General features: G+C 67.8%; 43 protein-coding genes and 3 pseudogenes (1 of these 46 running past the window's edge). 14 read left to right on the plus strand and 32 right to left on the minus strand.

All coding sequences use genetic code 11. The features are described 5' to 3' along the window. Positions 1-94: 94 nt before the first annotated feature. The 13 genes from CF165_RS44525 to CF165_RS44580 all read right to left on the minus strand — a co-directional run bounded on the left by CF165_RS44525 (position 95) and on the right by CF165_RS44580 (position 16,382). Entirely contained in the window at positions 95-469 is a 375-nt protein-coding gene (locus CF165_RS44525; RefSeq protein WP_240522089.1) for an ATP-binding protein, read from the minus strand. Then, complete coding sequence (locus tag CF165_RS50730; RefSeq protein WP_143268826.1) at positions 459-932, minus strand: hypothetical protein; 474 nt, start codon at positions 930-932, stop codon at positions 459-461. The genes CF165_RS44525 and CF165_RS50730 overlap by 11 nt, the downstream gene beginning before the upstream one ends. 265 nt (positions 933-1,197) lie before the next feature. Further along, entirely contained in the window at positions 1,198-2,514 is a 1,317-nt protein-coding gene (locus tag CF165_RS50735; RefSeq protein WP_143268827.1) for a GNAT family N-acetyltransferase, read from the minus strand. A gap of 88 nt (positions 2,515-2,602) precedes the next feature. Next, on the minus strand, positions 2,603-3,046 hold the full coding sequence (locus tag CF165_RS44540) for a hypothetical protein (protein WP_093953640.1): 444 nt from the start codon (positions 3,044-3,046) through the stop codon (positions 2,603-2,605). An 853-nt stretch (positions 3,047-3,899) separates the two neighbouring features. Continuing rightward, entirely contained in the window at positions 3,900-4,496 is a 597-nt protein-coding gene (locus CF165_RS44545; protein ID WP_205661171.1) for an ester cyclase, read from the minus strand. Positions 4,497-4,638: 142 nt separating this feature from the next. After that, positions 4,639-5,100: a DJ-1/PfpI family protein gene (locus CF165_RS44550; RefSeq protein WP_240522090.1), complete on the minus strand. Its 462-nt coding sequence runs from the start codon at positions 5,098-5,100 to the stop codon at positions 4,639-4,641. Beyond that, positions 5,097-5,333 carry a twin-arginine translocation signal domain-containing protein gene (locus tag CF165_RS53120; RefSeq protein WP_240522091.1) on the minus strand — a complete coding sequence of 79 codons (237 nt, stop codon included), beginning with the start codon at positions 5,331-5,333 and terminating at the stop codon, positions 5,097-5,099. The genes CF165_RS44550 and CF165_RS53120 overlap by 4 nt, the downstream gene beginning before the upstream one ends. Before the next feature lie 99 nt (positions 5,334-5,432). Beyond that, positions 5,433-7,922, minus strand: coding sequence for a right-handed parallel beta-helix repeat-containing protein (locus CF165_RS44555; RefSeq protein WP_143268829.1), 2,490 nt, complete (start codon positions 7,920-7,922; stop codon positions 5,433-5,435). A gap of 284 nt (positions 7,923-8,206) precedes the next feature. Continuing rightward, positions 8,207-11,161, minus strand: coding sequence for an NEW3 domain-containing protein (locus tag CF165_RS44560; protein ID WP_093953643.1), 2,955 nt, complete (start codon positions 11,159-11,161; stop codon positions 8,207-8,209). Between the two features lie 57 nt (positions 11,162-11,218). Next, positions 11,219-13,168, minus strand: a complete 1,950-nt coding sequence (locus CF165_RS44565) for a DUF8034 domain-containing protein (RefSeq protein ID WP_093953644.1) — start codon at positions 13,166-13,168, stop codon at positions 11,219-11,221. A gap of 7 nt (positions 13,169-13,175) precedes the next feature. Next, entirely contained in the window at positions 13,176-14,021 is an 846-nt protein-coding gene (locus CF165_RS44570; RefSeq protein ID WP_240522092.1) for a carbohydrate ABC transporter permease, read from the minus strand. A gap of 85 nt (positions 14,022-14,106) precedes the next feature. Continuing rightward, the gene (locus tag CF165_RS44575) at positions 14,107-15,015 is read right to left on the minus strand and encodes a carbohydrate ABC transporter permease (protein ID WP_093953646.1); all 909 of its coding nucleotides are present in this window, start codon (positions 15,013-15,015) and stop codon (positions 14,107-14,109) included. Beyond that, entirely contained in the window at positions 15,015-16,382 is a 1,368-nt protein-coding gene (locus CF165_RS44580) for an ABC transporter substrate-binding protein (protein WP_093953647.1), read from the minus strand. Before CF165_RS44580 ends, CF165_RS44575 begins: the two co-directional genes overlap by 1 nt. A gap of 284 nt (positions 16,383-16,666) precedes the next feature. On the opposite strand from CF165_RS44580, the gene CF165_RS44585 reads away from it, so the two are divergent. Beyond that, on the plus strand, positions 16,667-17,419 hold the full coding sequence (locus CF165_RS44585; protein ID WP_093953648.1) for a FadR/GntR family transcriptional regulator: 753 nt from the start codon (positions 16,667-16,669) through the stop codon (positions 17,417-17,419). 69 nt (positions 17,420-17,488) lie between these two features. Here CF165_RS44585 and CF165_RS44590 read toward each other — a convergent pair whose 3' ends face one another. The 8 genes and pseudogenes from CF165_RS44590 to CF165_RS44625 form a co-directional block, all read right to left on the minus strand. Continuing rightward, positions 17,489-18,307, minus strand: a complete 819-nt coding sequence (locus CF165_RS44590) for an amidohydrolase family protein (protein ID WP_093953649.1) — start codon at positions 18,305-18,307, stop codon at positions 17,489-17,491. A gap of 98 nt (positions 18,308-18,405) precedes the next feature. Next, on the minus strand, positions 18,406-19,362 hold the full coding sequence (locus CF165_RS44595; RefSeq protein WP_093953650.1) for an aldo/keto reductase: 957 nt from the start codon (positions 19,360-19,362) through the stop codon (positions 18,406-18,408). After that, the gene (locus CF165_RS44600; protein WP_093953651.1) at positions 19,359-20,156 is read right to left on the minus strand and encodes an RraA family protein; all 798 of its coding nucleotides are present in this window, start codon (positions 20,154-20,156) and stop codon (positions 19,359-19,361) included. Before CF165_RS44600 ends, CF165_RS44595 begins: the two co-directional genes overlap by 4 nt. Continuing rightward, positions 20,153-22,081 carry a DUF8034 domain-containing protein gene (locus tag CF165_RS44605; RefSeq protein WP_093953652.1) on the minus strand — a complete coding sequence of 643 codons (1,929 nt, stop codon included), beginning with the start codon at positions 22,079-22,081 and terminating at the stop codon, positions 20,153-20,155. The genes CF165_RS44600 and CF165_RS44605 overlap by 4 nt, the downstream gene beginning before the upstream one ends. Further along, positions 22,078-22,899 (minus strand): carbohydrate ABC transporter permease, encoded by an 822-nt coding sequence (locus CF165_RS44610; protein WP_205661172.1) that lies wholly within the window; start codon positions 22,897-22,899, stop codon positions 22,078-22,080. Before CF165_RS44610 ends, CF165_RS44605 begins: the two co-directional genes overlap by 4 nt. Then, positions 22,896-23,843: a carbohydrate ABC transporter permease gene (locus CF165_RS44615; protein WP_205661173.1), complete on the minus strand. Its 948-nt coding sequence runs from the start codon at positions 23,841-23,843 to the stop codon at positions 22,896-22,898. Before CF165_RS44615 ends, CF165_RS44610 begins: the two co-directional genes overlap by 4 nt. Positions 23,844-23,860: 17 nt before the next feature. Then, positions 23,861-24,040 carry a hypothetical protein gene (locus CF165_RS44620; RefSeq protein WP_093953653.1) on the minus strand — a complete coding sequence of 60 codons (180 nt, stop codon included), beginning with the start codon at positions 24,038-24,040 and terminating at the stop codon, positions 23,861-23,863. Positions 24,041-24,123: 83 nt separating this feature from the next. Continuing rightward, positions 24,124-25,220: pseudogene (locus tag CF165_RS44625) on the minus strand (ABC transporter substrate-binding protein); the annotation flags it as partial. 55 nt (positions 25,221-25,275) lie between these two features. Between CF165_RS44625 and CF165_RS44630 the strand changes: the two are divergent. Continuing rightward, positions 25,276-26,355: an FCD domain-containing protein gene (locus tag CF165_RS44630; RefSeq protein ID WP_093953655.1), complete on the plus strand. Its 1,080-nt coding sequence runs from the start codon at positions 25,276-25,278 to the stop codon at positions 26,353-26,355. Between the two features lie 187 nt (positions 26,356-26,542). After that, complete coding sequence (locus tag CF165_RS44635; protein WP_143268830.1) at positions 26,543-29,407, plus strand: right-handed parallel beta-helix repeat-containing protein; 2,865 nt, start codon at positions 26,543-26,545, stop codon at positions 29,405-29,407. A gap of 149 nt (positions 29,408-29,556) precedes the next feature. Here CF165_RS44635 and CF165_RS44640 read toward each other — a convergent pair whose 3' ends face one another. Together CF165_RS44640 and CF165_RS44645 are read right to left on the minus strand one after the other, a co-directional pair. Next, entirely contained in the window at positions 29,557-30,123 is a 567-nt protein-coding gene (locus CF165_RS44640) for a class I SAM-dependent methyltransferase (RefSeq protein WP_158226923.1), read from the minus strand. Between the two features lie 119 nt (positions 30,124-30,242). Continuing rightward, positions 30,243-31,106 carry an SDR family oxidoreductase gene (locus tag CF165_RS44645; RefSeq protein ID WP_093953658.1) on the minus strand — a complete coding sequence of 288 codons (864 nt, stop codon included), beginning with the start codon at positions 31,104-31,106 and terminating at the stop codon, positions 30,243-30,245. A 64-nt stretch (positions 31,107-31,170) separates the two neighbouring features. Here CF165_RS44645 and CF165_RS44650 point away from each other — a divergent pair, with 64 nt between their 5' ends. Continuing rightward, the gene (locus CF165_RS44650; RefSeq protein ID WP_093953659.1) at positions 31,171-31,584 is read left to right on the plus strand and encodes a winged helix-turn-helix transcriptional regulator; all 414 of its coding nucleotides are present in this window, start codon (positions 31,171-31,173) and stop codon (positions 31,582-31,584) included. Here the strand turns inward: CF165_RS44650 and CF165_RS44655 are convergent. Beyond that, a complete protein-coding gene (locus CF165_RS44655) occupies positions 31,508-32,476 on the minus strand; it encodes a GlxA family transcriptional regulator (protein ID WP_093953660.1) in 969 nt (322 codons plus the stop codon). The genes CF165_RS44650 and CF165_RS44655 overlap by 77 nt on opposite strands. 107 nt (positions 32,477-32,583) lie before the next feature. Between CF165_RS44655 and CF165_RS44660 the strand changes: the two genes are divergently transcribed. Both CF165_RS44660 and CF165_RS44665 read left to right on the plus strand, forming a co-directional pair. Further along, positions 32,584-33,219, plus strand: a complete 636-nt coding sequence (locus CF165_RS44660) for an isochorismatase family protein (protein WP_093953661.1) — start codon at positions 32,584-32,586, stop codon at positions 33,217-33,219. Between the two features lie 230 nt (positions 33,220-33,449). Continuing rightward, the gene (locus CF165_RS44665; protein ID WP_093953662.1) at positions 33,450-33,854 is read left to right on the plus strand and encodes a nuclear transport factor 2 family protein; all 405 of its coding nucleotides are present in this window, start codon (positions 33,450-33,452) and stop codon (positions 33,852-33,854) included. Positions 33,855-33,913: 59 nt separating this feature from the next. Here the strand turns inward: CF165_RS44665 and CF165_RS44670 are convergent, their stop codons facing one another. Next, positions 33,914-34,282, minus strand: a complete 369-nt coding sequence (locus tag CF165_RS44670) for a winged helix-turn-helix transcriptional regulator (RefSeq protein ID WP_093953663.1) — start codon at positions 34,280-34,282, stop codon at positions 33,914-33,916. A 67-nt stretch (positions 34,283-34,349) separates the two neighbouring features. Between CF165_RS44670 and CF165_RS44675 the strand changes: the two genes are divergently transcribed. From CF165_RS44675 to CF165_RS52240, 4 genes are all read left to right on the plus strand, one after another. After that, on the plus strand, positions 34,350-34,718 hold the full coding sequence (locus CF165_RS44675; RefSeq protein WP_093953664.1) for a winged helix-turn-helix transcriptional regulator: 369 nt from the start codon (positions 34,350-34,352) through the stop codon (positions 34,716-34,718). Positions 34,719-34,781: 63 nt separating this feature from the next. Continuing rightward, positions 34,782-35,222: a MarR family winged helix-turn-helix transcriptional regulator gene (locus tag CF165_RS44680; RefSeq protein ID WP_093953665.1), complete on the plus strand. Its 441-nt coding sequence runs from the start codon at positions 34,782-34,784 to the stop codon at positions 35,220-35,222. 479 nt (positions 35,223-35,701) lie between these two features. Further along, positions 35,702-36,556: an excinuclease ABC subunit UvrA gene (locus tag CF165_RS52235; protein WP_205661174.1), complete on the plus strand. Its 855-nt coding sequence runs from the start codon at positions 35,702-35,704 to the stop codon at positions 36,554-36,556. Beyond that, positions 36,553-37,614, plus strand: a complete 1,062-nt coding sequence (locus tag CF165_RS52240; RefSeq protein WP_205661175.1) for an AAA family ATPase — start codon at positions 36,553-36,555, stop codon at positions 37,612-37,614. Before CF165_RS52235 ends, CF165_RS52240 begins: the two co-directional genes overlap by 4 nt. A 1,174-nt stretch (positions 37,615-38,788) precedes the next feature. Here the strand turns inward: CF165_RS52240 and CF165_RS44690 are convergent. Then, positions 38,789-45,022: a PA14 domain-containing protein gene (locus CF165_RS44690; RefSeq protein WP_240522093.1), complete on the minus strand. Its 6,234-nt coding sequence runs from the start codon at positions 45,020-45,022 to the stop codon at positions 38,789-38,791. 339 nt (positions 45,023-45,361) lie between these two features. Here CF165_RS44690 and CF165_RS44695 point away from each other — a divergent pair, with 339 nt between their 5' ends. Beyond that, a complete protein-coding gene (locus CF165_RS44695; protein ID WP_093953668.1) occupies positions 45,362-47,014 on the plus strand; it encodes a DUF2079 domain-containing protein in 1,653 nt (550 codons plus the stop codon). A gap of 555 nt (positions 47,015-47,569) precedes the next feature. On the opposite strand, the pseudogene CF165_RS53720 reads toward CF165_RS44695, so the two are convergent. Beyond that, a pseudogene (locus CF165_RS53720) lies at positions 47,570-47,770 on the minus strand (ATP-binding protein); the annotation flags it as partial. Beyond that, entirely contained in the window at positions 47,728-47,940 is a 213-nt protein-coding gene (locus CF165_RS53920) for a hypothetical protein (protein WP_369126871.1), read from the minus strand. The gene CF165_RS53920 and the pseudogene CF165_RS53720, both read right to left, overlap by 43 nt. Between CF165_RS53920 and CF165_RS53125 the strand changes: the two genes are divergently transcribed. Further along, positions 47,839-48,249: a hypothetical protein gene (locus CF165_RS53125; protein ID WP_167441760.1), complete on the plus strand. Its 411-nt coding sequence runs from the start codon at positions 47,839-47,841 to the stop codon at positions 48,247-48,249. The two genes, CF165_RS53920 and CF165_RS53125, sit on opposite strands and share 102 nt — an antisense overlap. A gap of 259 nt (positions 48,250-48,508) precedes the next feature. On the opposite strand, the pseudogene CF165_RS53130 reads toward CF165_RS53125, so the two are convergent. Then, positions 48,509-48,784: pseudogene (locus CF165_RS53130) on the minus strand (transposase); the annotation flags it as partial. A 251-nt stretch (positions 48,785-49,035) separates the two neighbouring features. Between CF165_RS53130 and CF165_RS44705 the strand changes: the two are divergent. Together CF165_RS44705 and CF165_RS44710 are read left to right on the plus strand one after the other, a co-directional pair. Beyond that, positions 49,036-49,500, plus strand: a complete 465-nt coding sequence (locus CF165_RS44705; RefSeq protein WP_143268831.1) for a hypothetical protein — start codon at positions 49,036-49,038, stop codon at positions 49,498-49,500. Positions 49,501-49,503: 3 nt separating this feature from the next. Continuing rightward, on the plus strand, positions 49,504-50,628 hold the full coding sequence (locus tag CF165_RS44710; RefSeq protein WP_093953670.1) for a serine/threonine-protein kinase: 1,125 nt from the start codon (positions 49,504-49,506) through the stop codon (positions 50,626-50,628). A gap of 535 nt (positions 50,629-51,163) precedes the next feature. Here the strand turns inward: CF165_RS44710 and CF165_RS44715 are convergent. From CF165_RS44715 to CF165_RS44725, 3 genes are all read right to left on the minus strand, one after another. After that, complete coding sequence (locus tag CF165_RS44715; protein ID WP_240522094.1) at positions 51,164-52,258, minus strand: hypothetical protein; 1,095 nt, start codon at positions 52,256-52,258, stop codon at positions 51,164-51,166. Between the two features lie 90 nt (positions 52,259-52,348). Continuing rightward, positions 52,349-55,078 (minus strand): RNaseH domain-containing protein, encoded by a 2,730-nt coding sequence (locus CF165_RS44720; RefSeq protein ID WP_093953673.1) that lies wholly within the window; start codon positions 55,076-55,078, stop codon positions 52,349-52,351. Positions 55,079-55,081: 3 nt separating this feature from the next. Then, positions 55,082-57,671, minus strand: the 3' portion of a protein-coding gene (locus CF165_RS44725) for a pPIWI_RE_Z domain-containing protein (protein ID WP_093953674.1). It continues 764 nt past the right edge of the window; 2,590 of the gene's 3,354 nt are visible here — the last part of the coding sequence; its start codon lies off the right edge, out of view — the gene reads right to left on this strand; the stop codon is at positions 55,082-55,084.

Raw genomic sequence — 57,671 nt, forward strand, 5'->3', positions numbered from 1 at the left:
CCTAGTCCGCGCCGAACGGGCCTGCGTCGGCGTAGCCCCTCGGTGCGCGAATGCTGGCTCCGGGCGTTCATGTCACGGCGGTGGGGCACCGTGCTCAGGCGGGTCGCCAGGGCCACCTCATCCGCACGGTGGTACCGGTGGGTGTGCTGGTGATGCCGGCCTCGGGAGCGACCGCCCGGATAATCGGGACACCGCGACCTCCGAGGGGGCGGCTGTCGCCGTCACGCCAGCGGCCGCTGTCGGAAATGGTGACCGTGATGGCGCCGGACTCGCGGTGAGCAGCGACGGTCATGGTGCCCACCGTGCCGTCGGGGTAGGCGTGCTCGACCACGTTGGCCATCGCCTCGTAGGCGGCGAGTTTGAGGTCCTGGACCAGCTCCGCAGGCATGCCGCAGCCGCAGGCCCAGTCGACCAGAACGTCGCGGAGGATCGCCGCCTGGGCGGCGACAGCGGCGACTTCACGCACCACGCTGTCGCGGGATCGTCGCGCCGGCTCGTCCACAGCGTCGGGCAACGTCACCACGGTCTCGCTCTCTGCTGAACGGGCGAACCCAGTCTACCCAGCCCCCAAGACGGCCAAACATCAACGACGAATGGGGCACTGACGCCGAGGCGATCCGCAGCATCGGCTGGTGTTGGCGGAATTTGCCGGCCGGGTTGACGAACGGCTGCTCCATCACGGTGGCCAAGATGTCGCCGGTGGCGGTGTTCATCGTCGTCATCGCGCCGATGAGGTCGTTGATCACCAGGACCGCGGATTCCAGCATCCACCCCGACAGAAACGGTCCGTCTATCGGCGCCCCCGCCGCGTTCACCCGGTCGTGTCGACATCGTCGGCTGCCTGAACGGCTCGGCGGGCAACCCTGCCGGGTCAACGCGCCAGCACGTTCGATGATCTGTCCGCCGACGATTTCCGTGGTGCTGCCGGACACGCTCCGGATCGCCCAGGGCGCATAGGCAGGGATGCCGGGTAATGGCCCCGTCGCGAAGCACAGCGAACAGGACGTCGCAGTGGCGTCGGGCGAGGCTCATGAGTGCGGCCTCGTATTTCTTGCTCTCGGCTCGTCTGTGCTGGTGCCAGACCCTGCCGGCGGGATCGGAGGGCTTGACCTTTGCATGACCGGTGCCGACATCACCGAAGAGCCCGCCGGACAGACGCTGCTCAGGCTCACACCCGAGCATCCGGGCCTGGCGGCGTCAGTGCCGATCCGCGCTCTCGCCTTCCGGCTGTTCCGGTATTCCAGGACTGGTGGTGAGGTGCACCGTGAGGTAGGCGAGGTCCGGCGCGATGTGATCGGCATGGGCACCGACACGTTGCATCGCGCGGATCATCGCGGTGTTGGTCTGCGGAGGGATCGCGACGAGTGCCACCAGGCCTTCGATGCGCGCGAGCGTCACCAGACGGTGGAGCAGTGCGGTGCCGATGCGCCGGCCCTGCCACTGGTCTTCGACGAGGAGACCGACCTTCGCGCACCGGCCGCTTCTCTGCATCGTCGCCATCGCGATCACCGAGCCCGCCGGTGTCTCGGCGATCAGCGTGCGTGTCCTCTTGTGACCGAGGAGCCGTCCGATGGCCGGCCGCCCGCCGCCGTAACGCAAAGCGAGGGTCTCGGCGCCGCACCGCGCGTGCATCGCCTCGAGAGCCGGCGCGTCAGCGGTCGTCGCGCCCCGGATCGTCACCTCCGCATTGGACTCCGGGGCCGGGTCCGCGATGGTGACCGCTGTCCCGGCGAGACGGCGCTGGAGGTCGAGGACGGCTTTGGCCCTGGCGAACTCCGCAGGTGTGAACGGCAGCAGCGGGCGGGTCACCACTACGCCGCCGTCGGTGTCCACCAACCGCATGGTCGTGCCGTCGATGCCTTCCCCCAGTGCTTTTCCGCGGCGCCCGGCGAGTGTCCGTTCGACGGCGCAATCGCCCAGCACCGCCCGGAGCAGCTGGGCCAGGCCGGCTTCCTGCCCGGCCGCCTGAGCCGCGATCGTCAGCAAGCGGGTCGGCAGGTCGACGAACTCGTGCACGTCCGCCGGCATGACCCGGACGTCCCGGCCCCCGCCCAGCTCGGTCACCTCGGCGATGTCCGCCGCGGTCACGGATTCCGGCGCGCGGACGAGGAACTCGTCCACCACGCCGTCAGGTACCGCAAGTACTTGCAACGAGACGATGTCGTAGCGGTGCGCGGCCAGGGCCGCAGTCACTCCCGCCAGGCTCCCGGGCACGTCACGCACGGTGGCGCGGACCCGCCACGCCGTCCCGGCCCTCGGCGGATGTTCGTCCCCGGTGCCGCGCGCCGGGCCCCGTCGCGGACGGTGTACCCACCGGCGCCACGCGACGGTGGCGATCAGGAGCGCGCCCAGCGCGAACAGCACAACCGGCCCGACGCGGTTGTGCGACAACGTGCTGACGAACAGGTCGGCGACCCCGGTGGCGATGAACAGGGCCGCAAGCTCGACCAGCTCACGGCCCGTCGAGGTCCTCGCTCGCTTGGTGCTCTTCGGCTGTACCTCGGCATCGGTCATGCGGACAGCATCCGTGCCCTCTTTTACCCCGGCCTCGCCACCCTGTCACGATTCAGTTAACGAGCCGCGGACCGTGAGCTCCGGCTCCTCATAGAGAATCCGGGTCTGCTGCACGAGTAGGTGACATCTGAGTTGGCTTGCCGAACCGTGCGCACCGATCATTGGCCGCGGAGAACACCTTCTCCCAGGACTGGTAGCTCATCGGCATGCCACCCTCGGTCAGCCACAAGTGCAGCGGTTCCAGCCCTCCGTCGGCTTCGATGAACAACCGTCGTCGCTCACCGGCGTCGATGGCGTTGATCGGGGTATCGGCCTTGGTTCCCCGAGCGTCCCGCCAGAACACCCGGCGTTGCCGGCCCGGAGAGATCTGGGTGACGATCCGCTTGCCGCGCAGCCGGTCATAGCGGCCCGCGCGCTGCGCCTGCCGGATCGCAGCTCTGAGCGTGGTGGCCAGATAGGTTTCGACGCCACCCAGCGCGTCCGCGTTGAGGTAGAACATCCGCTCACGGCGTTTGGCGATCGCCGCGGCCACGGTGCCCTCGTAGTAGGCGTAGCCGTGATCGCGTCCGGCACTTCCAGGGTGAGCAGGCACCCGCCCTCACGCAGTCGTAACCCGCTCTCGAACAGGAGGTCCGCGAACGCGGTGTTGCGACCGTCGTTGCGGCCTCGCCAACCCTTCTCCAGCAGTCCGTGCGCGGTGTAGCCGCACAAGCCGATGTCGCGCCACAGGCGGTAGGTACGCGGGGTGACCCACTTGACGTTGGAGGCTCGCACGTCTTTCGGTTGGTTGTCGGCCACCTCGACTGTCGTGCCGTCCCTGCGCCGCACCGTGTGCGTCGACACGGGGCTGCGCTCGACATGGCCGACGGCGACAGCCCAGTCGTAGAGCAGATTGAACGCGGCCAACTCCCGAGCCCACTTGGCCCCGCGATCCGACTCGGATTTTCCGGCGACCGCCGCCGCCACGTTTCGTAGTCATCAACGTCGTCGTGGTCTGTCTCGTCCCAGTACCTGCCCCGCTTCCAGAGGAAGGTGAAGAACAGCCGGTAGTCCGTCACGTACGACCGCTGTGACCCGTCGGCGAGGAACGCGAACCACGACCGGGTGAGGAACCTCGCGAGCCGCGGGTCCACCCTGCGCTGTGGGTCGATCAGGATCGGCGTACCGCTCTCGATATCGAGCGCACACTCCCGCGCGTCGATGTCGGACCACTCGTCCAGCAACGCCATCCGACCGATCGGGATCTCAGCTTCTCGGGTCGTCCAGTACAGCAACCACTCATCGTTGCCGCTGGCACACCAGCGCGCCGGGCGGTATCTTGCTCGGGTCCTTCATCGCGTCCGGCCGAAGGCTCTTCTCGGGATGATCTCCGGCTTTCACGGAGGTCAGGCCAAGCCGATTTGCCGGGCGATGGCCTGGTTGTCCCAGAAGAGGAACTCCTCGTCCATCGTGCCGCGCTTGTTCCACAGGCCAATGGTAGCGATGTTGACGGCGTACTCCTTGCCGGTCGGCTGGATGAAACCGCCCTTGCCGTCGGGCATCGGCCTGGTGAAAGTGCCCTGCTGGACGCCGGCGACCGCGGTCAGGCCGTCACGGGCCACGCGCAGGTAGTGCGACTGGATCCGGGTATCCGGCGCCCAGATGAACAAGCCTTTCAGGTCCTCGACGTGCCGGTCGATACCGTCGGTGTAGTGACCGTCCGGAAAGTGCACGCGAATGTGCTTGGCGTGACTCTCACCGAGGCGCGCCCACTTCTGGTGGGTGAAGACGTCGAAGTCGAGTTCGCCGAACGTCTCCAGATTGCGCCGTTCCTCCGACGTGAGGCCCTTCGGGAACGGCGGGTTGGGGACGGGCGTCGTGGCCGGGTCGGGCAGCGGGACCCACGGGTTGTGTCCGGCGGTCGCGGCGCCGGCGGTCGCGGTTCCGCTGGTGACCGCAGCGAGCGCCAGCGCGCCGAACGCGGCGGCGCCACCGTTGGTCATGAGTGAACGACGGTCGAGCATCACTGGTTCTCTCTCTCGGTATTCAGAGATTTCTCTCACGGTCGCGGCATCGTCACGGCGACGGCGGCGATCACCCCCGGAACGCGCTCGTTGCCGGGAGTGACCACCGTTTCCAGCCGCTCTACGAGTTGCGCCAGACTGTCCCGCGGCGCTCGTACTCCAACACGGTTTCGACCTGGTTGGCGAAGCGCGCGCCCAAGAATCGCTCGACCAGCCAAACCGCGCCGTCCAAGCCGGAGGTGATGCCACCGCACGTGACGAGGTCACCGTCATCGACCACGCGCGCGTTGACCACCTTCGCGCCCTCTGCGGCAAGGGCGGCCTTGCTGCCCGAGTGGGTGGTGGCCGGCCTGCCGCGGGTGAATCCTGCCGCCGACAAGGCCATCACGCCCGTGCAGACCCCGACCATGATCGCTTCGACCTCGGCGAGGCGCCGGATGAACGCCTTGTCCGCCAGCAGCCTTTGCATGCCCGAACCCGGTAGGTCGTGCCGGTTGCCGCCTGGCACGATCAGCACGTCGGCGTCCTGCGGTGACCATCCGTGCGGTACTTCGATCCGCAGCCCCCTCGACGCGGTGATCATGGTCGGCTTGGTGGTCGACACCAGTGTCGTCGGATGGCGCCGCCCATGGAGGCCGCGATGGACAGCACGTCGTAAGGCGCTATGGAATCCAACTCCTCCACGCCCTCGTAGAGCAGAATCTGGACACGCAACGGCGATGCCGCCGAGGCTACGGGCACGCCTGTGGCCAGCAGCCCGGTCGACAACGCGGACGCGCGCAGGAAAGTACGTCGTTCCAAGGATTTCCTCGTCATGAGAGCCCCCTGCCGAGTAGTCGGCTCGGACCCGCCGATAGTTCCCGGGGCCACAAAGGATTCAGTCTGCGTGTCACCGCGCAGAGCGTTCCGGTGCGATCAATCGGCCTGGGAGCGCCCTTGACCATCACGGCGGGGCGTGGCGCAGACGAGGAACCCGTCGAGGGTGGCGTACTGGCCGCTGCGCTTGACCACCCGGATGGTGTGCGGGGTGGCAGGGTCCAGGTCGCTGATGGTGTACAGCGTCTGCTGGACTTGCCTGCTGGTCGACGATGTGCTGATCACACCTTTGGACACGTCGTCGATGAAGACCTCGATGTCGCCCTGGTCGGAGTTCTTCTCCCCGATCACGCCGACGCCGGCGCCGGTGAACGTCATGGTGGCTGAGTCGCCGTTGTTGTGCGCGGCGTGCACGGTTTCGTGGAAGTCGCCGAGGCCGCGGAACCCCGGGGCGATCCACGACCCGTGGTATTCGATGGACAGGTCGAAGTCGTCGAGGCGGCTCCGGTTCGCTCGCAGTTCGCGGGGCAGGCCGGCGGCGTTGATGATCTCTCCGGCCGCCGGCGGCCAGTCGCCGTTCTTGACCTCCGTGTTGTCGGTCAGGACGACGTTGGTGCCGTTGTTGTAACTACCCGCCGGTGCGTAGAAGTTGTCGTGCATGCGGATGTCGTGGATGGTGGGGGTCCACATGCCGGTCCACGAGCCGTTGGCGAAGTGGATGACGTTGTGGTGGGTGTCCCAGTTCGAGCTGCCTTCGTCCTGGTAGATCATGTTGTTGGTGTGGGTGCCGCCGCTCAGCACGTTTCCCCGGAACTCCGAGGTCAGCGTGTCGTCGTGCCCGCCCTGACCGCCGTTGGTGTAGATGTGCCCGCCGTCGTGCAGCACCCCCATGACGTCGTAGACGTAGTTCTCCACGATCTGGTTGGCGCCGGCGTAGTCGGTACCGCGCCGGCAGGAGCCGACCGGGAAGTTGTTCTGCTTCGCCTGCAACTCGCAGCTCGCGGCCCAGCCCCAGCCCCAGCCCATCGAGATGCCGGAGTACGGGGTGTGCGCGATCTCGTTGTTCGCGAGGACGGCGCCCCGTGTGTAGCCCGCCCAGATGCCCACCGCGTCCTGGTAGTCCTGACCCACGTATTCGATGACATTCTGCGAGATGGTGTCCCCGCTGGTCATCCGGGTCGGATCGGTGACGTAGTAGTCGTCGACCTCACCCAGCGACACACCGCCACCCGACGTGTCGTGAATCCGGCTCCTGGTGATCGTCGACTCACGGGTGCCGTCGGCCAGGTCGATGCCCGTGCCTCCGGTGTGGGCGATCTCGACGTCGGTGAAGACGATGCCGCGCCCGCGATGGACCTGCACCGCCGCGGGGATGCGGACGGAGCGGCGCGTGACGGCGTCCCACAGCACACCGGCCTGGTTGTCGAGGTAGCCGACAGTGGATGGCAGGTTCCAGGTGGTGTGCGCGAAAGTGATACCGCGGAAGGTGATGTCGTGCACCGGGGCGATCCGGTCGGGGATCACCACGAACCCGTCCACCACCAGGTAGTCGCCGCCGGCCTTGACCAGCTTGACGGTGTGCCCGCCAGGGGACAGACCGGTCACCGACACCACCGGCTGCTGCGCCAGCCGCACCGGCCCGTTCGCCGACACGGTCCTGGTCTTCGTGCCGTCGACGTACACGTCGATGGCGCCGGCGTCGGTGTTGACCTCGGTGAGCACGTCCAGGCCCGTACCGGTGAAGGTGAAGGTCATCGAGTCACCGTTGACCATGGTGTAGTGCACGTCGTTGTCGAAGTCGCCGTACGGCCGCCCGCCGGCGGTGCGCCACGACGGCGAGTACGTCGCGCGTGGGTCCGTGTCGTTGACCGGAGCCAGGTGCCCCGGCGTTCCGCTGAGGTCGACGACCTTGTCCAGGACCGGCAGGTCCACCTGGGCGGTGGCGAGATTCTCGCCGGGCCGCGGCAGGTAGTACAGGTAGTTCGCAGTGGTATCGAGGTAGAACTCACCGGGCTCGGTGAGCAGCTGGTACGCGTTCTCCACCCAGCTGACGCCCTCAAGCTTCGGAAGCCCGGCGCCGTTGAAGGGAAAGCCCAGGTTCGGCACCGAGGTGTTGTTGTTCGCGAAACAACCCGGTGCCACGTCGAGGCTGGAACCACCGCCGGCGGCTTCGGTGATGCCCGCCAGCGGGCACCGCAGGTGCTTCCAGTCGCGGTTGTAGACCACCTCGACCGCGGAAGCGTTGGTGAAGGACCGATACGACGTGTCTCCGGTGACGAAACTGGAGTTCTTGAGGGTGAATCCGCCTGGGTCGAGTGGACCGCGGGCGCGCTGGGCGCGCTGTCCGTTGACGAACAGCTGGCGACTGGTCGTGCCGGGCGGTACTGCGGCCCGGTAGATGTTGCGAGAGCGGTCGTAGAGGCTGAAGCCGCCCACCTGGCGTGCGCCGCTGAGCACGGGCTGCTCGGTCCGGTAGGCCGAGTACACGACCTGGTGGCCGTTGGCACCCGAGTCCGCCGGGCCGAGGGTGAACGGGGCTGCCAGCCGGTAGGTGCCGCCGCGCAGGCGCACGTTGATGTCAGTGGTCATCGAGCCGACCAGTCCGCGCACCTTGTTCCGGACGCCGTCCAGACTGCACGGGGCCGCCTGCGTACAGGCATTCCCGGAACCGGCCGGGGCGGCATACAGCTCCATCGCCGGAGCCGCGGCGGCCGGCAAGGGCACAGCAAGCCCCACGGCGGCCGTCACAGCGGCGACCGTCAGGCGCCGTAAGTTCGGCCATGAACGTGTGCGCATCAGTGCTCCTCAAGAAGAAGGGGTGTGCGGCGGCGGGCCCTCGAGACGCGGAACCCGCCGCCGGTCCTCGGTTCGGTTCAGACAGCCGTGATCTTGAACGAATCGAACGTCACCGTGCCCGCCTTCGCCGCATTGTGCGAGCACCAGAACATCCCCGCGTCCATCGTGGGCAGGGCGCCGACCAGCGTGATCGGGTTGCCGACCTGAATCCACGCAGCACCGTCGGCCGACCAGAACCCCGTAACACTGCTGCCCGAGCGGACCACCTTCAGATACACGGGCCCGGCCGTGATCGGCCCCGCCGCCTGCGTGCGGTCCGGATAGCCGTCACCGTTGGTGTCCCATTCCCACGCCACGCCGTAAGCCTGGGAGACGGCGAGGTAGGCGTAGCCTTGCCCCTTGCCCGCCGCGGTGATGTCGTTGCGGAGCATGATGCCGGTCTTGGTGTAGGGGTCGATCACGTCGTACTTCACCATCCGAGCGGTGACCTGCGCACTGCTCGCGACGGACTGTGGTGCGTAGATCGCGCCGTATTCGTCGACCGAGCGCCCGACGCCCCACATGTCGGCGCTGGCGTTGGTGATCGTGTAGGCGCCGCCCGCTTCCGCGAACCGGGTGGGCACGCCGCCGAAGGTCGACAGGGTCGTCACCGGGCTGACCGGGGCGATCGACACCGTCCTCGTCGTCACGAACAGCTGCTTCTGGCTGACGTAGCTGATGCCGACGGTGATCTTCGCGGGGTCCAGCGTGGAGAACTTCGCCGGAGCGGTGACGGTCCACGGCACAGTCATCGACACGCCCGCTTCGAGACTGCGAGGCACCTTTCGGGGACCGGTGACCGTCCAGCCTTCCGGCGCACTCATCGTCACCTGCAACGACTTCAGCGAAGCGATCGTATCCAGATTCGTGAGCGCGACCTTCACGGTGGTAGCCGCACCTGCGGCCGCCGAGGTGCTCGCCGGGGTGACGTCGACGCCCAGCCCGGGCCGGAAGCTGTCCGCGCCGGACCGCTGCGCACGCGGGATTCCCGCGTTGTAGATGATGGCCGCCGCCGCGGCGGGAGGCTCGTCGCCCATCGCGATCGTGTTCGTGACGCGGCTGCCGGGTGCCCGGTTCAGGTCATCGAACGCCACGTTCGCGCTGGCGTAGGTCGAGTCGACGGCCAGGTCACCGGTGGTGTAGCCGGCGGCTGCGTTCGCGTTGGCGTGCAACGCTTGCCGGGTCCGGAGGAAAACGTTGTCCGTGGCCGTCCAGAACCGGGAGCCTTCGTCGAAGTAGAACCCGAACGAGTAGGACGACTTCGGCGCCAGGCTGTCCCGGCAGAAGTTGCCGTCGAGCACCGAACCCGGCATGGACCCGAGGGTGTACACGCAGGCGCCGTCGTTCAGCTCGGTGATGACGTTGTGCAGGTAGTTCGCCTCGACTCGCGCGTTGCGGGCCGTCGTCGGGGTGGTGTAGGCGGGTGTCCCGAAGTCGTAGGTTCCTCGCGCGCGGTAGTTCGGGCTGCCGCCCTGGTCCCACATGCCCCAGCCGTAGCCGACGGCGATCCCGCTGTAGGGCATGTTGAACACTTCGTTGTGCGCGATGGTGATTCCGTCGACGTAGGTGGAGAAGATCCCGGCCATGTCCCGGTAGACGATCCCGTTGTCGTGTACGGAGTTGTTGGTGACGGTGATGTTCTTGACCGTCATCGCCGGGTCGGCCGGGTGGTGAGCGTCCTTGCGGATCCCGCCGACGACGATACCGCCCGCTGCGTTCTGCGCGAAGGTGTTCCCGGTGACCTTGATGTCCTGCGCGGCCAGGCCGACGCCGGACGCGTGCGCGTTGGCGTCGTTGCCGATGCCGAGCGCCTGCGAGCCGAGGTTGGTGAAGGTGTTGCCGGTGAAGGCCACATCGGTGGCCGCGGACACCTGCACGGCACCCGGCATCATGCTCCAGTTCGGGCGGCCCGCTTCGAATCCGGGACAGCCGACGGCGCAGGAGGTGAACGCGTCGGCCGGCCGTGCCGGCTGGACGTCGGCGAGGTAGCCGCCGGTCTGCTGGCTGGCGAATCCGGTGCTGCGGCTGGGGCCGAGCCACGACGTTCCGGTGAAGGTGAGGCCCGTGAAGTTCAGGTTCCGCACCGGCTTGGCGAGCGTGCCCGAGACCTGCACGAGAGACTCCACGCGGGGAAGTTCCACGTCGGCCTTCGCCATCGACTGGCCGGCAGCCGGTTTGTAGTACAGGACGCCCGCGACCGTGTCGAGGAACCACTGCCGCTCGGCGGAGAGGAACTCACGGGCGTTCTGCAAAGTGAGGATCGGGCCGCCGAACGGACTTTGCAGGGTGTCGTAGCCGTAGGTGTTGTTGTTCCACGCCGGCTGCTGCATCGTCACGGTCGTCCCGCTCACCGACTCGACCGGCGCGAAGCGGTCGGTGAACGACAGTACCGCCTCCAGCTCCACGCGTTTCGGCGTCGCCACCTTCTGCAGCGTCGACGCGAGACCCGCGTCCTTGACGGTGAACCCGGTCGCGGTGACGGCGATCTTTTCGCGCGGCACGACGATCTGCGCCCGCGGCGCGATCACGCCGTCGACGTAGAGCTGACGGCTGTCGAAGCCCGTCCCGACCTTCGCGGCATAGACGTTGTTCGCCGCATCGCTCAGCGCCCACGCGGAGACCTTCTTGGCGCCGGTGAACACCGGGCGGGCCCCGGGAGCCGCCTGCCAGGTGACCGCGCGGGCCGCACCCCCGTCGCGGTCGTCGAACTTCAGCGGGGCGTCCAGCCGGTATGTGCCGTCTCCGACGAGCACCGTGACGTCGCTACCCGCGGCGCCCTCCCGCACCTTCTGCTGAGCGGCGAGCACCGTGCACGGCGCCGGCCGGGTGCACGCGGTGCCGTGTGCGTTCGGCGTGACGTAGAGCGTCGAGCCGGCGGCCGCGGACGCGGACGGCGCGAAGCCCGTCCCCGCGACCAGTGCCGCGAGCGCGACAACCGCGGCGCCGCGGCGTCTCCGCCCGGTACCTCCGGGACTCGAGTCGAATGGGTTCACCGTTGAACTCCGTTCCAGTGGGAGATCGCCGTGCCCGAGGCGCGGCGGTGGGACTGTTCAGAGCGACGAGCCAACCGGCGCGTCGAGGGTCGGGGGGAACGCCCGCAGGGTCATCGCGATGGTCAGCCGGATCCGGGTGCCCGGCGGTAGCGTCACCGTCAGGTAGCGGACGCCCTCGCCGACCGGAACGGCACGTTCGATCGGAGCGGGCGGTGCTGACTCGTAGGCGTAGAAGTCGCCGGGCCACGCCGGGTCCGGCGGAGTTTGGGTGACCTCGACGGCGTTGAGGCGGTGCTCGGCGAACGTCCCGCCCTGCAGCACGAGGGCCCGCTCGGCGGCCGCGGAGAGGTTGACCAGGTCGACCACGACGTGCTGGGGCTCCACATCGGACACCAGTGCGGCCACGTCGGCCGGCAAGCCCGGCCGGGCGGCGTCGGCGTCCCAGTAGCGGACCCTGGCCTGCGGATGCCCGCCGTTGTAGATGACCTGCGGACCACCCCACGTGAGCTGGGTGAGGACCTCCGTGACCACCGGGTTGACCTGCTGCCACAGGTGAATGTCGGCCTCCTGCACGGCTTCCCCGGGGTACGCGCCGATCAGCGCGAGCCGTCGCCGGAGCTGGTGTTCGGCCGCGGCCAGTGCTCGCTCCGGGTAGCCGGGGTTGTCCCCGGTGAGGAAGGCGAACCAGGGTGCCTCGTGGCCGCTCTCCTCCTTGTCCCGGAACGGCAGGACGAGTCGCCAGTCACGACCGGAGCGCTCCCGCAGTCGCTCCAGCCTCGCCCGGTCGCCCGGCAGTCCCGAGTGGATCCAGAGCGCCATCGGCACGGTCAGCGACGGCGGGTTCCAGTCGTGCGGGCCACGGTCGCTGTGCCGCAGCGGGATCATCGACGTCGGCCGGTCGGCGTCGGGCCCGAGCAGTGCCGCGGCCTTGCGCCGGATCGAGGTGTCGCTCTCGGCGAGGGTGAGATCGCGGGCCAGCGCGTAGACGTGGTCGTGGGTGGTGCGGACCATGTCCAGGTAGCTGTCGTCGGAGGTGGCCAGCGCCGCGGAGAGTGCCGCCACCGCCTGGGCCTGCCCGATGCTGTAGAGCCCGTGCGGCCAGGTCCAGCCGTAGTGCCCGCCGTACCAGCGGCCGTCCAGGGTTCCGCCGACAACTCCGTTCCGGTCGACGTTGTCTGGCACCACCCCGTCGTTGGCCTCGGCCCGCTTGCGCCAGCCGCCGACGTAGCCGGTCACCCACGTGCGGAAGGCTTCGTCGCCGGTGGCCAGCCAGGCGTTGAGCACCAGGCCGCTGATCGACATGTTCATCGCGACGTCGCCGCGCCCGAGACGCCGGGCCATCTCCTCCCCCAGCCGCGGATCGCCGTCCGGTCCCCCGTTCGCGGCGCGGCCGGGCAGCCAGTCGAGCGGGTAGCCGTAGGTGTCGGCTTCGGCCTGCGTCCAGGGGTACTGGGAGCCGTCGAAGAGCCCGCGGTCGGCGCCGTCGGTCCCGTTATGGGCGCCCAGGACGATCCGGCGTGCGGGGTCGTAGTTGCCGTGCGCGGGATCGGTGTAGAGCTCGGCGAACCGGCGGGCGTGCCCGGCCCACGTCCCGGGGTCGGCGACGGTGAGGCCGTAGAACAAGAGAGCGCTTTCTCCTTGGTGGAACCAGTCGTACCCGCGTTCGAAGTCGTCGCGGACGACGCCGAGCTCGGTGAGCTGGTCGGTGACGCCGCGCCAGTGCCTGGCGGCCGCGCGCAGGATGTCCGTGCTGCCACCGAGCAGGTAGAGCTGAGGCCAGTTGAAGAACGCCTCGTAGAAATCGTCACCACCGTCGCGTGTGGACAGTTTGCCCGGGTAGCGCAGCCTGCCGCGTTCGTCGGCGTAGACCTCCTCGAAGCGCCGCCACGCTTCGTCGAGGCGGTCGAACAAGGCACGTTCGGCCACCGCCCATGCGGGTGGCTCCAGGACCGGGACGGTGGCCGTGACCGCGGCTCCGGGCGCGAGCGGGCTGGGGGACGTGGGCATCAGGGGCCTACTCCTTGGTCGCGCCGGCGAGCATGCCGGAGACGAGGGTGCGCTGGGCGAACACGAACACGAACAGCACGGGGGCGACGGTGAGCACCGCGGCCAGCGCCAGCTCGGGCCGGGTGACCTCGAACCCCGCGCCGACGACCGGGTTGAACGAGGGCACCGAGGTCAGCAGCTGGGCCAGGCCGACCTGGGCGGGGTACTGGTCGCTGCCCGGCAGCATCACGTACGGCAGGAAGAAGTTGGTCCAGTTGGCCACGAACCCGAAGAACCCGACGAGCGCGACGATCGGTTTCGCCAACGGCACCGCGATCCGGGTGAACACCTGCCATTCGGTGCAGCCGTCGATGCGCGCCGCGGAGAGCAGGGCGGCCGGGACAGCGGTGGAGAAGTAGATGTAGGTGAGGTACACGCCGAACGGGTAGAAGGAGAACGGCAGGATGACCGACCACGCCGTGCCGGCCAGGCCCAGCGCGTTCGTCTCCAGGAACAGCGGGATGACCAGGGTCGTCGCCGGCATGAGCATCACCACGAGCGTGGTGACCAGCAAGGGCTTCCGGAACCGGAAGTCCACCAGGCCCAGCACGTAGCCCGCTGGGATGCTGACGGCGAGGGTGATGACCAGCGCGGCGAAGGAGTAGAACACCGAGTTGCCGAGCCAGGTCCACAGCTGCGCGTCCTGGAACGACATCAGCGCGGTGAAGTTCTCCTCGAGCTGCTTGAACGAACCGAAGGACAACGGGTTGCCGTTGAGCAGTTGCTCGTCGGTCTTCGTCGTCGCCAGCAGCAGCCAGCCGACCGGCAGGACGAAGAACACGGCGAACGCGGTCAGCAGCAGGCCAGCGAGCACCGGCGGACGACGCCGCTGCCGCCGGCGACAGGCCGGATGACTCGGGACCGCCCGCGCTACGGCAATCCCGGCCGCGCCGCGTTTCTCAGTCTGCATCGAAGAATCCTGACCACGTCACGAAGATCCCGGCCGCGGCCAGGCTGACCACCAGCAGCTCCACCGAGAGAGCGGCCGCGCCGTTGAGGTCCCCGACCTGGAAGGCGAAGGTGTAGGAAAGCTGGTTGAGGCTGTAGTCGTTGCTGATTACGCCGAGGCTCGCCTGGGACAGCAGCTGAGGTTCGACGAACAGCTGCGAGCCACCCGCGAAGGCGAGGATGACCATGTAGGCAACCCATTTCCGCAGCATCGGGAGCTCGATCCGGCGGGCGATCTGCCAGGCGGACGCCCCGTCGATCCGGGCCGCCTCGATGATGTCGCGAGGAATGTTGTTCAGTGCGCCGTAGAGCACGACGATCCAGCCGCCCGCGCCGGTCCAGAACGCGATGATCGTGAACAGCACCGGCAGGTGGCCGACCGCGATCACCTCGCCGAACCGGTCGAACCCCAGTGTCCGCAGCAGCCATGACACCGGGCTCACCGCGGGGTCGAGGATGAACAGCCACAGCAGGACGCTGGAAGCGCCGACGAGCGCGCCGGGCAGGTAGTAGAGGAACCGGACGAACCGGCTCAGCCGTCCCGACCGCAGGTGGAACAGCACCAGCGCCAGCCCGACGGTGAGCACCGTCAGGCTGACCAGCCAGAACCCGAGGTAGATCGCGATGTGCCCGACGGCGGCGGCGAACCGGAAGTCGGTGAACGTCGTGACGAAGTTGCCGAACCCGGCGAAGCCCGCCTCCGATGTGGTGAACGCCAGGTACAGTGCGTACCCGGTCGGCACGATGCCGAAGAGCGCCAGCAGCACGGTGTACGGCGCGGCGAAGGACCAGCCGAGTGCGTTGCGGCGTTTGTCTCCGCCTTGGGCCGGGGCAATCTCGGCAGGGGAAGACGGGGCCATCACTGCCCGATCCGGTAGCCGTTGGACTTGGCGTAGTTGGTGATCGCGGTCTGCCAGTCGGGCAGCAGCGAGGTGATCGTCTTGCCCGCGGTCACCCCCGGGGTGATGGTCGAGGCCCAGATCTTCTCCTGGCTGAAGCTCGGTGAGCCCCAGCCGGGCCAGACCCGCGTGGCCGCTTCCACCAGTGGCGCGCCGATGTCGCCGGCGAAGTAGCCGCTGGACGCCTGCTTCTTGAGCCAGCCCTGGGCGGCAGTGCTGAACGCGGGGTAGCCGGGAGCTTGTTCGACCTGGTAGGCGTCGTTGGTCGTCACGAACGTCATGAAGTCGACGGCGAGGTCGAGGTGCGTGCTGTGCGACGACAGCAGCCACGTGCCGCCACCGACGTTCCCGGTCACCGGCTGGTCCTTGTCCGCCGCCCAGTGCAGGGCGGGAGCGGCGGCGATCCGGCCGCCCGGGGTCTTGAAGGTGTCCTTGAACAGTGCGCCACCGAACCAGGACGGGCCGGGCAGCATCAGGGTCTTGGACGCCTGCGACTTGGCGTAGTCATTGGAGAACACGCCGGTGTTGGTGACCGAGCCGGCCTGGTGCAGGGTGTCGAGCAGCGACGCCATCCGCGTGCACTCGGGCGCGGCGGAGTCGACCTTGAGCGTCGTCGCGTCGGTCAGGGTGTTCACCGGGCACTTGCTCGCCCAGAAGTAGATCTCCGGAGCGAACGCGTCGCCGATGTCGCCCACGTTGTAGCCCGGGTGCTCGGCGGCGACGCGCTTGCCGAGCGCTTCGTACTCCTCCCAGGTGGTGGGCACGGTGTAGCCGAACTGCGCCATCAGCGGCTGGTCGTACCAGAGCACGACCTGGGCGAGATCGTTGCGCAGGCAGTAGACCGTGCCATCGACCGTGCAGGTGTCGAGTGACCCCTTGGCGAAGCCGGACAGCGTCGCGTCCGGCACCAGCCCCTTGTTCAGCGGAGCCGTGAACTTGTTGTCGCCCTTGGCGGCCCAGGCGGTTTCGTTGGCCTGAGTGCTCCACACGACGTCCGGCCAGCCGCTCCCGGTCCGGTTGAACAGCTGGACCTTGGTCTGCAGGAAGTTCGAGCCGTTCGCGTCGCCGTCGTAGGTGACGACGTCGAGCTTCACGTCCGGGTGTGCCTTTTGGTAGGCGGCCGCGGCCGCTTGGCGGGAGGAGTCGACCCAGACGGTCAGCTCCTTGGTCGTACTCTGCTTCGCCTGCGTAAACCCGGCGGCCTGGGTCCCGCCCCCGGAACTGCCGCCGCACCCCGCGACGAGTACCGCCGCGACCACCACCGCCGCACCGGCCACGGCCCGGCGCAGAGGCCCCGGCCGGAGACCCACATTCCGTTCTAGAGACATCGTCTCGCCTTCCGCTCACCGGACCGACGCCCGGGTGAGCGCCATCGCTGGGCGAAATAATGCGGATTCATTCTCAGGTCGGTCAAGTATCGATTCGGTAACAGGCACGCAAGCGAGAAGGCTCAGCGACCCGAAAGTCGCTGCTAGCGGCTACGTCTCCGAGCAATATAGAGATCAACATCGCCCAAACGACCCTCGAAATAAATACGACTCATTCCAAGGGATGTTACAGTAGCTTGCGTACGAGCGTCTCCGGCGCCAAAGGCGCCGACGAAGGGGGGACCATGCCCACCGACGGCGGTGCCTACCGGCCGGGCTACGAAGTCGCCGCCGAACGCATCTTGGAGCTGATCGACGGCCTGAGTCTCCGTGCAGGCGACCGGCTGCCCACGGAGATCGACCTCGCCCAGCAGCTCGACACCAGCCGCTCGGTGGTGCGCGAAGCGATCAAGGTCCTCTCCGCGCTCGGGCGGGTGACAGCACAAAAAGGGCGCGGCCTCTACGTGGCCGACGGCACGAGCATGCTGGGCGGCGCCCGGCAACCCACGTTCTTCCTGCCGACGAAGCTTGAACACGTCGACCGGCTCTTCGAGTTCCGCAAGCTGATCGACGTCGAAGCGAGCAGGCTCGCCGCCACGCGCGCGACCCCGCTCCAGCTCAATGACATGCGCGAAGCCGCCGCCGACTGCATCAGCGCCTTCGAGGCAGGCGACTTCGAAGCCTTCGGCCGGGCCGACGACCGGTTCCACGAGTCGGTGGCCGCGGCGGCCCAGAACCCGTTCCTCAGCGAAGCGGTCATCCAATGCCGCCGCGCCCAGCGGCAGACGGCCCGGCTCGGCCTGCCTACCTACTTCGCGGGCAACTACAGCCTGGCCAACCAGGAACACACCGCGATCCTCGCCGCGATCCAGGCCGGAGACGTGGACCGCGCGGACCAGGCCGCCCGCAACCACATCGATCGGACCGAAGCCGATTACCGGCAAGACATCATGGCGCGGCTGTCCCAGTCAGGTCAGGGCACGCGAACGCCTGGATGACGTGCAGCTTCCCGAAACGGTGGCCACCCCCTTTCGGAACGGAACGCCGCCCTACGCGGCGGATCCTCGTCACCGGTGAGGCGAACCTCGGCGGTCGTCACGGTCACGATCGTGCTCCTTGTCGACGCCGCCACGCGGCCCCCGGCACTCAAGACCGGCACGCTGAGACAGGTAGAAGGCGCGCGCCGTGCCCGCGAAGACGGTGGCGCGTTCGGCGGCGGTCAGTCCCACGGTCGCCGTCTCGTGGATGTGCCAGACGGCCTCGGCCGGGGTGAACAGCTCGCACACCGGCCAGTCGGACCCGGCCATCACCCGCCGCGGGGTGAACGTCGACACCACATGGTCGATCACCGGGAACACCCGCGTGACCGGGCCGAGCCCGAGCAGGCCGGAGAGCTTGACGTACACGTTGGGCAGCTCCGCGAGAGCAGCCAGCCACCGGGTCCACGGCCCGAGTTCGCCGCCGACCGGCGGATTGCCCGCGTGGTCGACGACCATGTCCACCTCGGGCAGGTCGCGGGCCAGCCGCAGTGCGGCGGCCCACTGCGGCGCCTTCACGAGCAGGTCGTAGGTCAGGCCGGCGTGGCCGACCTCGGCGATGCCGCGCCGGACGTCGGCACGGTCCAGCCAGTTCGGGTCCGGCTCGGCCTGAACGGCGTGCCGCACCCCGCACAGCCGCGCCCCGCCGCGCGTCCGGCGGAGGGCGGCGAGCCTGCCGGGCACGTCCGGCCCGGCGAGGTCGACCCGCCCGACGACCCCCGCCACCGGGCCCGCGCTGTCCGCGGCCAGTTCGAGGAAGTCGAGGGTCTCCGCCTCGTCCGGGATCGTCTGGACCAGGATCGTCGCGCCGACGCCGCAGCGCGCCGCGACGTCACGCAGTTCCGGCAGCTAGTAGGGCCCGCGGATGGCGGCGAGCCCCGGGCTGTCCAGGAAAGGGCGTCGGCGCGAGGGGTTCCACAAGTGGTGGTGAGCGTCCAGGCGCACCGTCACGCCGGCCCGGCGTAGCAGGGAGAGAGCAGCCCGCGGGCGACCAGGTCGGTCCACAACTCGTCCGGTGGGCACGGCAGCGCGAGGTTCTGCCGCACCTCGTCGGCCGAACTCATCCCGAGCACGACTCCCAGCACCGCGGGGTGCGTGCGGGGGAACCATGCCGCCGCGGCGGGCAGGGTCGTGCCGTGCCCGCGGCACGCTTCCGCCAGTGCCCGGGTCTTGGCGAGCACCTCGGCCGGGGCCTGGACGTAGTCGTATCGGGCGTCCCGAGGGGGGCTCGCCCGCGCGAGCACACCGGAGTTGAACACGCCGGCGGCGATGATGCCGACCTGCCGCCCTAGGGCAGTGGGCAGCAGGTCGGCCAGCGCGGGCTGCTCCAACAGCGTGAAGCGGCCCGCACACATGACGAGATCGACATCGGTCTCCGCAACGAACCTGGCGAGCATCGCCGACTGGTTCATCCCCACCCCGACCGCGCCGATGACCCCTTGGTCGCGCAGGGCACAGAGCGCGGGGACGGCCTCGGCACTCGCCTGCTCCCAGTGGTCGTCGGGGTCGTGCACGTAAACGATGTCGATCCGGTCCACGCCCAGCCTGCGCAGACTGGCTTCCAGCGACCGCGTCACCCCGCTGCGGCTGTAGTCGCGCACCCGGCACAGCGCGCCCGTCTCGTCGAGCTCCAGCAGCCTGCCGACCTTGGTCGACAGGGTCCGGTGAGGCCGGCCCGCCAGCGCGGCCCCCACCCGGCGCTCGGACAGGCCGAGTCCGTAGTGGGGTGCCGTGTCGTAGTAGCGGATGCCGCCGTCCCACGCCGCGTCGACGGTGGCCCGCGCCCGGTCCTCGCCGATCGGCTCGTAGAGGTCACCGATGGGCGCGCCGCCGAAGCCGATGCCGCTAATCACCACGTCGGGACGACGGGGAAGGCGCACCGCGCCGGGTGCGGTGGTGGTCATCGAGCCTCGATGCCCGCGCCGTTGGCCCGCCAGAGCTCGTACTCGCGCCGGGTCGCCTCGGTGAGCGGGTAGTAGTCGCGCAGCGGTGCGCCCTGGTCGATGCGCATCCGGCTGAACACCTCCCACTCCTCGTGGGCGGCGGCGTCGGCGAGCAAGCGCTCCGCACGGCCGCGGGGCACGACGACCGCACCGTCGTCGTCGGCGACGACGTAGTCGCCGGGCAGCGTGAGCACCCCGCCCACGGCGACGGGCACGTTGTAGGCCCACGGGAACATCTCGGTCTGCGAGGCGTAGTGCGGAGTCGCCCCGGTGCACCAGACCGGCACGTCGAGCTGGCGCACTCTGGGGACGTCCCGGATGCGCCCGTCCACGAGGAGCGCGGCGCCGCCGCGGTTCTTGAAGTAGCGCACGAGCATGTCGCCGAAGCAGCCGGTGGTGTGGCTGCCCCTGGCCTCCACGACGAGGACGTCACCGGGCTGGATCTCGTCGAGAACGGCCCACAGCGCGGTGCTGCGCTCGATGTACTCCTGGGTGACACCGTCGGCGATGTCCTCGCGCTGCGGCATGAACTGCAGCGTCACGGCGCGGCCGACCACCTTCTGGCCCCGGTTGAGCGCGACCGGGCCGTCGATCCAGGTCCGGCGCACGCCCTGGGAGTTCATCCGCGCGCACGCGGTCGCCGCGCTGACCCCGTGGAGCCGGCGGACCAGCTCCGCGTCCGCTACCGGCGGCGTGTCCCCGCGGACCGGGATGTCCCACACCCGGTTCAGCCGGTCGTCGTGGTCGGTACTCATGAGGTCCCCTCGATGGTCGTCGTGCGGTGGCGCGCCGGGTTGGCGCGAACGGTGACGCGCAGGTCGAGCCGGATGCGGGTGCCGGGCGGAAGCTCGACCGCCACCTCGGACGCGCCGACCGCGGCGATCCGGGAAACGGGCCGGCTCGCCGGCGCGGTGTAGGCCGTCGGGGCGCCGGGGTATTCGGTCTCGGCCCCGCTGTAGTGGACTTCGTCGATCCGGTCGGCGCCGAAGCCGCCGGCCCGGACGACGACCCGCCGGGTGCCGGTCCCGGCGAGGTTCACCAGCTCCAGGCAGGTGCGCCCGGCTTCGACGGTGTCGACCAGGGAGGCGACATCCAACGGCAGCCCGGGACGGCCGGTTTCGGCGTCGGCGTAGGACACTCGGAAGGGCAGCAGCCCGCCGTTGAACAGCACCTGCGGAGTGCCCGTAGTCAGCTGCAGCAAAGCCTCGGTGGTGACGGGGTTGTGCCGCTGCCAGTGGTGGATGTCGCGGTCCTTGACCTCCCCGGTGTCGCGGGCGATCAGGGCCAGCCTGCGCCGGACCTGCGAGAGCGCGACGCCGAGGATCTGCTCCGGGTAATCCGGGTTGTCACCCTGGAGGTAGGCGATCCAGGGTGCCTCGTGGCCCGCGTCCTCCTTGTTCCGGAAGTCGCGCACGGTCCGCCAGTCGTAGCCGCCGCGCTCGCGCAGATCGGTGATCCGCTTCCAGTCGGCGTCCGACAGGCTCGTCTGCCACAGCCACACCGGGAAGGTGACCTGCGGCGGCTGGAAGTCGAACCACCCGCCCAGGCCGTACCGGTTGGGGACCAGGAAGGTCGGGGTGGCGGTCTCTTCCCCCAGTTCGGCGGCCCACCGGTCGCGCAGCGGGGTGTCCGAGTCGTCGACCGGCCGGTCGACGCCGAGGTGGTACACCTGGTCGAGCAGGGATCGGGCGAAGTCGAGCCGTCCGGGATCGCCGCTGAGCAGCGCCGCGTTCAGCACGGCGATGCCCACCGCCATCCCGATGGTGTGCAGCCCGTGCGGCCAGGTCCAGCCGTAGTTTCCGCCGTACCAGCGGCCACCGTGCAGCTCGCCGACCTCACCCGCCGGTCCGACGTTGTCGGGCACGATCCCGCCGTTGGCCGCCGCGCGGGCCACCCAGGCGTCGAGGTACTCCAGTGCCCACGCGCGGAACCGCTCGTCGTGCCCGTACAGCCAGGCGTTGGCGGCGAGGCTGGTCGCGGCGAGGTTGACCGCGACGTCACCCTGGCCGAGCCGGTCCCACATCGCCTTGCCCATGGCGTCCGCGTTGGCGGGATCGGCCAGATCTTCCCAGCTGTCCACTCCGGGGACGTCCTCCAGCGGCAGGCCGTAGGGCTGCATGTTGGTCAGCTCAGCGCCGTAGCTGCGCCAGTTCTCGCAGACGCCGTGGCGCGGTCCTCCCCCGCCGTTGTGGGGTGCCCGGATCATCCGGTTGGCCTGGTCGTAGTTCCCCGTCGGCGAGTCCGGCAGGTACAGCTCGGCGAACCGGACGGCGCGGGCGTGGAACGACTCGTCGGCCGGGTCGCCCGCGCACAGCGACAAGAACACGGTCAGCTGCTCGCCGATGTGGAACCAGTCGTAGCCGAGTTCGAATTCGTCGGCGATGTACCCGCGCCGGTCCATCTGCTCGGTGACGGCTTCCCAGTGCCGCTTGGTCACCGCCAGCAGCTCGGCCGAGCCGCCCAGCTGGTAGAGCACGCCCCAGCCGGTGAACGCCTCGTAGAAGTCGTCCGCGCCGTCGCGCGGCTGCATCGAGCCGGTGTAGCGCAGTGAGCCGTCCGGCTCGCAGTAGCGCGCCTCGTACACTCGCCAGGCCTCGTCCAGGGCGTCGAACAACGCCCGCTGGAGCACCGCCCAGGTGGGTGCCACTCCGAGGGGCTCGGTCGCCACGATCCTCGTCATCCCTTGATCGCCCCTGTCGACAGTCCGCCGATGATGTAGCGCTGCAGCAACACGAAGGCGATCAACGGCGGAGCCGCCGCCAGCAGCAGTGTCGGGAAGACCACGGTGTAGTCGGTGCTGTACTGCCCCACCGCCGCGTAGATGCCGGTCGTGATGGTGTACAGGCCGCTGCTCGGGCCCAGGAGGATCTGCGGGTTGGCGAAGTCGTTCCACACCGAGAACGTGTTCAGGATGACCATGGTGGCCGCCACCGGCCGCATCAGCGGGAAGATCACCGACCAGAACGTGCGGTGCGCGCCCGCGCCGTCGATCGTCGCGGCCTCGTCGAGGCTGCGCGGGATCGTGCTGATGTAGCCGGTGTACAGGAACACCGAGAACGGCAGCGTCAGTGCCGTCTCGAACAGGACGAACCCGGGGATGGAGTTCATCAGCCCGAGGAACTTCAGCGTGTAGACGACCGGGATCAGCAAGACCTGGCTGGGGATGAAGGTCCCCGCCACGAAGAGCAGCAGGAGCAGCCGGTACGGCCGCCGGGCCCGGCGGGAGATGACGTAGGACACCGGACAGGCGAGGACGATCGACAACACGTTGACCAGGACGACGAACAGGATCGTCACCGCGTAGCCCTTGACGACGTCGAAGTCCGGATTGGACAGTGCCTTGCCCAGGTACTCGAACGTCAGCAGGTCCGGCGACAGCGAGAAGGGATGGGTGACGATGTCCTGCTGCCCCTTGAACGCGTTCACCACCAGCAGGTACATCGGTACCAGCATCAGCACCGCCACCACACCCGTGAAGCCGAGCTTGAGCGCCTTCACTTCGCCACCGCCTCGTCCGCGCCCGCCCGCAGGCGTGACACCGTCAGTGCCAGCAGGCCCGTCACCACCATCAGCACGACGGACTGGGCCGAGCCGAACCCGAGCGCGCTGTTGGCGAACGAGTCGGACAGGATCAGGTACGCCGCGGTCTGCGTGGAGCCCGCGGGACCGCCGCCGGTGAGCGACACGACGACGTCGTAGGTCTTGAGCAGGGTCACCAGCGACAGCACGATGTTGACCGTCACCACCGGGGCCAGGCTGGGCAGCGTCACGTGCCGGAAGGTCTGCCACCGGGACGCGCCGTCGATCTCCGCGGCCTCCAGCATGTCCTGGGGCACCGTCTGCAACCCGGCGATGTAGAGCACGAGGTTCACGCCGAAGCCGAACCACACGATCACGCCGGTGAGCGTCGCCCTGGCCCACGCCGGATCCGACAGGAACGGCAGGACTTCCCCGCCGACGTCGGTGACGAAGGTGTTCACCACGCCGGTGGTGCCCAGCAGCGCGCTCCACAGGAAACCGACGACCAGCGCGCTGAGGATGTGCGGGTAGAACAGGACCGCCCGCAAGGCGGAGTTGAGCCGGGACTTCCGGTATACGAGCAGCGCGAAGCCGAGGCCGAGGGCGTTCATCAGGACCGTACCGGCCCCGGCGATGATCAGCGTCGTGACCGCCGCGGTGAGCACCTCGCCCACCCGGAAGAGCCGGAAGTAGTTGCCCAGCCCGACGAAGGCGGGGTTCGCGCTGTAGCCGTCCCAGTTCGTCAGGCTCAGGTACACCGAGAGCCCGACCGGGATCACGATCATGACCACGAACAGGGCGAGGGCGGGCAGGACCATGGATGCGGTGGCCAGCCGGGCCCGGGCGGCGATGGCGCGCCGGCCCGGGAGTGCCCGGCCGGGCCGGCGGACCGGACCCGCGCCCGCGGCGGGTCCGGTCCTCACCGACAGGAGGTTCCGCGTCATCGGTGCGACGCCATCCAGCTGTCGATCCCTGCGGCCACGTCCGCGGGCGACTTGCCGGTGTACAGGCCCTGGACCTGCTTGTTCCACTCGGTGTTGAAGCCCGCGGGCAGGCGGACCGAGCCGAGCCCCTCGGGGTGCGGGACCTGCTTCGGCGCGGCGTCCAGCAGGCCCTGCACCTCGGTGCCGGTTCCTTCTGGATCGCGGCCTTGTCGGTCGTCAGGTACTTGACCAGCTCGACGACCAGATCCTTCTTCTTGGTGCCCTTGGTGATCATGTACGGCATCGCGACGCTCACTCCCATCGGCGCGCTCGCGGCGGCCCCGGTCGCCGGTGGCGCGGCGAACGCACCGACCGGGAACGACGGCTTGCTGCTGTCGGCCGTGGCGACGAACCAGCTCCCGAGGACGTACATCGCGGACTGCCCTGGAAGAAGTTGGCCGGCGCGGTCTTCTCGTCCAGGCCCAGCGCGTTCTTGTCGAGGTAGCCCTTGTCGAGCCAGCTCTTGTAGCGTTCGAGGATCGGCAGGTAGGACTGGCCCGGAGTGGTCTTCCCCGCCAGCACGTCGGCGTACCAGGCGGGGTTCTGGCCGAACACGGTCGCGTCGGCGAGCTCGGTGACCTGGGTGCCGGTCACAAAGCTGCCGCCCGCGGTGCGCAACGGCAGGTAACCGGCGTCCTTCAGCTTGCCCATGGCGGTCTCGAACTCGTCGAGCGTGGCCGGCGCCTTCGCGATGCCGGCCTTGGCGAAGGCATCCTTGTTGTAGAACACCAGGTTCTGCGCCTGGACGCCCACGCCGACCGAGCAGGTCTTGCCGTCCACTTTCGCCTCGTCGACCAGCGGGGTGTCCTTGGCCCACGGCTGGTCGCTCAAGTCCAGCATCTGCGGGGCCAGCGTCTTGTCCGCGCTCAGCGTCTCGACGACGTCCGGCGCGTCACCCGCGGCCAGCAGACGCGGCAGCGCCTCCTTCACCGACGGGGTGCCCGGCTCGATCTTCACCGTGACACCCGGGTGCGCGTCCTCGAACGGCTTGACCACCTGGCGCCAGAAGTCCTTGGTCAGGTTCGAGGTGACGTTGACGAGCACGCGCACCTCGCCGGTCTGGGCCGAGCCGGAGTCGGATGAATCCTTGAACCCGGAGCCACAGGCCGACAGGGCGAGCAGCCCCGCCGCGGTGACGGCGGCGACGAGCCGTCTACTGACAGAACGTGACATTTGGGTCCTCCACTTGCTGCCGGTCTCGGGCCCGAAACCGCTCCGTCCCATGGCGGTAACACTCGCGTTCGGTGAGGGGAGACGATGCAGCGGGTTCGCCGAAGTTGTCAATGAATAGGTGGTGATAAGGGGCGGTCGAGTCATAAGTCCGTCGACCAACTCTGGACATCCGACTGTGCGCGCTGGACCATCGCCAACTATGCCGGTCCCCGGACGTCCCCCCGCACCGCTGGTGCTCTCCGCGACAGAGCGTCGCCAGCTCGCAGAGCTCGCCGACTCCGTCGACAGTCCCAACCTCGCCTTACGCGCTAAAATCGTCCTGTTGTGCGCTGACGGCCGGGCCAACAAGGACGTCGCCACCGCCCTCGACATCACCCCCGCGACGGTCGGCAAGTGGCGGCAGCGGTTCGTCCGCCTGGGAGCCGGCGGCCTGCGCGACGGCGTGCGCGGCGGACGGCCGCGCCTGCTCGACGGGACCCGGCTGAATGGTGACAGCCGCCCCGCCAGCACCCGGGAGCTGGCCGCCCGGTTCGGGGTGTCGCAGTCGACGATTTCCCGGCGCACCCGCGACACGACCGTGCACCGGCACCCGCGGCTGCCGGATCCCGTCCCGGTGGTCGCGCGCGAAGCCACGCTGCTGTCGGACCACGTGTATGAGGCTGTGCGCGGCTGGATCATCACCGGGCAGCTGCCGCCCGGTTCCCGGATCGTGGAGTCCGATGTGGCCGGAGCGCTGGGGACCAGCCAGACCCCGGCCCGCGAGGCCATCCGCAGGCTCGCCTTGGAGGGGCTGATCACTCACCGTCCTCGGCTCGGAAATTTCGTCACCGAGATCTCCCAGGTCGAAGCCCGTGAGGCCCGGGAGGCACGTGTGCTGTTGGAGACCGCCGCCGCCCGCCGGGCCACCGGCAGGCTGACCCCGACCGAGGTCAGCAGGCTCCGGCTGGAGGTCACGCACATGAGAAATGCCGCGAAGAGCAACGACATCGTCGCGTTCCGCGAGGCCGACCTGCGGTTCCATCGGCTGGTGTGCGCGCTCGGGGGGAACTCGATGCTGCTGCGCCTGTGGACGACCATCGAGCCCGCGCTGTGGCAGCTGCAGGTCGTGTCCAGCGCGATGTTCACCGGCGACTGGAACCTGATGGCGGCCCGGCACGGCGAACTCGTCGACGCGTTGGCGGGCCACGATCCCAACGAGGCGGTACGCCTGTTCACCGCCCACGGCATGGGGCAGTCCTCGACCACACGCCCGCGCCGCTCCGGCCCGGCGACGCCATGAGGCCGGCGGAAACCGCCTACTGGGCACGAAAACCCCGGCGCCGGCCGCGAGCACGACCGCCACCCGCGACCGCACTCCCGCTGTTACCCGCTCGTTCGGCGTTTTCGCGCCCGCCCGCACCCCTGTTTTCCCTTGCCAGACAGTCGAATTACCAGGATGTGACTTGGTGACACGCGAAGTGAAATCCTTGAGGAAGATCATCACCATGCTGGCGGGTGCCGCGGTGGTGACGGCCGCGGCCGTCACCTTCGCGCCCGGTGCGGCGGCGGCGGCGACCGATGTCTCCGTGGCGACGACCGGGAGCGACACCACGGGTGACGGAACGGCCGCGCACCCGTGGAAGACGGTGCAGAAGGCCCGTGACTCGATCCGCAGCCTGCTGCCCGCCATGACAGCGGACATCAGGGTGAATCTCGCGCCGGGCAGTTACAACCAGACCAGCACGATCGAGTTCACCGACGCCGACTCCGGCCGCAACGGCCACCACGTGGTCTACCGGTCCAGCGGCGGCACCGGCAGCGCCCAGCTGGTCGGCGGGACACCGGCGACCGGGTGGTCGCCATACCAGAACGGCATCTACCGGACGAACATCGGCGCGAGCAAGTCGGTCAACACCCTCTACGTCGACGGCGACCGGGCGACCCTGGCGCGATTCCCAAACCGGCAGGACGACGCCGACTACCCGATGGCCCAGGCGCCGTACGTGAACTCGCCCGGTGTGGCCGGGTCCTACACCCAGCTGAGCTACAACGCGGGCGATCTCGCCGGTGTCGACTTTTCCGATCTGTCGACCATGACTGTCGGTTTGTGGCCGGGCGGCGGACTGGACTGGGCTTGGTACACCGAGCGCACCCCCATCGCGAGCGTCGACACGACCGCGCGGGTGATCACCCTGGCCCGTAGCGCCCGCTACACCTTGCAGAAGTCGCGGTTCTTCGTCCAAGGCGCGCTGAGTCTGCTCGACGCGGCGGACGAGTACTTCTACGACAAGGCCTCCGGGTACCTGTACTACAAGCCGAAGTCCGGCACCATGGCCGGCAAGACCGTCATCGTGCCCGCGGTGCAGAAGCTGGTCTCCGTGCGCGGCAGCTCGGCATCGGCACCCGCGCACGACATCACCTTCGACGGCCTGACCATCCGCGACACCGACTTCACCGCCGACTTCCGGCACGGGTGGGCCAACGCCGGGGACTCCGGTGAGGGCCACGAGTACCCTCGCTACGACCGGCAGATCAACCTGCCGCAGCACCGGGTCGGCATGGTGTTCCTGGAGAACACCGACAACGTGACCGTCACCGGCTCACACCTCACCAACGCGGGGTACTCCGCGATCTACCTGCTGAAAACCAACCACGACAACACCTTCAGCAACAACTGGATCGACAGGATCGGTCACTCCGGCTTCTTCCTCGAAGGCCAGTACCCCGGCGAAGGCGACACCCAGTACGGGAACACGGTGTCCAACTCGGTCATTTCGCAGGTCGGTGAGCTGGTCGGCTCCGCATCCGGCGTGGTCCTCGCCGACTCCAGCCGTAACACGGTGTCCCATCTGGACATCTTCGACACGCCGAGGTATGCGACAGCGATCTACGCGGACCGCGACGTCGACCCTGACAGTGATGACTACGCCAGGGACAACCTGATCGAGTACGTCAAGGTGCACGACGCCGCCCAGGACAGCGGCGACACCGCTCCGGTGTACATGTTCGGCATCTCCGACACTCAGCCTTACGCCACGAACAGGGTCAACCAGGTCACGATCACCGGCGTCCGGGCACACCCGTCCATGAAAGACTATTCGCCGATGGGCGTGTACACCGACAACGACTCGTTTGGACAGACGTTCTCGAACATCCAAGTCTTCGACACCCAGGGCGCCCAGTTCCACTCGAACGACTCGGGTTCGCACATCGTGAACAACGTCAGCTGGGCGGCGGGCTTCGACGCCTCGGCGATGCAGTACGCCGGCATCGGCGTCGACTCGTCCTTCCCCTACCCCGGGGCGGCGAACTTCACCGGCGGATTCACCAACGGGCTGGCGAACTGGTCCACGGGCAAGGGCACGCCGGGCACCAGCTCCACGGTGACCCACGGCGGTGGGTCGAGCTTCGCTCAGTCCGGTGACACCAGCGTCATCCACACCGGCTTCGTCCAGGCCCAGCGCAAGCGGGTGTCGGTGTGGTTCCACGACGACACGAGCCAGTCCTCGCTCGACGCGATGGCCCGGGTCGACAAGGACGGCTGGGACGGTCCCGAGTGGCGCGCGCTCGGCGTCCGGACCGCCACCTCCGCGGACAAGTACGTCTACCGGTCCGGCGCCACCACGACGGCGACCTCGGTGACGCGCACGACGGGGTGGCACGAGTTCACTTTCGACTACACCTCCGGCACCGGCGTGGACCTTTTCATCGACGGCCGGCTCGTCGCCTCCCCGACCGGGGTCACCGAGTTCGACGGCATCGCGCTCGGCGACTGGTGGGCCGACTCGGCCGCGGGCACCGCCTACTGGGACGACATCAGTGTCGCCTCGTTCGCCCAGGACTTCGAGCACGGCCTGGGCACCTTCACCGCGGCCAAGGGCACCGCCACCCTGACGGCCGCCGGCCGGAGCGGCGCGGCGTCCTACCGCACCGACGAGGACACCGACGTCATCACCACCAAGCTGGGCGGCAAGAAGTACCAGCTCGCCTCGGTGTGGTTCTACGACGACGCGGCCGACACCAGCGTCCAGTCCATGGCGCGGGTGGACGAGGGTCCGTCCGAGGGCGCGGGCTGGCGAGGTCTCGGCGTCAACACCTCGGTGTCGGCCACCGACTACGTCTTCCGGATCGACGGCACCAGCACAGCCAGTGCCGTGCCCCGGACGACCGGATGGCACCGCGCCACCTGGGACTACCGGTCCGGTGCGGGAGTCACCATGTCGATCGACGGCCAGGCCGTCACGACCGCGGCGGGCGTCCGCCAGTTCGACACGATCTCCCTGGGCGACTGGTGGGTCGACGGCAATGTGAGCCCGGTCCACTGGGACAACGTGGTGGTCTCGAACAGCTGACGAACACGGCCCGCGGTAGGTGTTTCACGCCCACCGCGGGCCTTCCCCTGCCACTCACAACAGGAGTGCTGACATCGCTCTCTAGCATGCGCCCAGGCGCATCGGCTCGCTGAACCGGCGGAGTCTTGACGCGTGGGTGCTCGAGCCGGTCACGTCGCGTCGCCCGTGACGGCCGAGAGCAGGAATCCCGGTCCACGCCGATGGGTGGCTATCTCGGCGTATCCGGCGCGGGCGAAGAGATCCTTGATCCCGCGCGGTGGCCCGCCGGAAGGCGGGGTGAACGCACACACCACTCTCGCGGCGCGGCGCAGGACCCGTCGCAACTCGGTCAGGCCGGCGAGCGGATCGGGCCAGAAGTGCAGATTGTCGATCATCATCGCTGCGTCGAAGCTGTCGACAGGGAACGGTAAATCCTCGGCGTGGGCCTCGACGAGGGTAACGCGCCCGTCGCGGATGGCCGTGGCGTTGCGGCGTTCGGCGTGCCGGTGCATCACCTGCGATGGGTCGACCCCGGTGACATGCCCGCGCGGAACGGCCTCTGCGAGCGTCGCGATGCCGATGCCCGGGCCGAAGCCGATTTCGAGGATGCGTGCGGCGGGATCGTCGATGGCGAGGAGGGCGGCCGCTTGTCGCGCCATGGGTTGGCCGGTGCGGGCCATCAATCGGGCGCCCGCCTCCCCCGGCCGCCCGTCGGGGTGGACGAACATCCGGTACATGTCACACATGGCCACGCCTGCCTGGGAGAACCCCGATGGAGGCCACGTGGCAGCCGGGCATGGTGGGTCCGGCCGGTCGCCGGCAGGCCGGAACCGTCGACGACCGGCGGCAGTGGGCTTCACAGGCCGACATCGGCCAGCCATTGGCTGGTGGTCCGGGGCGTCAGGTCGAGCAACTTCTGCGCGGAGCGTTCGGGCACGATCGAGCGGTCCGGTAGCGTGTCCGTCACCCGGTAGCTCTCCGCCACACCGGCTGCCGGGCCGTCGCCGAACAACGGCGCGATGGAGGCGCGGAAGGCGTCGGGACTGATCGCTTCGTAGGCCACCTGGCGGCCGAGCCGGTCGCCGAACGCGTCGGCCAAGTCCGGTCCGGTGATCGCCGGATACTGCCCGACGGAGACGACCCCGGAGATGTCCGGGCGCTGGAACAGGGCGGCTGCGGCATCGGCGATGTCCAAATGAGAGGCCCACGAGACGGCGAAATCGACCCGCAGCGGGTAGCGCAGCACACCCTCCGCGCGAACCGCTTCCAACACGGTGGGCAGCAGCAGGTTCTCGAAGAAGAGCTGGGGCTCGATCACCGCGTAGGACACTCCGCTGCCGGCCAGCCCATCCGCCAGGACGGAAACCGGGCCGTCGCCCAGCACCTGGTAACCGGCACTGCCCGCACCGGCGGGTGCGCCGCTCGCGGAGAACACCACACGCGCCGGCCGGGCCTCCTCGACCGCGGCGACGATGTTGTGCGCATAGGCGAGGCGGTCCTCTTCGGACGCGATCGGCAGGTGAACGAAAACACCGTCAGCGCCACGATAGACCCGCGCCAGTTCCTCGGCCGAGGAACAGTCGGCGGACACCACCTGAGCGTGGGGTACGACGGCGTCCGCGTTGCGGGTCAGAGCGGTTACGGCCTTGCCCGCGGCAGCGAGGGCTGAGACGACAGGGGCACCTTGGGCGCCGGTGGCGCCGTGGATCACATAGGTCATGGATCCATTAGTGCATGACATGCATTGGTTACATCAACTGCACTAATGGGCTAGAATGGAAAATGTGACGAAACCCTGCCTCCCCGAGTGCGGCGTCGCCCGGTTCCTCACCCTGCTCAACGGGCCCTGGGCGACGCTCATCGTGCGCGAACTCCTGCACGGCCCGCACCGCTTCACGGAACTGCGCGACGCCCTGCCGGGGATCAGCCCGCACACCTTGACCAGCCGGCTGCGCCAGTTCGAGGACCACGGCATCATCACCCGCACCGCCTACGCCGAGATCCCCCCGCGCGTCGAGTACCGGCTCACCCCGCTCGGCGAAGGACTCCGTGACGTGCTCGAAGCCATGGCCGCTTGGGCCGAGTCCATCCCGGCCCAGCTGTCGGGCGAACCGGCGGCCTTCACGAAGGGCCGTCGTCGCCCGGCGCCAGCGCGAAACGCTGCCGATACGACGTCGGAGTCGTCGAGTACGCACTGACGAAGTTCTGCCGGAACGTGACGACGCTGGCGAACCCGCACGCGGCGGCGACCCGGGCGATGGGCGTGCTCGTGGTTTCGAGCAGGTGCCGGGCCTCGTCGAGACGGCGAGCGAGGACCCAGCGCGCGGGGGTGGAGCCGGTGACTTCGGCGAACCGGCGGGTGAAGTTGCGCCGGCTCATGCCGGCGTGGGTGGCGAGGTCGTCGACGGACAGCCGCCGGTCCAGGCGGCCGAGCGCCCAGTCGATCGTCGGACCCAGGTGCGCGACGCCCTCCGGCTCGGGGATGGGGCGCTCGACGTACTGCGCCTGGCCGCCCTCGCGGTGCGGCGCGACGACGAGGTGCCGGGCCACGGAAGCGGCGGCCGCCGAGCCCAGGTGAGTGCGGACGATGTGCAGGCAGGCGTCGATCGCCGAGGCGGTACCGGCGGAGGTGAGCACGTCCCCGTGGTCGACATAGAGGGCTGCGGCATTGATCGTCACCTCGGGACGCCGCTTCCCCAGCCGGTCGACCGCGGCCCAGTGGGTGACGACCTCCCGGCCGTCGAGCAGCCCGGTGTCGACCACGGGAAAGGCACCGAGGCACAGGCCGGCAATGCGGCTCCCGCGGGCGTGGGCCGCGCGGATCCGCGCTTTGAGGCCCTCCCCGGCCGGCGGGAGGTCGTCGGGCCAGGACGGAAGGACGACGAGGTCGGCTTGCTCGATCACTTCCGGCCCGGCCACGTCGTCCACGCGCAACCCCTCCGCGGTCCGGATGCCGTGCCCGTCGTCGGTCCACACCGTGGGGGTCCATCCGGGCGCCAGTTCTTGCCGGCCGACTTCGCCGAAGATCAGCAACGGAGCGGCGAGGTGGAACATCGTCACGCCGTCGAAGGCGTGAACGGCAACTCGCATTTCTGGCCCAATCTCATCGAAAGATGTCGTTTGCGCCACTCACGCTACCTGAACTCGCCGGGCGAAGGTGGTGCTGACAACTCGTCACCGCACCGAGGAGAGAACTGATGGCCGCGCCGCGCCGAGCACTGATCGTCGTCGATGTCCAGGGTGAATACTTCGACGGGACACTCCAGATCCAAGCCCCGCCACGGGAAGCGACGCTCGCCAACGTGGTGCGCGCACTCGAGGTCGCCGAACGCGAGAACCTGCCGGTCGTCATCGTGCAGCACCAGCTGCCCGAGGGGGCACCCGTCTTCGGCAAGGGAAGCCCGAGCTGGTCGCTGCACCCGGAGATCGAGCAGCGGGTACAGCCGGCCTGGAAGCGCGTCGTCAAGGAGAAGAGCAGTGTCTTCGCCGGCACCGACGTCGCGGCGTGGCTGGCCGGCCACGACGTCGACACCGTGACCATCGTCGGCTACATGACGAACAACTGTGACATCGCGACGGCCGTCGGGGCCGAGGAACTGGGACTGGCGGCCGAGGTGTTGTCCGACGCGTCGGGCGTCATCCACCTTGCCAACGAAGCAGGAAAGGTGCCTGCCGCGAAGCTCCACGAGGTCCTGTTGGTGCTCCTGCAGTCGAACTTCGCCGCGGTCGCGACCACCGAGGCGTGGGCTGCCGCCGTGGGGGCGGGCGAGCCGCTCCCCAAGAGCGACCTCGGCACCTCGGCGATGCAGGGACGAGCAGCGTTCGCCGGCTAGCCATCCCGGCCATGCGCGGCGAAGCCGGCCTCCGTTGTTTCACCATTTCCGACACGACCGGGTCCACCGCGGAGCTGGCACAAATTTTCGATTGAGCGACCAGACCCGAAAGTGTGCCGAATATCCCCAGGACGAGTGTCGTGAATCACAGCGACCATTGGTTACGTTGAGGTAACCGATGCCGCTCGGTCAGCCTGGACGCACTCGAAAACCCCGGAAAGGAACGTTCGATGGCTGGCTCGCCCCACCCGATCGATGTGGTCAACAAGTACTTCGACGCCTTGTCCGCCAAGGACTTCGCCACGGTCGCCGGCCTGTTCGCCGATGACGTCGTCTGGCACCAGCCGGGCGGCCACCGGTTCTCCGGCACGCACCGCGGCAGTGGCGTGGTCGGTCAGATGCTCGGCGGGATGATGACCGTCAGCGAAGGCACGTTCGAGCTCGCGGTGACGGGTGCCCCCATGGTCAACGGTGCGATCGTGGCGGTTCCCATTCACTTCGGCGGCAAGCGCGAGGGAGCGGCGATGTCGCAGGACGGCGTCGATCTCCTGCGCATCGAAGGCGACCGGGTCGCCGAGGTGTGGCTGTTCTCCTCCGACCCCGAGTCCGAGGACGCGTTCTGGGGCGCGGCCTGAGCACCGGCCGAGGCGGGGCCGCTTCTCCGGAATGCGGCCCGGCCTCGGCCGGGCACGGGTCACCTGCCGGTGTCGTAGGCGGCCCGTGCCGTGAGGACCTCTTCGGCGTGCTCCTCCGCCCAGCGGCCGATCGCCTGCAGGGGTGCGTGCAGCGTGCGCCCGAGCTCCGTCAGCTCGTACTCGACCCTGGGCGGCATCTCGGCGTGGACGTGGCGCACGACCAGCCCGTCCCGTTCCAGGCTCCGCAGGGTCTCGGTGAGGACCTTCGCGCTGATTCCCTCGACCTTGGTGCGCAGTTCACCGAAGCGCCGGGCGCCCCGGCCGAGCGCGATCACCACCATGGCCGTCCACTTGTTGTCCATCCGCGCCAGAGACACCCGGGTCGACCAGATCGCGGTGGACGTGGTCCACTCCGCCTTGTTCACCATGGTTCACATCCGCTCGTTGATCACGGTGAAGTGATCGGCCAAGTGACCCGAGCATAGGACACCATCGATGTCTCATCACCCCGACTTCGACGTGCTGACCCGCACCTGCCCGTCGCGGACGTCGTTGGCTCGCATCGCGAACAAGTGGACGGCCATGGTGGTGACCGCCCTGGGCGACGAGAAGCTGCGCTTCACCGAACTCCGGACCGCGGTGACGGGGATCAGCAACAAGGTCCTGACCGTCACCCTGCGTGACCTCGAGCGTGACGGCCTCGTCGCTCGTCACGTCCACGAGGAGAAGCCGCCGAGGGTCGAATACGAGCTGACCGAACTGGGCCACACCTTGCTCGCCCCCTTGGCGGCGCTGTGGCGCTGGGCCGACGAGCACACGGGCAAGGTGCTCGCGGCCCGCGAGAGCTACGACGCCCGCAGGTGACGCCGAGCGCCCGGCCGAACTACCATCACGACTCCAAGGAAGATACTTCGGCGGAAGCGAAGCATGGTCGACTTGAAGTTGGTGTTCCGCGAGCTGGTCAAGTTCGAGATCGAGCTGTGGGACGCGATCGACGCGCGGCTGCGGTCGGAGTGCGACCTCCAGCTCACCTGGTTCGAAGTCATGCAGCTGCTCGGCCGGCTTCCGGAGGCCCGCGTGCAGGACATCGCGGCGGAGTTCTCCATCACGGTGGGTGGCACCAGCAAGGTCGTCGACCGTCTCGAAGCGGCCGGTCTTTGCCGGCGCCGCCCGAACCCGAACGACCGGCGGTCCTCGGTGATCGAGCTGACCGCGAAAGGGCGGCGCCTGCTGGGCAAAGCCGCCGTGGTCTTCGAAGAGGAACTGCAAGCCCGACTCGGCGACGTGCTCCCCGAACGGTCGCTCGAGCAACTTCGGCAGACCCTCACCACGCTGCGCAGCGCCGGGCGCTCCCGCCGACACCCCTGACCCGCACTCGGCCCCCGTCTTCGCCGCAGACACGGCGGCGGGCGGCTGTGCTACTCTCCGGACATGAGCATTCCATGGAATCTACTTCCGCGGAACTCACCGTCGTGCAGCAGGTCACCGATGCCGCCGGCATCACGTTCGGCCGGCTGCGCGACAGTTCCGGTCATCTCTGGTCGATGATGTGAGAAGGGAACCGTCCACTTTGCCCGAGGAGAGCCCCATGCCCGGTGACATCCCGGACACCGCCAGGCAGCGCACCGATCCGATGGCGATCGAGGTGCGCGGCGCACGGGTGCACAACCTCAAGGACGTCGACGTATCGGTGCCCCTGCGGCAGATGGTCGCCATCGTGGGCGTGTCGGGTTCGGGGAAGTCGTCGCTCGCGCTCGGGGTGCTGTACGCGGAAGGGTCGCGGCGGTACGTGGAAGCGCTCTCGACCTACACCCGCCGGCGGGCTGTCCCAGTCCGCACGGGCGACTGTGGACAGTGTCGAGCACGTCCCGGCCGCGCTGGCCCTGCGGCAGCGGCCCGGCGTTCCCGGGGTCAGGTCGACGTTCGGCACGTCGACGGAGCTGCTGAACGTGCTGCGCCTCATGTTTTCCCGGCTGGGATCGCACCGGTGCCCGAACGGGCACCGGCAGGCGCCGACCATCGACGTGGCGCTCAACCTGAATCTGACCTGCCCCGAGTGCCGGGTGGAGTTCTACCCGCCGGGCGCGGAGTCGATGGCCTTCAACTCCGACGGAGCGTGCCCGCGCTGCACCGGCACGGGCCTGGTGCGGGAAGTCGACGAGGCCACTTTGGTCCCCGACCCGTCCCGGTCGATCAGTGACGGCGCCGTGGCACCCTGGTCGATGTTCGGGTTGACCGTGATGCCGCAGGTGGTCGCCGAGTTCGACGTCCGCACGGACGTGCCGTACGCCGAACTCACCGACCGCGAACGGAAGATCGTGATGCACGGCCCGGCGGAAAAGCGGCACATCAGCGTGCCCTCGAAGAACGGCAAGCTGTTCGAGCTGAACTTCACCTACCGCAACGCCCGCCAAGCCGTGCAGGAAGCGCTGAACAACGCCACCAGCGAGCGTGGCCTGAGCCGCGTCAACAAGTTCCTCAGCGTCCAGGTCTGCCCCGCTTGTCACGGCACCCGGCTCAGCGAGGAAGTCCGTTCCACCCTGGTGGACGGCATCAACCTCGCCGAAGCCACGGCGAAGACCTTGGACGAGATCCTCGTCTGGGCCCCGGGCGTCGTCCCCACCTTGCCCGCGTCGCGGCGATCGGCAAGGACCCTGCCTCGCTCCTGGGCGGTTTCCTCGACGGCCGGGAACCGGTCGTGATCCGGGAGCGGGCCGCCCCAGACCAGGTGTTCGCCCTCGGGACGGTGCGGCTCTCGACCGATCCCCTGCACACCGTGCACGCCCTCGACCTCGAACTGCCGGCCGGGCGGCTCACCGCGGTCACCGGGGTGCCCGGGTCGGGCAAGACCACGCTCGTGCTCGACAGCCTGGTCCCGGCACTCGTGGCGCACACGACCGGGAGCGCGCTACCGTCCCACGTCCACGCAGTGGACGCGGCTCGCATCACCCGGGTGAACGTCGTCGACGCCACCCCGATCGGCGTCAACGTGCGCTCGACCGTCGCGACCTACAGCGGCGTCCTCGACGACCTCCGCCGCGCCTACGCCCAGACCCCCGAGGCGCGCGAACTCGGCCTGTCGGCCGGCGACTTCTCGTACAACACCGGCTCCCTCAAGTGCCCTCGCTGCGAAGGCACCGGACAGGTCTCGCTCGACGTCCAGTTCCTCCCCGACATCGACATCGTCTGCCCCGAGTGCGACGGCTCCCGGTACTCGCCGGAGGCCGACCCGATCCGACGCACACCGTCCCACGGCGACACCGACGACGCACTCACCCTGCCCGAAGTGCTCGCGCTGACCGTCGCGCAAGCCATGGACCGCATCGGCGACATCCGCCGCATCCACACCCGCCTCCAGGCGCTCATCGACCTCGGCCTCGGCTACCTGACACTCGACGAAGCCACCCCCGCCCTCTCGGGCGGCGAAGCGCAACGGCTCAAGCTCGCCTCCGAACTCCACCGCAACCAGTCCGACGCCCTCTTCATCTTCGACGAGCCCAGCGTCGGCCTGCATCCGCTGGACGTGCGGACCCTGCTCGAGGTCCTGGGGCGCCTGACCGGCAACGGCGCCACCGTCGTCGTCATCGAACACGACCTCGACATGATCGCGAACGCCGACCACGTCATCGACCTGGGACCCGGCGGCGGCGAACTCGGCGGCGACATCGTCGCGACCGGTACGCCCGACGAGATCGCCGACACCGCCGTCAGCACCACCGGCCGCTACCTCCGCGCACACCTCACCCGGGCTGCACGCTGAAGGTCACCACGGCGGCGGTCCGCTGCTGCCCTGCTCTGACGCCCGCCTCGCCGAACGACTGCCGGACCGTGGTCAGCGGGCAGGATCACGGCCGCTCGGCCAGGTCATCGAACCCGGTCCGGTCGTTCCCGCGAACACCGCCCTCACGGCCTGATGTTCGCTCTCTTGATCGAACGGACATGCCTTTGGTTCCAGCCGTCAAAGCAAATGGGTGGCCGTCGATCACAATGCACATCACGGCAGCGGGTCCCGACGCTTGCCGCGGTCGGCGAGGCGACCCCGTCGACGCCATGAGCGTGAACAAGCCCAGAGCCCTGACCTGGGCTTATTCACGCCCACTTCGACTCGAACCTGAAGCCTCCCGGTTAACTGGAGGTTCTAGACGCGGGTCGCCCTCAGTCGATCTAGCTGAGATGTTTGCATTCGCTCATGCCCCGATTCGGCGTCAATCGTCGTCAATCGTCGCCGTTTATGGAGCATAACTGCTCCCTCGTTTGTGATCATCAGGAACTGATCGGCCGCTCCCCGACTGTCGCAACTACGGCCTGCAACAGGTTGCGATCCTCCCGTTCAGGGACGGCCAGCGCCTGGGTGCTCGGCGACTCGAGCCTCAAGGTGATCCGATTGCGATCCTCGCCGGCCGCGGACGACCAGCGCTTGCGTCGAGGAGGATGTCCCGCGCCTCCGACGCGGCCTCCTTGTTGCAATTCCTCGCTCGCCGTCCGCGGCGAGCGCTGCCTTTCATGACCAGGCAGCTTCTCAACAAAGGGGCAGGCGACCAAGCTGCAGTAGTGGAGGGCCCAGTCAAGACCTGAAGGATGCTTCCAGCATGCCGGACCCCTGCGGTTAATGCAGCTTATTTCGAGTGCAATGCGCAAGGAGTGCTGGAACCGTTACGCGCAGGACATTCGACTAATTACAATATCGACAAAACGCTGGTCCATCCTCGCTTTGACGCCACGAGGATGGACCAGCAGCTAACTGGAGCACCTCTAGCTAGCTCGAATTATTTTTGCCCTTCTGTCGAGCCTTAAGTATGGCCGACAGTCCTGCGACAACAAGAAGAATCGGTACTATGATGACGATTCGACCCAGCCAGGAACCGTCGCTTAGTGCAGATGCGGCAATCGCGGCTACGACGCCGGCAATGAATATGACGACAGTGATATTGCTCTTACTTCGCATAGGACCACGCATCCCAGATGTATTTACCGACGTCCCACACAAAGGTCCCAATGAAAGCTCCTGCTCCACCGGCAAACCCTGCTGCAACACAGCCAACCCCGGCTATCCAGATTGCTGCGGCACAACCGCCAGCGGCCGTAATGAGAGCATTCTTTGACGCGTCGCCGAAGAAGTTTCCCATGACGCAATCATCGTCGTGGCGTGCGCAGCCGTATTCAGTAAATCCGTCATTTTGATGGAAACCGCCTCCTCCTGAAGCGCCGCCACCTCCTCCGGAAGCGCCGCCGCCACCAGCATAGCGAGAACGAGTAACGCTGCGGCGACTAGAGGCATGATGCGCGCGACGTGACACAACATGACGAGCGCGCACGTGGCGGCGCGCATGCTGACGGGACCGGTGATAGCTGCGGTGGTAACGCCGTTTGGCGCGGTCACCACCCAGGTCAGTGGCGTTGATCGGATCGGCAGCGACGTAGTCGTAGTCGTTGGCGGAACCGCCCTCAACTGGATCGACTGAGAGGAACCGGCCGAGCAATGGGCTGTAAGGTCGGGCACCCATCTCGACGATGGACAGCGCGCCGGCGTGCTCGTAGGCACGTTGGTGCTGTCCGAGCCAGCCATAGTCCATGTGGCCAGGCTGATTGTCTGGAACGTTGTCGTTGTCGACTGTTCCATCGGTTGCCAGCGGTTCACCGAACGGCGTGTATGTCCGCAACGCTCCGATCTGGTGCCCGGAATTATCGACGCTTAGGCACAGGTCGCCTCGGACCGTGGGTACGTCCCAGCTGGGCTGTGCCGTACCGACGCTGCCCTTCGCGGTGTAGAGGACGCCGCCGGGCAGGCTGATCGTGCGGGTCTGGATCCGCTTGTCGCTGCCGAGGGCAAAGTCCGGGCTGTCATCGGCGCCAGTGAACGAGTACAGGACGTCGGTCGTCGCGTCGCCTTGCGCAGCAGCGCGCCGGGTGACGCGGTCCGTGGCGTCACGGACGTAGGCGACGTCGGCGGGATCGGCTCCCGTGGTCCGCGCAGTCATGTGGCGGTCTGCTGCGTCGTAGCCGAGGTAGGTGGTCGAACCTCCTGAGGTGAACTGAGTGGTGTTGCCGTGCGTGTCGTACCCGAAGCCGGTGACCGCGTTCGCGCCGGTGGTGGCGAGGACTCGGTCGGCCCCGTCATAGCAGGAATCGGTCTCTGCTGTGCCTGCGGCAGTCTGGTCCAGTAGCTTGACCCGGTTGGTGTTGAGGCCAGCGTTGGGCTGTGTACCTGCCGGGCATGCTGCTGGCGCGTTGGAGGCGAAATCGTAGGTGTAGTGGTGACCTGCTACGTACGCTTCGGTCAGTCTTCCGACCGAGTCGTAGACGTAGTTGGGACCACCCGGATTCGCATCCACACCGCCGAGCTGCTCGTCGATAATGGTGCCGGCGCGCGTGCGGCTGACCTGGGAGACCACACTCTTACTGTCACTGGTCGTCCAGGTCAGGGAGGTAACCTCCCCTGCTGGGTCCTTTCCGATCGCGGAGAGCGCCGAGCCGTTCGAGTACGTCACCGTCGCCAATTCGCCGGCCGCGTCATATTTCGAGGTGGCCAGCACTGTGGTGTCGAGTTTGGTTGTCAGTATGCGACCGGCGTCGTCGTAGCCCGGCGTGGTGAGCTGTGGTGGATCGGCCGGGTTGGGTGGCGTCACCTTCTGCGAGGCCACACGCCCTACCTGGTCATAGGTCGTGTCGGTCTTGGTGCCATAGACGTCGGTGTAGGACACCGTGCGACCGAGCAGGTCCATACGACTGGTGATCGTGCCTGCGGTATCGGCCACAGCGGTGGTCAGTGGGTCACCGCCCACGGCGTAGTCAGTGGTGACGGTCCGTTCGCCCTCTGTGGGGTTGGCCGGAGTCTTCACCGCAACGACCCTGCCCCGGGCGTCGTAAGTGGTGCAGATCCAGTCACCGGACGTCGCTTTGGCGACGGTCCGACCCGAGGCGTCGTAGACCTGTTCGTCGACCCGCGCTGCCCCTGCGGCCGGAGCCGCTGAAATCGTTGACTTGGGCATTCCGCCCTGGTTGACCGCGGGGCTCCCCGCAACACACGGGTTCGCACGCATCTCAGTGTCGCCGTAGTGAGAGTAGGTGGTGGTCGCCCCACTGGGCATGGTCTTGGACACCTTGCGCAGGTAGCCCGTTCCCGCAGCTTCGTAGCCGACCTTCGACGTCAGTGCACCGCTCGCGGCACCGGCAGTCGCGCTAGTGGCCAGTCCGTAAGTGGCGTCCAAGCCTGCTTGTGCGTACTGAGCACTGCCAGTCTTGTCTGGTACACCGTTTGATTCCGAGGTGGCGGTCGACGTCTTGAGCCCGTAGTGCGGGCGCAGCTGGGTGCCGGGAACGGGCTGCTGGGTGCCGGACGGTGTGGTCCAGTGCAGTTCCAGCTGGGCGGAGAGGTCGAACTCGTAGTAGTCGACACGGATCCGTTTGGCCTGGCCGGCGCTGTCGGCGTGCACGACGCCCTGGCGCCACTTCGCGGTGGAGTTGATCCAGTCGTCGATGACGAGCTGATCGTCGACCCACACGCGGACGCCGTCGTTGGCGAGCAGCCGCAGCGTGTAGTCACCAGCGGCGGGGAACACGAGTTCGCCTGTCGCGCGCAGCGAGAAGTGGTCGGCGGGAATTCCCGCGGTGGGCGCCGCGGAACCCCAGTCCTTCACGAACGTGCCGTCCGCCGTACCGAGTCCGGTGGTGTAGACCTTCGGCGCGCCGGAGAGCTGGTCGTTGTCGTACCAGGACACGGAGAGACCGTTGAGGCCTTCGTCGTAGCCGGTATGGGTGTGCGGCACGGTGGCAGCGCACGCAGCGGTCGGCGTCTGGCCGGTGAAGCAGGACGCCGGCGCGGGCCCGTAGGTATCGGTGGGCCGGTCGGCGTAGTCGTAGACCGTGGTCGACACCCGGCCTGCGGCGTCGGTCGAGGTCAGCTGCTGGTCCTTGACGTTCCAGGTCTCGCTGGTGGTCCGGCCGGTCGCATCCGTCGTGGACAGCGCCCGATCGGCGTCGTCATAGGCGACCTTGGAGTAAAACCCCGTGGCCGGGGACAGGCCGAGGACGTCGACGAAGGTCTGCCGGTTGGCCGGGTCGTAGCGGTACGCCCGGCCCGGATGCGGCTGACCGACGGCCGGTGGGGGCAAGGTGACACCGGTGACCTTCGGCTTGACCGCGGTGTCGTAACCGACTGACGTGATCAGGTCGCCCGCGTTGGCCTGACGGTTGGCGGGGTCGGCGGCGATCCAGTCGTTGGCCAGGCTGTTGCGCGTCGCGCCGAGCAGGCCCTGGGCGTTGTAGCCGTAGTCGGTGATCTCCGAGCCCGGGTCCTCGATGCGCCCGAGTTGGAGCGATCCCGTTCCGAAGTACCAGAGGCGGGTTTCAGTGCCGTCCCAGTAAGTGATGCGGCACAGCATCTGCGACGGCGGCAGCGCCGCGGCACCGGGCGGCGGGGTGACACCGCCGTAGCAGTCATCACCGGGACGGTTGTAGTGCAGCACGTGCGACCGTCCCGAGACCGGGTCCTTGATCTCCCGCAACCGCGACGGGGTCCCGTCGTATAGGTACTGCAACGTCGCCGGCTTCCGACTGTCCAGCACGCTGGTCTGAGTTTCCAGCTTGCCATCGGCGCGGAAGACGTAGACCGCGCCACCTTCGTTGAGGGTGATCTTGCCGGCGGTGTCGAGGGCGATCGTGCCGTCCTCGTTGTCCGGGGCGGTGTAACCGCCGGTGCTCTTCTTGGTCCAGGTGTGCTTGGCGCCGGTGGCGTCGGTCAGGACGATGTTCTGATCGGTGACCTTGGCCTCGGTATAGCTTGACCCGTCACCGTCCAGGTCGGCCGAGAGCGTCCAGCCCTGAGGCAGCACCGGCAGGTCCGAGGTGAACAGCCAGTCGGCGGGGACGATCTGCGGGGCGACGGTGGTGTTGTCGGTGGTGCGGACGAACAGCCGCATCTTCGCCGCCCCGGTCGCTTCGGCGTTCTCCACCTTGATCGGCACCCGCTGCCCAGCGGTCAGCGAGACGCCGGTCGCCTGGGTCCAGTTCAGGTCGCTGGCGGTGTTGACCTCGTAGACCTTGGCGCCGTTGATCCACACGGTGCCACCGTCGTCGTGCACCCCGGCGAACTGGTAGGTCCCGGTCACCGGGGCCTGGAAGAAGCCTTCCCAGCGGGCGACGAACCAGTCCGCGGGCAACGCGGGCGCGAACGGCGAGTCGGTACCCCAGTCAACGTTGACCTGCGGCTCGGTCCGCACCAGCACCGGCTGCTGCGCGTCATTGACGATGCCGTTGTGCGACAGATCGACGAAGTAGGACGCCTTCAGCCCCTTGTTCTCCACCTGCTGCGAGTTGTAGGTGAAGCTCAGCCCGGCATTGCCGCCGACCGTGGTGAACGACGGTGTCTGCTCGCTGGTGGAGACGTTGCCGTTAGCCAGGTTGACGCTGACCAGTCCGGCGGTGTCCACCGGCGAGGGGCCGTGGTCGCCGATCCGCTGGTCGATCTTGAAGTGGCCGATCCAGGTCGGGGTGATCGTCGTCGTGCCGCTGTAGGTCATCGCCTGCCAGGTGTAGGCGACGCCGTCCTGCAGGACCCCCGCCGGAACGGTCCATGTCGGGGTGGTCAGGCAGCCGGACTCGACGACGACGCCGGACTTGGCGTCGGCACCGGTGGCGATGCGGAAGCAGTACTTGACCTGCTCACCGTCCGGGTCGGTGACAGGATTGACTGCCAAGGTCGGGGTCGTCGACGTCGACACGGTGCCGTCCGCCGGGGCGACCAGTGTCGCGGCCGGGGCTGGGGATCCGGTGTCGACGGTGAGGGTGGCGTTGAGGTTCTTGTAGGTCCAGGTGCCGGGGTTCTCCGCCCCGATCATCATGAAGAAGACCGTGCCGTCGCGGGCGTTGACGCGGTCGCGGATGAACCCGGTCATGCCTTCGCCGACGAAGCTGCCCACGTCACCGACCAGTGCGCTGGTCATGTAGCCGCCGACGCCGTTGTAGTTGAACGCCGACGCGTGATACAGGTTCGCGTTCCACGTCTTCAGCGAGCCGACGACGCTGGTGTTGCGGGTCAGGTCCATCCGCGCGCCGACCACGGTCTTGCCGAACAACGGCGAGTAGTCCATGTGGAAGACGCTGCGGTTGTAGGTGTCGCCGTTGGCCTGGCTGTTGCCGATCCGCAGACCGCACGCGTCACAGACGGTGCCGTCGGAGCGGTAGGCGTGCGACTCGGTGACGCCGTAGGTGAACGTCGGGTCGACGAACACGGGATAGACGCGCTTGGGGTCGCGCAACCAGTTCGGGTCGACCGCGACGGTCAGCCACCAGTCCGTACCGGCCTTGTCGAGGGTGTAGGTGCCTCCGGTCATCGCCGGGGCGGTGTCGCCGTGGCCTGCGGAGTCCCAGGTCTCGATCGGCGGCAGGACGATCTTCGCCTCGCCGCTCTTGTCGGCCAGGGTGACGGCGCCGTTCTTCTCCAGCTTCGGCGTCAGGTCGCCGGTGGTGAGCTTGAAGCGCCACGACGAGCGGCCGTCGGCGGGCGGGCGCTTGAGCTTGATGGTCTCTTTCACCGCGCCCGGCGTGACCTCGTAGTCCAGGTCGGTCCCGGCCGCGACCTCCGGGTAGGTGACCGAATCACCCTTCACCGCGGCGGTCGCCGGGGCGGCCTGGTCGAGCGCCAGGCCCGCGGTGTGACCGCCGGATTCGACCTGCAGCACCGCGGCGTCGTTGGCCTTCGTGGCCAGTGACGGGCTCAGGGGGTGGTTGTCAGCGTCGGCGCGCTTGGTCGCCGGGTCGGTGGTCAGGGTGGTCTGGACCGGCTGCCACTGGCCGTGCTCGTCCTGGACGTTCAGGGGCTGGTTCGACTGCCGCACCGAGTGCGTGCCGTCGGGGTTGACGTACTCGGTGACGAACATCGACCGTGACACCGGCGTCGACCGCTGTGGGTCGAAGTGCGTTCCCGCGCCGCCGTCCAGCCGGCTCGACGCGGCGAAATCCGCCTTCGACGGCGCCTGCGGCGCGGCGGGAGCGGGCGCGGCCGAGGGCAGCAACCCGACGTCGCGCGGATCGATCGGCTTCGGCGCTTCAGCCAGGCGCGGCGGCGCCGCGATCGCTTCGGCGCTGCCGGCGAGCAGCGTCATCGTCAGCGCGAGCACGAGCGCTCTGCCCCAGCCGACAAGATGGACAGGACGCGACAACCGCAGCACGGCCAGTTCCTCCCCCGGCGACCCGGCATCCGCCGTGATCGCCCCCAATGGCCCGCGGAGCACGACTGCCGCCACGGGATGGTGCCGGGCACTTCGTGCATGTAATGCCCGATTTGCCCTGGTAGGCCGGGTATTTTCGTCCCGCGCCCGCAGCAAGCATCGGCAGAACCTCACGCCACCGTTACACCGTCGAGTGAGACGAATCACACAATTGCCAGTCGATGACCGATCCAGTAGAAGCGCTGATCACCGCCAGCCTGAAGGCGACGGCCCACCGGCTACGATCGCCGCCGGTCCTGCCGTCGCCGGACCACATACCGCCCCTTCGGCAGGAGACCGATGCCCCAGCCCGCGCTCGACGCCCCGAACGTCACCGCACCGATCCCGCGCACAACCGCGAAGATCCGGCGACCTTCCGCGCCTCGGCTCGGCGTCGCGGCGCTGTGGGCCTTCGCCGCCGTTCCCGTTGCGCTGGCACTCCTGGCCGCGGTGCGTGCGCCGAAGATGCACGTGCTGCTCGACTACTGGCACGTCTTCGCGAAGATCACCGACGACACCGGTCACCTGCTGCTCGGCCAGGTCTTCACCTACCACCTCGACCAGCCGTTCGTCGTGCCCTCGCTGCTGTTCTACGTCGACGCGGCCTGGTTCGGCGGCGACAACCGCGTCCTGACGGTCCTGACGATCGCCCTGCTTGCGGTCGCGGTGTTCGCACTGTGGACGATGCTGCCGCGACACTTGAACCCGGCGACGCGGGCGGCGTTGACCGCGGCCATGTCCTGGCTGCTGTTCACCTCCCACGCCACCGAGCTGTGGCTGCAGAGCACGAACGGCATCAGCTGGGTTCCCGCGGTCACGTTCTGCACGATCGCGATCGCCTGTGCGCACCACGGTCGCCGGGCCGGCGCGTACGCGGCCGCGGTGCTGGGCTGCCTGAGTTTCGGCGCCGCGTTGCCGATCTGGTTCGTCATCGCCTTCATCGCCTGGCTGCGCAAGGAACCCCGGCTCCGCGTTGTCATCCCCGCAGCGGCCGGGCTCGTCATCCTCGCCGCATGGTGGCTGACCAAACCCGCAGGGACGCAGTCCGGGGCGACGGACGCCTTCGACCCGGACGGACGGCTGTCCGTCGTCGCCGCCGCGGTCGGTGGACTGTGGTCGGTGGACATCGCTGTTCTCGCGGTGATCGCCGGAAGCCTCACCATCGCCCTGCTCGCCCTGCTGTTGCGCCACACCGTCATCCATCGGCCGGCGGCGACCGAAGCGGGTTGGGCGGGGTTAGCCTGCTACGCCGTCGCTCTGGCGTTGATGCTCGCGCTCGGCCGGACGACGACGAACGTTCCCGGAGGTAACGTCGGGCTGATCAGCCGGTACGTCCTGGTCGCCGCGCTGGCCACCACCGCGCTGCTCGTCCTGACCACTGTGCACCGTCCACAGTGGCCGCAGCGGTATCTCGTCGTGGCGGCCGTCGCACTGTCCCTGGTCACCCACGCCGTTGGTGGCGGGAAGGCCGACGAAGTCCGTCGCAGCTACGCGCCGCTCAACCTGTCCGCGATCGCCCTGCGAGTCGACGCCCCCGCAGCGCTGGATGCCCTGCACATCCAGCGCGCCGCCGGCCCCGCGGCCCGCGCATTGGGCGCCTACCCGTTCAACGACAGCTTCACCCTCGGCTGTCACGGCCCCGAACTCGGCAGCCACCTCGACCTGACGACCGCACAACCGACACCGGCCGGCGCCCTCGACGCCCCCGCCACCGACGCGGGCGACATCACCACTGGCTGGGCCGTCGTCAACGGCACCCGGCCGGACTGCATCCTCATCACCGACCAGACCGGCACAGTCACCGGCGGCGGCATCACCGGCCTGCCCCTCACCCCCGGGCAAACCCCGAAAGCCGCGCCAGGAGCGACAGCCTGGCAGGCAACGGCAGGCCCTACGAACGGACCGCTCACGATCCTCGCAGTCCAGGGCGGCCGTCTCTACCGCATCAGCTGAATTCTCAGCCGCAGCGCCTGGATGGTCGCGGCGAGGCGCTGCGGAGCCGTGCACGACCTTGTTCTGCGCCGATAGTGCGGGTGTGCTCCCCTACCTTGGGGCCAGCCGTCACAGCAAACGGACAGCCGTCGATCACACCGCACGTCACGGCGGCTGGCCCCGACGCTTGCCGCGGCCAACCGCGCGACCCCATGAGCATGAACATGTCAGAGCTCTGACGCGGGATTATTCACGCCCACTTCGACTCGAACCTGAAGCCTTCCGGTTAACTGGAGGTTCTAGACCCGGGTCGCCCTCAGTCGATCTAGCTGGGATGTTTGCATTCGCTCATGCCGTGATTCGGCGCCAATCGACGTCGATCGTCGCCGTTTATGGAGCATAAATGCTCCCTCGTTCGTGATCCTGGAAGTGGACGGACGACCTACCGGGCAGCGGCCAGTGCGGCTACCGGCGGCTTACGCAGCAGCCGACCGCTCAGCGGCCGTCCTACAGAACCCGTCTTCGTTCGCCTCCCCTTGCGGCGACGCGCGGGAATCAGCCCGGTCAGAGCCTCGGTTACCGGGATGCCAAGACCCGGTGATGTCGTTCCGGAAGCCCGCCTGCCGATGATGGTGGAGCACGGCGGAGACGGACGGTGGCGTCGAGGCCACCACCTGCAGCGCATTCGAGGGCGACGTCACCACCGGCTGCTCGCGCGAGCCGGGCGACGATCGTCAGGCCGAGGCCGCTGCCTTCGCCAGCGTGGGCATCGGCCGAGTTGCGCCTGAAGTGGTCACACGCGTGGCGCGCTGTTCGGCGGTCATCCCGGGTCTCTGATCGATGATGTGCAGCTCGACGTCGCCTTCGAGGCCGCGCGTGGAGGCGAGGGTGATCGTGGTGCCAGGCCCGGTGGCGCGCAGGTCGTTGGCGAGCAGGTTGTCGACGATCTGCTCCAGCCCACCCGGAACGGTGAGGACCTACCCGGCAGGACCGCCCTGCCGGGAGAGCCGAACGCGGTGTTCGGCAGCTGTGGCGCTTCAGGTCTCGACGCGGTCGGCCAGTATCGCGTCGAGATCAGCGGGTTCGGGTGTTGTGGCGGCGTCGTCGAGGCCGGCCAGCGCGAGCAGGCCGGTAACCACCTATGTGAGGCGGTCGACCCCGCCCAGGGCGGTGTCGAGGCTGGGACGGGCGTCGGGACGCAGGTCGGGTTCGAGGTTCTCCAGGCGCAGCCGCAGGGCGGTGAGCGAGGGATTTGAGCTGGCGGCAGGCGTCGGCGGCGAACACGCGTTGGGTGCCAAGCAGGTGCTGCAGCCGGGTCGCCATCCGGGTGAAGCGTGCCGCGAGGCGGCGGAGTTTGGCCGGGCCGCGGTGGGCCGGTGAGGACGCCGTCGGCGAGCTGGGCGGTGGCTGGTCCAGCGATCGGATGGGGCGGGTGATCCAGCGGACGATACCGAACTCCGGCAGGCCGGTCAGCCCGTCACACACGACCATGAGCACGTCGGCGAGACCGCGGTTCTTCAGCTCGGTCAGTACGTGCAGCCAGTACTTGGCGCCCTCGTCGCCGCCACCGGCCCACAACCGGAGGATTGTCGCGCCGGCCCTCGCAGCTCACCGCCAGCGGAACATGATCGGCCGGTTGGCGACCTGCCCGTCACGGATCTTGACGTTGAGCGCGTCGATGAAGATCACCGGATACACCGGATCGAGTGGCCGGTTCTGCCACTCGACCATGCCCTCGATGGCCCTTGTCGGTGATCGTGGAGATCGTCTGCCGGGACAACTCGGCCCCATAGACCTCGGCCAAGTGCGCAGAGATCTCCCCGGTCGTGACGCAGCCGCAGCGGACAGCGACCACGATCGTGAGCCGACCACCGACTGTCCGACCCGCGTCGGCTACGTCTCGATCCACTGCGCCGATGAGCTCGGCGACAGGCCGCGATATTACCCACGAGTGAAGGATGAGGCATTCAACGCCGCGTCGGCCTGATCGCTTACCCTGGGTACCCTGCAGATCCGGACTGGCGAGGGGCGAGTAACTAGATTTGAGAGTTCTCGGCGTTAACGCGGCGGGCGGCAAGCTGTGGCTCTGCCTGGTCGACGACAACGGTGTGCTAGAAACCGAACCGACTTACCTTGAGTTGCGCGACGGCCCCCATGCCGGGTACGCCATCGTGGCGTTCCGAGACGAGTGCGTTCACGCGCTGACGGCACTATCACCCAACCGGGTCGTGATCCTAGACATGGAACCGGGTAGGCGGGTACCGAAGGTTGCGGACATGCGGACTCGGTTTACCGCCGAGGCGCTCCTGGCATCTTGCGCAGTAGACGCCGAGGTAACTTGCGTTCGGCTCGCCCGCGCGACGCTCCGCTCCCGGCTGGGCCTCCCACGCAAGGGCGCGGTCGCCGACCACGTGGCCAGCGTCTTCGATACCCCAGTAGGGAAATACTGGACGAAGAAGCGGGATCTCGCCGCTGTGGCGGCACGCGCAGAGATCGTCGGAGAGTGAGATATGCCCATCGTCGGAGACCTACTTCAACGGCCCACCTACGAGATCCTTCAAACAATCGGGGAGGGCAACGTTGGCATCTGCCGGCTTGCGAGGCACGACATCTTCGATCGTGACGTCGTACAGAAAACGATCTCCCTCCTCAGTGTGCCCGATGGGGTGGCCCGCGAGCCGCACCTGTTGAAGGAGGCCCGGCACAAGCATCTGATCGAGGTATGGGACGCCCAGTGGGAACCCGACCCCCAGTTCCGTGGTCTGGACGCCGTGACCTTCATCTGCGACTACTACCCCGGAGGGAGCGTCTACGACGCGCTCATGGACGGGCACAGGTTCGGCTTGGCCGATGCGATGAGGATCTGCGGCCAGGTGCTGGACGCCCTGGAGTACCTGCACCAGGATCGCGCGTATGTGCACAGGGACGTGAAACCCGGCAATGTCCTTCTCGATCAGTCACGGGAGAATGCAGTCATCGCTGACCTTGGGTCGGCTGGCAAAATCGATCCACGCACAGGCACAGCGCCGGATTACGGGGGCACGCCCTTGTACCTCGCCCCCGAGGCCAAGTCCACTGGGCACGTGACTCTCAGGTCTGATCTTTACTCGATCGGCGTTACAACGATCGAGATGCTCGCCGGCAGGTTCCCGTACGAGCAGATCCAGTTTTCCGAGGTTGACGCTCGCCTTGCCGCGGGGAAGCGCGCGATGACCGACCGGTGGTACACATTCCCGCCGCATGTGCCGCCCAACGTGAGGAAGTTTGTCAGTTCACTGGTGCGGGTGGAACCTGCCAGGCGGCCAGACACAGCACGCTCCGCGCTCCGCAAGCTGAACGGGCTGCAATACGTTGACTGGCGACGTGTATCTGGGACAGAACTGCTCGGCGAATGGGTCGGCACCTGGCCGCCCACCAAGATTCCTGCGAGGCGCCGACACTACCGCGTCCAGGCGATCGAAGTGGCGCGTGGACGTCACGCCGGACGGGTACAGGTAACCGCCGAGTGGCAGAAGCCGGGCAGCCCTTGGCGAAGCATCCGCAGGCTAAGCAGCTACACGGACGCGGGGGACGCGAAGGCGCTGACCGAATTCTTCAGGCAGGTGGAGTCCCTTGCCCAGGCGGCACCAGCCTGACGCACCGCGCAGCCTTGGGATCGGTCGAGTTGGCTGAGCTCCGCTGCGAGGTCCTTTGCAGCGGTGTCCGAAAGCACGAGTAGCGCTTGCCCGCCTCCGTCGCGGGGCTCAAGCCAACCGCGGCCGACTGCCCTCCAAAGGGCCTGGGTCAGGCCGAGGACGCGCAACCCGACGCTGGGGTCCGGCGCTGTACGCACCTCCGTGCCAAAGACGCGGGAGAGCATCTCGCCACCTGGCAGACGGACCGCGCGGAGCACAGCAGCATGAGCATCGGCAGGATGCGCGGCATCCACGGCGGCCACCCCGCCGGACACCATAAGCGACACCACCAGTCGCGTCAGACCGTCCTTGCTCATACCGTCACAGTAGCGCCGACCCCCGACAGTGCGCGAGACATCGGCAGGAAACGTGCAGACGCCGCTAGCCTGATGGACCAGGGGAACTTGCTCGGTCCGGGAACTCGGGGGTACACCGGCCGAAGCCGCCGTCGGATTGCGGATGACCACGACCGTGATATCTCTGCTTCACTTTCACATCAGTGCTCTGAGGGTTCCGGTAGTCGCTTGCAGGTGAACATGCCGTGCTGGTCCTCAAGCACAACTTCCTTTCCAGGCGAGCTCTCGTACAACTCAGAGATGACATCCACCGAGTTCGCTGCCTTGCAGTGAGCGCCATCAGGCTCGGTCTGGACGAGATAGGCCGTGCCACACTCACAAGCTGTCCCGAATGCGTAGAACCTGCCGCGCCGCGCCTCGTCAACCAGGCCGGCGGGGTAGTACACGACGTGCTTGCCGCAGGCGGTCGGCAGCTCCACCATGCCGTCAACAGTCCTGCTTTCAGGAAGCTCCGTCGCGGGCTTCCACGGCCGTACCTCGATATGCCGCTCCATCGAACGAAGGTCTTTGCCTGCGGCGAAGCCAAGGAAGGCCGCATCGTCTACGGGCATCCCGCTGGACCACGCGACTCGTTCCGCAGGTGGCCACAACTGCGGCAACTCCTGCCTGGTGGTCACCTCGACTTGCAGGCTTGGGGTCGTGAACCGCACACCGTGCAGCAACAGTTGCCCCAGAACGAGGGTCATCGCGTAACCCTGCGGCCGGTCGGGCTCAGGCAACTCACTGGCCGTCACCGTCAACGGAATGACCCACGTCGAAGCGAACCGGCTCGCTCCGGTGTACCGCCCGACCCAGAACTGACTGGCCGGAAGCGGTTGCATGTCGTTTCTGGCGTTCGTTAGCCCACGGTACTCCGATTGCGGGAGCCCATAGCCTGCGCTGCGCTGGGTCTCGGACGAAACGAGCATGGCTGTGAGCGCTGTCTTCTGGACCCACGCCGCGACGGCTCCCGCCTCTTCGGTCGCGATCTGCCCCGCTTCACCAAGGATGAAGGGTGTCAGGACCCGCGCGGCGACCGCCTCGAGGCGACTCATCCAGCCGTTGTTACAGCCGCCACAGACGCGCACCGTCTGGCGGAACGGCGGACGCACACCCAGGTCCTGCCCTACGCGATTCAGCGGCCCAGCGCCGTGTGCAATTGGTTCCAGGTCGAGGCCGATCCGCGACAGCCAGTTCCCGAAGACATGCTCGGCGGTCAGCTTGCCGACGAAGCCGCAGAAGGGGCAAGTGGGCAAGAAGGCTCCTTGGGTCCGTCGCCAATGCAGGCTGATGAATGTCGAGTTGGCGGAGATCGGCGTGTATAGCTCCGCCAACACTGGCGGTGCCTAGTTCCCGTCGTCGGCCGGTGATGAGATGTCTGCCTCGATCTCGTCCACGTCGTCGAGGAGATCGAGGGGCATGATGTATTGAGCGAGTTGCTTGGCGACTGCGAGTGGCCACGGTAGCGCGATGGAGTAGTCGTAGTGCGGGGTGGCCCAGCGGAGATCGTGCGCGACTGCAGCCCAGTCTTCTGGGACATCGCCGGGCTGGATTGCCGCGACGGTGAACTCGAGCGCGCGGGCGTTCCACACCATCGATTTGGTTGATGGGTTGACGAGTTCCCCCTTTCGCCATCGGGGTACGACCTTTGATGCGCTCTTGACGGCGTTGCTGGCCGTGCGGGGCTTTTCGCCAGTGCTGAAGAAGATGCGATCCTCAGCGATCCAGTAGCCGGCGGAGTGGCCTTCTTCCTTGCTGTTGGCGGCCCACGTGTCGGGCACCTCGTGGCGTTCGGTCGCGCGCAGACGGACGTGCCGGAGACCGGGGTACCGGGTGATGTCTTGAGGTTGTTGGCCGAACTTGATCGTGTCGATAGCCATGTCGGGGTTGTTGAGGTGCGGCCAACCCCACCTGAGGTTCTGGGCGCTGGTCAGCAACAGCAGCGACGGGTATTGGCGGGCGACGCTTCGAAGGACCTGCTCGAAGAAGCGGGTGATCTCTTCGGGGGTTCGCTTCTGGTCTGTGAGCATGTGATGCCGACTGATCTCGTGCTGTGCGCGGTGCAGGGGTGTCCACCGGACGTTGGGCGCACAAGCCTGAACATGCCGCCCAGTCGGGTCGATTAGGACGGCGACGGGAACCTGACGCGTGATGCCTTCCCAACGACTGCGCTGGTTCTGGCGGACCAGCCAGAACGCGAGGTAAGCGGGTGCTTCCCGGACGGTGGTTCCTTCCGGTTGGACGGGAAGGTCGGTGGCACGGACTCCCAGTTGGCGCAGTAGGTCAAACCAGCTGAAACGCATCTTCTCCAGACTGGAGTCGGATGCGGTTGTTTCTTGATTGCCTTCGGCCGGGACCGGTTCTGGGGCTTCAGTGACACATTGGGACAGTCGACCGGTCCGGGACAAGCCGACCTTGATCGCGAACTTCGGGTCGGAAGTCCGTTGCTTGCCGGCGTACGACTTCTTGCCCTTGATCTCGACCAGCGAGATGGTAGGCACTTCGGCGTTTCCGAGCTCCTCACCGATCTTATCGATGCGACTGTTCACGGCCGCTTGGAAGCGGTCCTTGTTGGTGATCGTCGTGTCGTCGCCGGCCAGCCCGCCGCCCCATGCGCCGACGGGGCGCACGGTAGTGAGGATGGTGAGTTCGTCGGTGATGATGGTTTCGGGTTTTCCGGTGACGCGGTCTGTGTCCTCAGGTACCTCGATGCCGAGCAGCTTGGCCAGGGTGGCACGGGCGCAGTTCTTGGTGTGATTGGTGTCGTAGAAGATGTCGACGCCAAGGGTCTCCCCGACGGTGTCCGCGATGGCCTTTCGCAGTTGGGCTGCCTCCGAGGCCGCGAACTTGGACTCCTTAAGCTTTTTGGAGTCCAGGAAGACTTGGGATCCCTTGCGCAGGTTCTCGACGGGAACCAGTCGATCGGCAAGGGTGTTGGTGACCCATTCGACGAGCGGGACCTTGTCCGCGAGGGACGTCCCTGGGGCGACTGGGTGGTCGAAGGAGTACATGCCGTTGCGGAAGACGAGCGCCGCGGCGTTGGGCGCTCCCAGGTACGCGGTGGGCTCGCCCTTGAGTACCTCGGGGTCGGGAAGTTTCTCGGATAGTCCGAGTTCCCGGAGGATCTTCCCGATCTTTCCGCCTGACCATCGGGCTGAGTACTCAAAGCCTTGTTCGGTGTTCGGCGCGTCCTTCTTCCAAGACTCGATCGAGGCCACGAGGAAGCTGCGTGATTGGTTCAGCCCCGGCAGCCACGGCAGGGAAGGCAGCATGTAGACGCTGTGCCCCTGGTTGAAGCTCAGCTTGGCTTCCTTATGCGCCCACCTGCGCGTCCCCACAGAGATGTGTACCAGCGGCTGCGAGTTGAACGCCCGGCTCTGAGCCGTAATATTGATCATGTAGGACAAGGGACGATGGGGCATACGGTGCGGTGGCCAGTTCATCACGCACGCGCCCTGTTCGGCGGGCGTCCGGTGGAACTGCGAGATCACCTGCTCGACGTCCGCCGGTTCGGCGTCTGCGGGATCCGCGTCGGGGTTCTTCGGCATCAGGTGCACATGCTGGAGTCCCGGTGCGCTCAGTTCCGCAGCGATGACGTGGGGCAGGAGGCGGTAGAGCTCGTCGGACTGGATCTCGTCGGCGCTGTCGGAGGTCAACGTGGTGAAGTCGACATCCAAGGGAGTCCAGACAAGATCGGATTGGTGCAGTCTGCTCAGGATCGCTTCGGCCTTTGCCGGGTCCGTTGCCGTGGCGCGGATCCAGGTCGCGATGATGGCGAACAGCGACTCGGTGTTCACCTCGACGTCGCTGTAGATCCACGGCGCGTTCTCGCCGATAGTCGCGCGTGTAGCGACTGTGATGACGTCGGGTACCAGGGCCGCGATGACGTCGTTGAGCAGCGTGATCGGGATCGAGCGAATTTCCTCGCCGTTCCGGCGTGCCTTGGCGAGGGTGGTCAGTGGTTTCTTCCAGGGCTCGGGGAAGCGCAGCAGGTACAAGCGGCGCTCCCAGGGGACGTCGGTCCGAAGCTGGAATGCGGCGAGTTTGAGGTCTTCGTACTTGGGTTTGGCTGGCATCGGTCACAGTCCTTCGAGCTGGGCGAGCGCCTCGTACAGGCAGCCGTAGAGGGTTTCGACGAGGTAGGTGTCGGGGTCGGAACAGTCGTCGGCGAAGTAAGGCGCCAGGACCTCGCGCAAGCCGATGAGCAGGCTCAGCGACGCGTCGTCGCTGCTGTTCTCCGAGCGGCGGGCCGCGTTCGGTGCGAAGGCCGCGTCGCAGAAGTAGACCTCGGCTGGGACTCCGCCCCGGACCAGCCGTCCGATCACCTGCCAGATGGTGACCAATTGGGTCCACGCCAAGGCTTCGCGTTCCCGCACCGGTAGGTTGCTGTAGGCGAGTTTGAGGTTGAGTAGCCACCTCCATTGGCGGTGGCCCGCGGAACGGAAGGCTGTGGCGCATCGTCCCAGCGCCGTACGGTCGGTGTCTTCGACGACCGGGAACTTGCTGTGGATCTGGTGGGTCGCCCAGCGGTTGACGCGCTGGATGACATAGCTGAGGTCGTCGGGGCGTGGGTGGGGCCGGATGAGGAAGTAGGCCGCCCCGATCGCGGCTTGGCTGTCGTCGTTGAGGATGTTGTGTCCACGCTCGACTGCAAGCAATGGAGCGACCAGGATCCAGGCGGGTGTCCGTGCGAGGGTGTGCACGTCTCCGCGGCGCAAGCCGTTGGCGCCGTCCCAGGAGTCGGTGAACTCTTCATCGTCGGCGACCAGGTGCAGCACCTGGTCTTGCCAGCTGCTGCGCAGGGACACCAGGTGTTGAGCCACCATGCGTGCTTCGGCGTAGCTGCCGACCAGCAGGAGCAGTCGTTGTCGGCTCGGCGGCAACGAGTCGCGGTGTTGTTCCAGGATGCTCTTGCCGGCACCTGGGTTGGCCAGTTCGGCGATCATCTGCCGCAGGGCCAGTTCGCGTTGTTCGCCGAACTTGCCCGAGACCTTGATAGGTGCCGTATTGTCTCCCGCGAAGAGCGGGAAGAATTCGAAGCGGCTGGCCCGTACTGCGGCCAGTTCTTTCTTCGGTGGTGTCAGGATCGCTGTGACCGGGATGTCGATGTGGTAGCGAGCCGACGTGCCTGCCCAACTGGTTCCCGACAGCAGCAACACGTTGGGGCCGCGGTCGGAGTCCGTGAGGAACAGCTCGTGGAGGTGCAGCAGCACCCAGCGGCCGATGCCGCTACAGCGGAAGAAACGCAGCCGCCCCATCTTGGAGCGTCCCCTGCGCTGATCGTGATCGTCGTCGAGGTACTGGAAGCCCAGCACGTTGCCCATCGGTGAGTCTGGGACGACCGGCTGGTAGTCGGCCGGGGCGCGGTGGAACAGCGCGGAACTGGTGCCCTCCAGACCAAGTTCCATCTCCACTGCTCGGAACATGTCCATTGCGTGGTCGAGCGACTTTGCCAGTACCGCGACCGCTAGGGTGAACTCGAGCCGGACGGCCTGTCGCTCCGGGTCGTCGATGGTCAGAGTCAAGCCTTGCTCGGCGAGTTCTTTGGCTGTGGATTCCAGCCATTCACCGACCCGGCGAAGGCGGACGGACTCGTTGGCGTCCCGAAGGATTTGCGCGGTGAGTGTGACCATCCGCTGGGTGAGTTCGTCGTCGGTGTCCTTCGCGCCGAGGGGATCGTCGATCAATCCGTCGAACGCGCGTCGCAACCGGCGGTAGACCGGATCGTCCTCCCACCCGTCCATCGGGCGGTGGGTGTTGGTCTTGCTCGGCCCAAAGCCGGCCCAGGACTGGGCAAGCTGCTGGGACAGAGTCCATTCAGTGAAGTACGCCTTGTCCAACCACCGGCGTGACAACGCGGGTTGCGGTCGGGCGCCGTCGCGGGACAGCGCCGAGTACATGATGTCCACCGCGATGTTGGCGTTGTCGAGATTGACCGTCCAATGCCGCACCAGTGGCTCGTGCATGGGCTCACGCCCGGCTTGACGGATCGTCCTCTTGGTACGGTCGATGACCTCGTCGAGCCAGGCGTCGTAGTCCTCGCCGATGAGCTGCTGTTCGGGGCTGAACACCGAGTCCAACTGCGCCTGAACCTGGTCAGCCTCGTCGACGATGATTAGGTCACTACGGCGCCAGGCGAGCTCGAGGTAGCGCAGTCGCTCCTCGTTGAGCTGCTTGGGTATGGGGGTGTGGATAAGGCTAGCCGTGGTCGCCACCCATACGGTTGCGTCGACCAGTTCGCGCGAAGGCTCATGTCGTTGACACGTGTGCCACGCCGGGCACGTGTGAGCCTTCGGCTTGTCGTCGGTTTCCTCGGGTATGAGACCCGTGCAGGGAGAATGCCGTAGCTCCCAGGGCGTCGCCGAGTGGTCACGCAACCCGTCCAATGAGCAAGAGGTGCTGGCGAGGTCGAACATCCTGTCCGCTGCGGGCGCGATGCGACCGTTACGCGGGTTGGTCAAGCGGTGCAGGCGGGTCAGGTGTTGGACGCGGTTCGACTGTCCCAGCACCGGGGCAGCGCGGACGCCGAGTGCTTGGAGGTGCACCGTTTTACGCAGTACCGACGTAACGTTGTCGGCGACCACACAGACACGTTTGTGGTTGAGGTGGCACCAGAGGAGGAGCACCTCGACCAGGGTGCTTTTGCCAGCCCCGACCATGCCGATCATG

This window comes from Amycolatopsis vastitatis (assembly GCF_002234595.1).
Classification (GTDB): Bacteria; Actinomycetota; Actinomycetes; order Mycobacteriales; family Pseudonocardiaceae; genus Amycolatopsis; species Amycolatopsis vastitatis.

What these genes read in the sequence shown, in the direction of transcription:
- CF165_RS50735 (WP_143268827.1), bottom strand. Translation starts at nt 2,514, where the DNA reads ATGACCGATGCCGAGGTACAGCCGAAGAGCACCAAGCGAGCGAGGACC.
- CF165_RS44545 (WP_205661171.1), bottom strand. Translation starts at nt 4,496, where the DNA reads ATGACCAACGGTGGCGCCGCCGCGTTCGGCGCGCTGGCGCTCGCTGCG.
- CF165_RS44550 (WP_240522090.1), bottom strand. Translation starts at nt 5,100, where the DNA reads ATGATCACCGCGTCGAGGGGGCTGCGGATCGAAGTACCGCACGGATGG.
- CF165_RS53120 (WP_240522091.1), bottom strand. Translation starts at nt 5,333, where the DNA reads ATGACGAGGAAATCCTTGGAACGACGTACTTTCCTGCGCGCGTCCGCG.
- CF165_RS44555 (WP_143268829.1), bottom strand. Translation starts at nt 7,922, where the DNA reads ATGACCACTGACATCAACGTGCGCCTGCGCGGCGGCACCTACCGGCTG.
- CF165_RS44565 (WP_093953644.1), bottom strand. Translation starts at nt 13,168, where the DNA reads ATGCCCACGTCCCCCAGCCCGCTCGCGCCCGGAGCCGCGGTCACGGCC.
- CF165_RS44575 (WP_093953646.1), bottom strand. Translation starts at nt 15,015, where the DNA reads ATGGCCCCGTCTTCCCCTGCCGAGATTGCCCCGGCCCAAGGCGGAGAC.
- CF165_RS44580 (WP_093953647.1), bottom strand. Translation starts at nt 16,382, where the DNA reads ATGTCTCTAGAACGGAATGTGGGTCTCCGGCCGGGGCCTCTGCGCCGG.
- CF165_RS44585 (WP_093953648.1), top strand. Translation starts at nt 16,667, where the DNA reads ATGCCCACCGACGGCGGTGCCTACCGGCCGGGCTACGAAGTCGCCGCC.
- CF165_RS44595 (WP_093953650.1), bottom strand. Translation starts at nt 19,362, where the DNA reads ATGACCACCACCGCACCCGGCGCGGTGCGCCTTCCCCGTCGTCCCGAC.
- CF165_RS44600 (WP_093953651.1), bottom strand. Translation starts at nt 20,156, where the DNA reads ATGAGTACCGACCACGACGACCGGCTGAACCGGGTGTGGGACATCCCG.
- CF165_RS44605 (WP_093953652.1), bottom strand. Translation starts at nt 22,081, where the DNA reads ATGACGAGGATCGTGGCGACCGAGCCCCTCGGAGTGGCACCCACCTGG.
- CF165_RS44630 (WP_093953655.1), top strand. Translation starts at nt 25,276, where the DNA reads ATGCCGGTCCCCGGACGTCCCCCCGCACCGCTGGTGCTCTCCGCGACA.
- CF165_RS44640 (WP_158226923.1), bottom strand. Translation starts at nt 30,123, where the DNA reads ATGTACCGGATGTTCGTCCACCCCGACGGGCGGCCGGGGGAGGCGGGC.
- CF165_RS44645 (WP_093953658.1), bottom strand. Translation starts at nt 31,106, where the DNA reads ATGACCTATGTGATCCACGGCGCCACCGGCGCCCAAGGTGCCCCTGTC.
- CF165_RS44655 (WP_093953660.1), bottom strand. Translation starts at nt 32,476, where the DNA reads ATGCGAGTTGCCGTTCACGCCTTCGACGGCGTGACGATGTTCCACCTC.
- CF165_RS44660 (WP_093953661.1), top strand. Translation starts at nt 32,584, where the DNA reads ATGGCCGCGCCGCGCCGAGCACTGATCGTCGTCGATGTCCAGGGTGAA.
- CF165_RS44665 (WP_093953662.1), top strand. Translation starts at nt 33,450, where the DNA reads ATGGCTGGCTCGCCCCACCCGATCGATGTGGTCAACAAGTACTTCGAC.
- CF165_RS44670 (WP_093953663.1), bottom strand. Translation starts at nt 34,282, where the DNA reads ATGGTGAACAAGGCGGAGTGGACCACGTCCACCGCGATCTGGTCGACC.
- CF165_RS44675 (WP_093953664.1), top strand. Translation starts at nt 34,350, where the DNA reads ATGTCTCATCACCCCGACTTCGACGTGCTGACCCGCACCTGCCCGTCG.
- CF165_RS44680 (WP_093953665.1), top strand. Translation starts at nt 34,782, where the DNA reads ATGGTCGACTTGAAGTTGGTGTTCCGCGAGCTGGTCAAGTTCGAGATC.
- CF165_RS44695 (WP_093953668.1), top strand. Translation starts at nt 45,362, where the DNA reads ATGCCCCAGCCCGCGCTCGACGCCCCGAACGTCACCGCACCGATCCCG.
- CF165_RS44710 (WP_093953670.1), top strand. Translation starts at nt 49,504, where the DNA reads ATGCCCATCGTCGGAGACCTACTTCAACGGCCCACCTACGAGATCCTT.
- CF165_RS44720 (WP_093953673.1), bottom strand. Translation starts at nt 55,078, where the DNA reads ATGCCAGCCAAACCCAAGTACGAAGACCTCAAACTCGCCGCATTCCAG.